44 protein-coding genes and 1 tRNA gene (1 of these 45 running past the window's edge) are annotated in these 53241 nt (G+C 71.0%); 22 read left to right on the top strand and 23 right to left on the bottom strand.

The window, feature by feature from the left end:
• Positions 1–327, bottom strand: a 327-nt coding sequence (locus tag L6241_RS07590) for a leucine zipper domain-containing protein (RefSeq protein ID WP_368245599.1), incomplete at its 3' end; no start/stop codon positions are given.
• A 218-nt stretch (positions 328–545) separates the two neighbouring features.
• On the opposite strand from L6241_RS07590, the gene L6241_RS07585 reads away from it, so the two are divergent.
• From L6241_RS07585 to L6241_RS07560, 6 genes are all read left to right on the top strand, one after another.
• Entirely contained in the window at positions 546–1289 is a 744-nt protein-coding gene (locus L6241_RS07585) for an SDR family NAD(P)-dependent oxidoreductase (protein WP_368245598.1), read from the top strand.
• 106 nt (positions 1290–1395) lie between these two features.
• The gene (locus tag L6241_RS07580) at positions 1396–2397 is read left to right on the top strand and encodes a DNA topoisomerase IB (protein WP_368245597.1); all 1002 of its coding nucleotides are present in this window, start codon (positions 1396–1398) and stop codon (positions 2395–2397) included.
• 116 nt (positions 2398–2513) lie between these two features.
• Positions 2514–2993, top strand: a complete 480-nt coding sequence (locus tag L6241_RS07575) for a MarR family winged helix-turn-helix transcriptional regulator (protein ID WP_368245596.1) — start codon at positions 2514–2516, stop codon at positions 2991–2993.
• Positions 2990–3412, top strand: coding sequence for an organic hydroperoxide resistance protein (locus L6241_RS07570; protein WP_068271111.1), 423 nt, complete (start codon positions 2990–2992; stop codon positions 3410–3412). The genes L6241_RS07575 and L6241_RS07570 overlap by 4 nt, the downstream gene beginning before the upstream one ends.
• Positions 3413–3417: 5 nt before the next feature.
• Positions 3418–4431, top strand: a complete 1014-nt coding sequence (locus tag L6241_RS07565; RefSeq protein ID WP_068272347.1) for an NADP-dependent oxidoreductase — start codon at positions 3418–3420, stop codon at positions 4429–4431.
• Positions 4432–4509: 78 nt separating this feature from the next.
• The gene (locus tag L6241_RS07560) at positions 4510–5097 is read left to right on the top strand and encodes a hypothetical protein (protein ID WP_368245595.1); all 588 of its coding nucleotides are present in this window, start codon (positions 4510–4512) and stop codon (positions 5095–5097) included.
• Positions 5098–5100: 3 nt separating this feature from the next.
• Here L6241_RS07560 and L6241_RS07555 read toward each other — a convergent pair whose 3' ends face one another.
• Positions 5101–6234, bottom strand: a complete 1134-nt coding sequence (locus L6241_RS07555) for an NYN domain-containing protein (protein WP_368245594.1) — start codon at positions 6232–6234, stop codon at positions 5101–5103.
• 43 nt (positions 6235–6277) lie between these two features.
• Complete coding sequence (locus tag L6241_RS07550) at positions 6278–7057, bottom strand: alpha/beta fold hydrolase (RefSeq protein ID WP_368245593.1); 780 nt, start codon at positions 7055–7057, stop codon at positions 6278–6280.
• Positions 7058–7109: 52 nt separating this feature from the next.
• Between L6241_RS07550 and L6241_RS07545 the strand changes: the two genes are divergently transcribed.
• Positions 7110–8876: a GNAT family N-acetyltransferase gene (locus L6241_RS07545; RefSeq protein WP_368245592.1), complete on the top strand. Its 1767-nt coding sequence runs from the start codon at positions 7110–7112 to the stop codon at positions 8874–8876.
• Between the two features lie 155 nt (positions 8877–9031).
• Here L6241_RS07545 and L6241_RS07540 read toward each other — a convergent pair whose 3' ends face one another.
• Positions 9032–11359 carry an ATP-binding cassette domain-containing protein gene (locus tag L6241_RS07540; RefSeq protein WP_368245609.1) on the bottom strand — a complete coding sequence of 776 codons (2328 nt, stop codon included), beginning with the start codon at positions 11357–11359 and terminating at the stop codon, positions 9032–9034.
• A 64-nt stretch (positions 11360–11423) separates the two neighbouring features.
• The gene (locus L6241_RS07535; RefSeq protein ID WP_368245591.1) at positions 11424–12752 is read right to left on the bottom strand and encodes a serine hydrolase domain-containing protein; all 1329 of its coding nucleotides are present in this window, start codon (positions 12750–12752) and stop codon (positions 11424–11426) included.
• A 202-nt stretch (positions 12753–12954) separates the two neighbouring features.
• Between L6241_RS07535 and L6241_RS07530 the strand changes: the two genes are divergently transcribed.
• On the top strand, positions 12955–13845 hold the full coding sequence (locus tag L6241_RS07530) for a hypothetical protein (RefSeq protein WP_368245590.1): 891 nt from the start codon (positions 12955–12957) through the stop codon (positions 13843–13845).
• 103 nt (positions 13846–13948) lie between these two features.
• On the opposite strand, the gene L6241_RS07525 is transcribed toward L6241_RS07530, so the two are convergent.
• The 4 genes from L6241_RS07525 to L6241_RS07510 form a co-directional block, all read right to left on the bottom strand.
• Positions 13949–14440, bottom strand: a complete 492-nt coding sequence (locus tag L6241_RS07525) for a pyridoxamine 5'-phosphate oxidase family protein (protein ID WP_191682384.1) — start codon at positions 14438–14440, stop codon at positions 13949–13951.
• 105 nt (positions 14441–14545) lie between these two features.
• Entirely contained in the window at positions 14546–15247 is a 702-nt protein-coding gene (locus tag L6241_RS07520) for a DUF2470 domain-containing protein (RefSeq protein ID WP_368245589.1), read from the bottom strand.
• 255 nt (positions 15248–15502) lie between these two features.
• Complete coding sequence (locus L6241_RS07515; RefSeq protein WP_368245588.1) at positions 15503–15940, bottom strand: hypothetical protein; 438 nt, start codon at positions 15938–15940, stop codon at positions 15503–15505.
• Positions 15941–15972: 32 nt separating this feature from the next.
• On the bottom strand, positions 15973–16629 hold the full coding sequence (locus tag L6241_RS07510) for a dienelactone hydrolase family protein (RefSeq protein WP_368245587.1): 657 nt from the start codon (positions 16627–16629) through the stop codon (positions 15973–15975).
• 109 nt (positions 16630–16738) lie between these two features.
• Here L6241_RS07510 and L6241_RS07505 point away from each other — a divergent pair, with 109 nt between their 5' ends.
• From L6241_RS07505 to L6241_RS07490, 4 genes are all read left to right on the top strand, one after another.
• Positions 16739–18109 (top strand): lysine N(6)-hydroxylase/L-ornithine N(5)-oxygenase family protein, encoded by a 1371-nt coding sequence (locus L6241_RS07505; RefSeq protein ID WP_368245586.1) that lies wholly within the window; start codon positions 16739–16741, stop codon positions 18107–18109.
• Entirely contained in the window at positions 18106–20499 is a 2394-nt protein-coding gene (locus L6241_RS07500; RefSeq protein ID WP_368245585.1) for a GNAT family N-acetyltransferase, read from the top strand. Before L6241_RS07505 ends, L6241_RS07500 begins: the two co-directional genes overlap by 4 nt.
• Positions 20492–22999, top strand: coding sequence for a GNAT family N-acetyltransferase (locus L6241_RS07495; RefSeq protein ID WP_368245584.1), 2508 nt, complete (start codon positions 20492–20494; stop codon positions 22997–22999). The genes L6241_RS07500 and L6241_RS07495 overlap by 8 nt, the downstream gene beginning before the upstream one ends.
• A gap of 238 nt (positions 23000–23237) precedes the next feature.
• Positions 23238–23777, top strand: a complete 540-nt coding sequence (locus L6241_RS07490) for a DinB family protein (RefSeq protein WP_368245583.1) — start codon at positions 23238–23240, stop codon at positions 23775–23777.
• A gap of 4 nt (positions 23778–23781) precedes the next feature.
• On the opposite strand, the gene L6241_RS07485 is transcribed toward L6241_RS07490, so the two are convergent.
• Complete coding sequence (locus tag L6241_RS07485; protein WP_368245582.1) at positions 23782–24219, bottom strand: very short patch repair endonuclease; 438 nt, start codon at positions 24217–24219, stop codon at positions 23782–23784.
• A 189-nt stretch (positions 24220–24408) separates the two neighbouring features.
• Between L6241_RS07485 and L6241_RS07480 the strand changes: the two genes are divergently transcribed.
• Positions 24409–25866: a DNA cytosine methyltransferase gene (locus L6241_RS07480; protein ID WP_368245581.1), complete on the top strand. Its 1458-nt coding sequence runs from the start codon at positions 24409–24411 to the stop codon at positions 25864–25866.
• On the opposite strand, the gene L6241_RS07475 is transcribed toward L6241_RS07480, so the two are convergent.
• The gene (locus L6241_RS07475) at positions 25856–27214 is read right to left on the bottom strand and encodes a hypothetical protein (protein ID WP_368245580.1); all 1359 of its coding nucleotides are present in this window, start codon (positions 27212–27214) and stop codon (positions 25856–25858) included. The genes L6241_RS07480 and L6241_RS07475 overlap by 11 nt on opposite strands.
• A 485-nt stretch (positions 27215–27699) precedes the next feature.
• Between L6241_RS07475 and L6241_RS07470 the strand changes: the two genes are divergently transcribed.
• The gene (locus tag L6241_RS07470) at positions 27700–30777 is read left to right on the top strand and encodes a hypothetical protein (protein WP_368245579.1); all 3078 of its coding nucleotides are present in this window, start codon (positions 27700–27702) and stop codon (positions 30775–30777) included.
• 24 nt (positions 30778–30801) lie between these two features.
• Positions 30802–36144 carry a DEAD/DEAH box helicase gene (locus tag L6241_RS07465; protein WP_368245578.1) on the top strand — a complete coding sequence of 1781 codons (5343 nt, stop codon included), beginning with the start codon at positions 30802–30804 and terminating at the stop codon, positions 36142–36144.
• A 429-nt stretch (positions 36145–36573) separates the two neighbouring features.
• Here L6241_RS07465 and L6241_RS07460 read toward each other — a convergent pair whose 3' ends face one another.
• Both L6241_RS07460 and L6241_RS07455 read right to left on the bottom strand, forming a co-directional pair.
• Positions 36574–38250, bottom strand: a complete 1677-nt coding sequence (locus L6241_RS07460; protein ID WP_368245577.1) for an NERD domain-containing protein — start codon at positions 38248–38250, stop codon at positions 36574–36576.
• A gap of 80 nt (positions 38251–38330) precedes the next feature.
• The gene (locus L6241_RS07455) at positions 38331–39152 is read right to left on the bottom strand and encodes an arylamine N-acetyltransferase (protein WP_368245576.1); all 822 of its coding nucleotides are present in this window, start codon (positions 39150–39152) and stop codon (positions 38331–38333) included.
• Positions 39153–39223: 71 nt separating this feature from the next.
• Here L6241_RS07455 and L6241_RS07450 point away from each other — a divergent pair, with 71 nt between their 5' ends.
• Both L6241_RS07450 and L6241_RS07445 read left to right on the top strand, forming a co-directional pair.
• On the top strand, positions 39224–39955 hold the full coding sequence (locus tag L6241_RS07450) for a hypothetical protein (protein WP_251719669.1): 732 nt from the start codon (positions 39224–39226) through the stop codon (positions 39953–39955).
• A gap of 199 nt (positions 39956–40154) precedes the next feature.
• A complete protein-coding gene (locus L6241_RS07445; protein ID WP_368245575.1) occupies positions 40155–41783 on the top strand; it encodes an ABC-F family ATP-binding cassette domain-containing protein in 1629 nt (542 codons plus the stop codon).
• Positions 41784–41873: 90 nt separating this feature from the next.
• On the opposite strand, the gene L6241_RS07440 is transcribed toward L6241_RS07445, so the two are convergent.
• The 4 genes from L6241_RS07440 to L6241_RS07425 are packed head-to-tail and all read right to left on the bottom strand — an operon-like array spanning position 41874 to position 45143.
• Positions 41874–42323, bottom strand: a complete 450-nt coding sequence (locus L6241_RS07440; RefSeq protein ID WP_251719671.1) for a hypothetical protein — start codon at positions 42321–42323, stop codon at positions 41874–41876.
• 39 nt (positions 42324–42362) lie between these two features.
• The gene (locus L6241_RS07435) at positions 42363–43196 is read right to left on the bottom strand and encodes an alpha/beta fold hydrolase (protein ID WP_368245574.1); all 834 of its coding nucleotides are present in this window, start codon (positions 43194–43196) and stop codon (positions 42363–42365) included.
• A 25-nt stretch (positions 43197–43221) separates the two neighbouring features.
• Positions 43222–44142: a 3-carboxyethylcatechol 2,3-dioxygenase gene (locus L6241_RS07430; RefSeq protein WP_368245573.1), complete on the bottom strand. Its 921-nt coding sequence runs from the start codon at positions 44140–44142 to the stop codon at positions 43222–43224.
• Positions 44139–45143: an FAD-dependent monooxygenase gene (locus tag L6241_RS07425; RefSeq protein ID WP_368245572.1), complete on the bottom strand. Its 1005-nt coding sequence runs from the start codon at positions 45141–45143 to the stop codon at positions 44139–44141. The genes L6241_RS07430 and L6241_RS07425 overlap by 4 nt, the downstream gene beginning before the upstream one ends.
• 287 nt (positions 45144–45430) lie before the next feature.
• Here L6241_RS07425 and L6241_RS07420 point away from each other — a divergent pair, with 287 nt between their 5' ends.
• Positions 45431–45796, top strand: a complete 366-nt coding sequence (locus tag L6241_RS07420) for a hypothetical protein (RefSeq protein WP_368245571.1) — start codon at positions 45431–45433, stop codon at positions 45794–45796.
• A 93-nt stretch (positions 45797–45889) separates the two neighbouring features.
• Here L6241_RS07420 and L6241_RS07415 read toward each other — a convergent pair whose 3' ends face one another.
• Together L6241_RS07415 and L6241_RS07410 are read right to left on the bottom strand one after the other, a co-directional pair.
• Positions 45890–46417: a hypothetical protein gene (locus L6241_RS07415; protein ID WP_368245570.1), complete on the bottom strand. Its 528-nt coding sequence runs from the start codon at positions 46415–46417 to the stop codon at positions 45890–45892.
• A 229-nt stretch (positions 46418–46646) separates the two neighbouring features.
• Positions 46647–46729: transfer RNA gene (locus L6241_RS07410), tRNA-Leu, on the bottom strand.
• Between the two features lie 178 nt (positions 46730–46907).
• On the opposite strand from L6241_RS07410, the gene L6241_RS07405 reads away from it, so the two are divergent.
• On the top strand, positions 46908–47909 hold the full coding sequence (locus L6241_RS07405) for a hypothetical protein (protein ID WP_251719683.1): 1002 nt from the start codon (positions 46908–46910) through the stop codon (positions 47907–47909).
• Here the strand turns inward: L6241_RS07405 and L6241_RS07400 are convergent.
• Positions 47903–48577: a MerR family transcriptional regulator gene (locus tag L6241_RS07400; protein ID WP_368245569.1), complete on the bottom strand. Its 675-nt coding sequence runs from the start codon at positions 48575–48577 to the stop codon at positions 47903–47905. The genes L6241_RS07405 and L6241_RS07400 overlap by 7 nt on opposite strands.
• Before the next feature lie 84 nt (positions 48578–48661).
• Here L6241_RS07400 and L6241_RS07395 point away from each other — a divergent pair, with 84 nt between their 5' ends.
• Positions 48662–49195: a DUF4188 domain-containing protein gene (locus L6241_RS07395; protein WP_368245568.1), complete on the top strand. Its 534-nt coding sequence runs from the start codon at positions 48662–48664 to the stop codon at positions 49193–49195.
• 38 nt (positions 49196–49233) lie between these two features.
• Here the strand turns inward: L6241_RS07395 and L6241_RS07390 are convergent, their stop codons facing one another.
• From L6241_RS07390 to L6241_RS07380, 3 genes are read right to left on the bottom strand one after another with little or no spacing between them, the layout of a single operon-like run.
• Positions 49234–49764: a DinB family protein gene (locus tag L6241_RS07390; RefSeq protein ID WP_368245567.1), complete on the bottom strand. Its 531-nt coding sequence runs from the start codon at positions 49762–49764 to the stop codon at positions 49234–49236.
• 59 nt (positions 49765–49823) lie between these two features.
• The gene (locus L6241_RS07385; RefSeq protein WP_368245566.1) at positions 49824–50444 is read right to left on the bottom strand and encodes a response regulator; all 621 of its coding nucleotides are present in this window, start codon (positions 50442–50444) and stop codon (positions 49824–49826) included.
• On the bottom strand, positions 50441–51616 hold the full coding sequence (locus L6241_RS07380) for a sensor histidine kinase (protein WP_368245565.1): 1176 nt from the start codon (positions 51614–51616) through the stop codon (positions 50441–50443). Before L6241_RS07380 ends, L6241_RS07385 begins: the two co-directional genes overlap by 4 nt.
• 155 nt (positions 51617–51771) lie before the next feature.
• On the opposite strand from L6241_RS07380, the gene L6241_RS07375 reads away from it, so the two are divergent.
• Positions 51772–52851 carry an FtsX-like permease family protein gene (locus L6241_RS07375; RefSeq protein WP_368245564.1) on the top strand — a complete coding sequence of 360 codons (1080 nt, stop codon included), beginning with the start codon at positions 51772–51774 and terminating at the stop codon, positions 52849–52851.
• Positions 52848–53241, top strand: partial view of an ABC transporter ATP-binding protein gene (locus tag L6241_RS07370; protein ID WP_368245563.1) — the 5' portion only. The gene runs 299 nt beyond the window's last position; 394 of the gene's 693 nt are visible here — the first part of the coding sequence; the start codon lies at positions 52848–52850; its stop codon lies beyond the right edge, outside the window. Before L6241_RS07375 ends, L6241_RS07370 begins: the two co-directional genes overlap by 4 nt.

Raw genomic sequence — 53241 nt, 5'->3', positions numbered from 1 at the left:
GCGGCGCAGGATCCGGCTGACCGTTCGAGCAGGGACACCGAGCTCAGGCCCGATCCAGTCCTGACCGCGCCGGTGCTCACGCCGGGCCGCGACCACTGCGTCCTCGACCGATGCCGCGGTGCGTCGCGGGCTGGAATGCGGCGCCGAACACCGGTCTGACAGGCCGGCGTGACCCTCGGCGTCGAACCTGGCAACCCAACGGTGAGCGCACTGGCGTGAGATGCCCATCGCCTTCGCCGCGTGAGCCACCGCCCACCCCTGGCGGCGGACTCGGTCGACCAGCAGACGGCGACCATGAACATTGAGACGGGCGTTAGCGTGGGCCACGAGAACCTCCGGGTCGGGCGGGACTTCGACAATCCACACCTCACCCGGAGGTTCTCCTCCTCGTCAACGCCTACGCGTCACCAACCTCTCGGCCGAGTACAACTAGGTCGCTGCCCCGTACGTACGGGGCAGCGGCCTAGTCTCCGATCGACATACCCTGCGCCTCACCCGCACGACCCGCGTCGAGGTCTCGGCCACCCGGTCCTAGGCTCGCGCCCATGACCTCACGTGGCGTGGCAGTGGTGACCGGGGCGAGCAGCGGGATCGGCAAGGCGTGCGCGCAGCGCCTCGCCGCCGACGGGTACGACGTGGTCCTCGCCGCCCGCCGCACCGAGCGCGTCGAGGCGCTCGCGGCCGAGATCGGCGGGCGCGCGGTGACGTGCGACGTGACGAAGGCCGACGACGTCGCGGCGCTCGCCGAGGCTGCGGGGCCGCAGGTCGCCCTCCTCGTCAACAACGCCGGCGGTGCCCTCGGGCTCGAGCCGGTCGCCGAGGCCGACCTCGACGCGTGGCGCGCGATGTACGAGACGAACGTCATCGGGACGGTCGCCGTGACCAAGACGCTGCTGCCCGCCCTTCGTGCCGGCCGCGGGACGGTCGTCATGATCACCTCCGTCGCGGCGCTCGTCGCCTACGAGGGCGGCGCCGGGTACTGCGGGGCGAAGGCCGCCGAGGCCTTCGTCGCGGACACCCTGCGGCTCGAGCTCAACGGCGAGCCGGTGCGGGTGTGCGACATCGCCCCAGGGATGGTCCGCTCGGACGAGTTCTCGCTCGTGCGCTTCGACGGCGACCAGGCCAAGGCCGACGCGGTCTACGCGGGCGTCGAGGAGCCGCTGACCCAGGAGGACATCGCCGAGTGCGTGTCGTGGGTCGCCGGGCTCCCCCACCACGTCAACATCGACAAGCTCACCGTGCGCCCGCTCGCGCAGGCCGCGGCGCACAAGGTCCACCGCACGAGCTGAGCCGGAGCGCCCCGACGTCCGACCCGACGCAGCGCCCCTGCTCAACCCTGGACGACCCCCCTTCGCGCCGGCCCTGCGGCGCCCGCGGCGCTGCCATCATCGAGCGATGAGGCTGCGGACCGTGTCGCCGAGCGCGAAGGGGTGGACCCGCCGGCGTGCCGGGCGGGGCTTCTCCTACGTCGACGCGGACGGGCAGCGGCTGCCGGCCGAGGACGTCGCGCGGATCCGGGCGCTCGCCATCCCGCCCGCGTGGGAGCAGGTGTGGATCTCCCCCTTCGCCAACGGGCACATCCAGGCCGTCGGCACCGACGCGGCCGGGCGGCGGCAGTACCTCTACCACCCGCACTGGCGCGAGAAGCGCGACGCCGCGAAGCACGACCGGGTGCTCGCCGCGGCGGCCCGGCTCCCGCGTGTGCGCAAGCAGCTCGCTCTCGACCTCGCGCTCGACGGCATGCCGATCACGCGGGCGACGGCGACCGCGGTACGCCTGCTCGACCTCGGCTACTTCCGGATCGGCAGCGAGAGCTACACCGACGAGCACGGGTCCTTCGGGCTGACGACGCTGCAGCGTACGCACGTGCGCCGGGCGAAGGGGGCGCTGATCTTCACCTTCGTCGGCAAGGGCGGTATCCAGCAGTCGATCACCGTCGAGGACGTCGACGTCGCCGCCTCGCTGCAGGTGATGCGCGGCCGACGCGGCGGCTCCGACCGGCTGCTCGTCTACAAGGACGGGCGGCTGTGGAGCGACCTCGACGCCGCGATGGTCAACGGCTACCTCGCCGAGCTCTTCCGCGGGGAGGTGACGGCCAAGGACTTCCGCACGTGGCACGCGACGGTGCACGCGGCCGTCGCCCTCGCGCAGTCGAGCGAGGACGGGCTGACCCAGGCCTCACGTCGCCGGGCGATCAAGCAGGCCGTCGAGCAGGTCGCCGACTACCTCGGCAACACCCCGACGATCGCGCGGACGTCCTACATCGACCCGCGGGTCATCGACCTCTACGAGGAGGGCCGCGTCCTCACGGTCCCCCGCGCCCGGCGCCCGCGCACCCCCGCCCAGGAGCAGGCCGTCGTCGAGCGCGCCGTCCGCGCCCTCCTCGCCGAGGCATAGCAGCGCCCCTCGATGGTCGAGGTGCGAGGGCGCTCTGCGCCCGAGCCTCGAGACCACCACCCCTTCCCCACCAACTCAAGTTGCGCCCAACTCAGTTGTGTGCAATCTTTATGTCCATGGCTGACTCCCACCCCCTCGACGAGCAGCTCTGCTTCGCCCTGTACTCGGCGTCGCGGGCGGCGACCTCGGCCTACCGGGAGTCGCTCGCCGACCTCGGGCTGACCTACACGCAGTACGTCACCCTCCTCGCCCTGTGGGAGCGCGACGGCCAGGCCGTCTCCGAGCTCGGCACGGCGCTCCGCCTCGACAGCGGCACGCTCTCGCCCCTGCTCACCCGCATGGTCTCGCTCGGCCTCGTCGAGCGCCGCCGCGAAAGCACCGACGCCCGTCAGGTCACCGTGCACCTCACCGAGCGCGGTCACGGGCTCGAGCACGAGGTCGCCGCCCTGCAGCGGCGCGTCTTCGCAGCCGTCGACATGACCCCCGACGAGCTGAGCATGCTGCGCAGCCTCGCCCGCCGCTTCTGCGACGCGGCCTCCGGCGCCCCCGCCGACCAGACCACCACCCCCTCGTCCCACGAAGGAGCATCATCATGAAGACCCTCTACACTGCCGAGGCCCTGGCCACCGGCGCCGGCCGCGACGGCCACGCCCGCACCGCGGACGGCAGCCTCGACCTCGACATGGCCATCCCCACCGAGATGGGCGGCAGCGGCCAGGGCGCCAACCCCGAGCAGCTCTTCGCGCTCGGCTACGCGGCCTGCTTCCACTCCGCGCTCCAGGCCGTGGCCCGCCGCACGAAGGCCGACGTCAGCAACTCCTCCGTCGGCTCGCGCGTCCACATCGGCCCGACCGACGACGGCGGCTTCCAGCTCGCCGTCGAGCTCGAGGTGACCCTCCCGGCCCTCGACGCCGACGCCGCCCAGCAGCTCGCCGACGCCGCGCACCAGGTGTGCCCCTACAGCAACGCGACCCGCGGCAACATCGACGTGACCGTCACGGTCGCCCAGGACTGATGCCCGTGACCTCCTCGACCCCCACCAGCACCCGCCAGGTCGTCCTCGCCTCCCGCCCGAAGGGGGAGCCCACGCCCGACGACTTCCGCGTCGAGACCGTCGACCTGCCCGAGCTCGCCGACGGCGAGATCCTCGTGCGCACGACCGTCATGTCGGTCGACCCGTACATGCGCGGCCGGATGGACGACCGTGACTCCTACGTCGCCCCCTTCGCCGTCGACGGCCCCCTCGACGGCGGCGCCGTGGGCGAGGTCATCGCCTCGCGCTCGGACGCCGTCTCCGTCGGCCAGCACGTCGTCCACGGCCTGGGCTGGCGCGAGCACGCCGTGCTGCCCGCCGCCCGCGTCCGCGTCGTCGACACCGACGCCGCCCCCGCCTCCGCCTACCTCGGCGTCCTCGGTATGACCGGTCTGACCGCCTACGCGGGTCTGACCGCCGTCGCCGAGATGAAGCAGGGCGACGTCGTCTTCGTCTCCGGCGCCGCCGGTGCCGTCGGCTCCGTCGTCGGCCAGGTCGCCAAGGCCCTCGGCGCCTCGAAGGTCATCGGCTCGGCCGGCAGCGCCGAGAAGGTCGCCCGTCTGCGCGAGCTCGGCTTCGACGAGGCCTTCAGCTACCGCGACAAGCCGGTCCGCGAGAGCCTGCGCGAGGCCGCGCCCGACGGCATCGACGTCTACTTCGACAACGTCGGCGGCGACCACCTCGAGGCCGCGATCGGCAGCCTCAACCTCTTCGGCCGCGTGGCCATGTGCGGCGCGATCGCGCAGTACAACTCCACCGAGCCGACCCCCGGCCCGCGCAACCTCGCGATCGCCATCGGTCGCAACCTCACCCTGCGCGGCTTCATCGTCGGGCACTACGAGCACCTCGCGGCCGAGTACCGCGAGCGCGCGACGCAGTGGCTCGCCGACGGGCAGCTGCAGGCCGACGAGACCTTCCGCGACGGCCTCGACGCCGCACCGCAGGCCTTCATCGACCTGCTCGGCGGGGCCAACACGGGCAAGATGCTCGTCCGCCTCTGACCCTGCCGGAACCCGACCCGGGTGGCCGACGTCCAAGCGACGACGACCACCCGGGTCGCACGCGTGAAGGGGTCCACCATGAAGAGCACCATCGCCATCGCGGCGGCCTGCGCCGCCGCTACCGTCGGGCTGGGGATGCCCGTCGCCACCGCATCGCCCTCGCCGAGGGTCGAGGTCGTCCGCACGGAGGGCGACTACCTGCGCGCGACCGTCGTCCTCGCCGGCGCGCTCACCCGCCACGCCGGCAACCGCCACCGGCTCTCCTACACCCACGACTGGCGCGGGGGCCACGGGCAGCTGACGTCCTACTCGTGCCCGGCGGGCGCGACGATCTCCGCGCGCTGGACCTCGACGCGTTGCGTCGAGCGCTCCCGCCGCCCCGTCACGGGGGGCGAGGTCCGGCTCTCCGCGACCGGCCGCAGCGCCCGGCTCGAGGGCACCATCACCTCGAAGGGGTGGGTGCACGTCCCGCTGACCGCCGACCTCGTGTGGAAGCAGCAGTACCCGACACCGATGGTCACCTTCTACGACGAGCCGGGTCGGTGGTCGGGCGAGCTGGTGACGACCACCGGAGCGGTCACCGGGTCCCTCGCCGGCACCCCGCTCGACCGCGCGCAGGAGCACTCCGGGTCGGCCGGCAGGTGGGAGCGCCGGGAGGTGCGCTGAGTCTCACTCCATGCGGACGCGCCCGACGTGCGCCCAGAAGCGGTCACGCAGGTGCTGACGCACGTCGTCGCCGACGTGGTGGTCCTGGGCCCGGCTCGCGAGGTCGACGAGCAGCGCCCGGTCGAGCTCTGCCGGGATCGTCGGCGCCGCCTCGCGCAGACCGGCGAGCTGCTCGGGCGTCGAGGTCGCGCACCACGAGGCGACCAGCCGCTTCGCGACGCCGTCGACGACCTCCTCGGTCACGCCCGTCTCGGGGTCGACCGCGATCTCGACGTGTGGGTCGCCCCCGGGCAGGACGAGACCGGTCGCGCGCCGCCGGGCGAAGGCCGCCGGGCTCGGCAGCCCGGCCGCCCGGGCGGGTGAGGTGTCGGCGGAGGGGGCGGCGGGCGGCACGTCCGCCGAAGGGGTGAGCGGCGCCTCGGCCATCGGCGCCGGGGTCCCGGTCTCGACGGGGTCCGCGGCGGGCTCCACCCCTTCGCACTGGGCGGTCGCCTCCTCGATCGCGACCGGAGGCTCCTGCGCCGGGGCGACCTCCGCGGCGGGGGCATCCCCCTTCGCGCCATCGGGCAGCAGCTCCTCCGGGATGGCGACGGAGCGCACGGTGGCCTCGATCGTCTCGGGCCCGACGAGCAGCAGCCCGTCGACCGCGCGGCGCAGGTGCTTCGAGACACCGTGGGGGCGGCCGGCGCGGTCGGCGACGGCGAGCAGGACGACCTGCACCCCGTGGCTCTGCGCCTCCTCGACGGCCTCGGTGAGGTCGTCGTCGCCGGAGACGAGGTAGACGGCGTCGGCGACGCGGTTGCGGCCCTGGATCGCGAGGTCGAGCCCGATCCGGATGTCGACGCCCTTCTGGTCGCCGGAGTACGACAGCCGGCCCAGGCGCAGCTTGACCCGCGGCAGCAGGCCGATCTCCTCCTGCTGGTAGTCGGGCATCCCGCCGGGGCGGGCACCGGAGTCGTACCAGTTGACCCGGAGCAGCGGCAGACCGGAGTCGGTCTCGGCCTGCTCGACGAGACGGGCGATGAGAGTCGGGTAGTCGACGACCACCCCGCGGCGCAGCGAGCTGCCGGTGACGTACGTCGCCGCCGAGGCGAGCAGGTAGCCGACGTCGACGTGGACCGCGCAGTAGGACCTCATGGGGTCACCATCCCACCTCGACGACCCCCGCCGAGGCGAGTGCTCAGCGCGTCTCGAGGACCTGCTCGTGGAGCATCGCCGGCCACTGCGCGACGTCCTGCGGGGTGCGCGCGAGGACCAGCCGACTGCCCTGCACGAGGCCCGCGATCGCCTCCGCCGAGCTCACCGGGTGGGCCGGGTCGTCGACCCACGCCATGACCGTCGTCGGCACCGCCACCCGCGCGACGACCTCACGTGGCGGCAGGTCGGTGAGGGCCGCGCCGCGGAAGAGCGTCGGCAGCAGCTCCTTGGGCACGTCGGGCTGGGTGATCGGGGTGCCGACGGTCGCCGGCGGTCGCGGCGCGAGCGCCCCGAGGGCGGCGAAGGTCTCGAAGCCCTGCTGCTCGACGACGTCGGCGCTCGCGCGGTACTCGGCGGCCCGGGCGGCCCGGGTCTCCCACGCCGTCGCGGGCACGACGAGGGTGAGCCCGCGGAAGCGACCGGGGTCGAGGGCGATCGCGTGCAGGAGGGTGCCGCAGCCCATCGACGGCCCGACGCCGTGGACCGCCTCGCCGGGGAAGACGTGATCGAGCAGCGCGAGCAGGTCGTGCGCGAGCGCGTCCCACCGGTAGTCCTCGGGCACGGCCCGGCCGGTCGAGCGTCCGTGACCACGGGCGTCGTAGCGCAGCAGCCGGGTGCCGCTCAGCCCGAGGCCGAGGTCGACCCCGAGCAGACGGTCGCGGTAGCGGCTCGACGTCAGGCCGTGGAGCTGGACGACCGGGGCGCCGCCCTCGTCGCTCAGCTCCCAGTCGAGCTCGGCACCGGGGAGGGCGAAGCGCGGCACGGTGGCTCCTGTCGTCGTCCTCGGGCGTGAGGTGAGGCATAGGGTACGGCGCATGCGGCTGACCAACATCGCGCAGCTGCGACTGCCCTTCGGGCACCTCAGCGGGTACGACCTCGACGTCGTGCCGACCGAGCGGCTGCGGCCGATCTCCTTCGACCAGCGCCGGCACGTCGGCGAGGGCGAGCGCCCCGGGTCGTGGATGGCGCTGTCCTTCCGCCTGCCCCAGTCGCCCCCGGCCGACGAGCTCGCCGCCGCGTGGCGTGCCGTGGTGCAGCGGCACGGGACGCTGCGCACGGTCGCCGAGCCCGGGCCGGACGGGCCGGTGCTGCGCGAGGTCGAGATCGGGGACGGACGCTGGGTCGAGCACCCCGTCGCCCCGGGCCAGGCCGTCGAGGACGCCCTGCGCCGCGTCCTCGACGCGACGTGCACCCCCTTCGCCCGGCCTTCGCACCGCCTGTGCCTGCTCGAGACCGCCGACGGCCCGACGGTCGTCGTCGCCGCCGACCACTCGCACGTCGACATGTGGTCGATGCTCGTCCTCGCCCGCGACCTGCTCGCGGCGCTCGAGGCCGTGCGCGGCGGACGGACCCCCTTCGCCGGCACGCCCGCGCCGCCCGACTTCGCCGAGCACACGGCTGCCCTCGCCGAGCGGCCGCCGGTCGACGACGACCTGCGGGCGCGGTGGGCCGAGGTGATGCGCGGCGCCGGCGGGGTCATGCCGTGCTTCCCGCTGCCGCTCGGACCGGGCGACTCCCCGCAGCCCGAGCGCGTCGAGGTGCGCGACGTCCTCGACGTCGACGCGAGCGCGGCCCTCGGGGTGCGCGCCGCCGAGGAGGGCGTCTCGACGCTCTCGCTCGTCGTCGCCGCGATGACCCGGGTGACGCGCGAGCTCGCCGACCGGCCGCTGCGCGCGGTCTTCCCCGTGCACAGCCGCTACGAGCCGCGATGGCACGACTCCGCCGGGTGGTTCATCACGAACTCGGTGCTCACGAGCGCCGACCCCTCCCCCCGCGCCGCCGCCGCAGCCGTGCGCGAGGCCGTGCGGCTCGGGTCCTGCTCGCTCGCCGACGTCCTCGGCGACGACATGCCGACCGCGCCGGGCATGTTCGCCATCTCCTGGCTCGACCTGCGCCGGCTGCCCGTGCGCGTCGACTCGCGCGGGCTGCAGGCGCAGTACGTCGGGGCCGCGATCCGCACCGACGGCGTCATGCTGTGGTTCGTCCTCGACGAGTCGGGGCTGCACCTGCGCTGCCGCTACCCCGACACCGACGAGGCCCGCCACCACGTCGGGCGCTGGCTCGACCGGCTCGTCGCCGAGCTGCGCGCCGAGGCCAGCGAGGCGGTCGGCGGTCTGCTCGAGGTCGGCGGGCGCCGCTACCGGGTGCAACGGGCCCGGCGCACCGACGTGCCGGCCGTCGTCGGTCTGCTCTCCGACGACCCGATCGCGGCCGTGCGCGAGAGCCCCGAGCTCGCCCGCTACGAGGCCGCCTACGACGTCATCGCCGGCGACCCGGCGCAGTACCTCGCGGTCGTCCGCGACGACGAGGGCATGGTCGTCGCGACGGTGCAGCTGAGCGTCGTGCCCGGGCTGTCGCGGGCGGGGGCCACCCGCCTCGAGCTCGAAGGGGTCCGCGTCGCCTCGCCCTGGCGCGGCCGGGGCATCGGGACGGCGATGCTCGCCTGGGCCCACGACCACGGCCGGGCGCGCGGTGCCTCGCTGGCGCAGCTCGCGACCGACACCGACCGTGTCGACGCCCACCGCTTCTACGCGCGCCTGGGCTACGAGGCCACCCACGTGGGGATGAAGCTGCCCCTCTGACCCCTTCGCCGGTCGTCCCGTCGCACTGCCACCCGCTACCCCCCCGGCTACAAAAGGCTGCTGGCTGGGTCTTGATGTGCCAGGACCCTTTCGAAAGGGTCCTGGCTCGTCGAAGTGCTGCTGGCATGGTTTTGTCAGCCGGGGGCGAAGGGGGGTCAGCCCCCGACGTACTCCGCGAGGACCTCGGCGGTGGCGCCCGACCCCGTCGCGACCATGTCGGCGGGGGTGCCGGTGAAGACGACCTGGCCGCCGTCGTGCCCGGCGCCGGGGCCGATGTCGATGACCCAGTCGGCCTGGGCCATGACGGCGAGGTTGTGCTCGATGACGACGAGCGAGTGCCCCTGGTCGACGAGCCCGTGCAGCATCGTCAGCAGGCGCTCGGTGTCGGCGAGGTGCAGCCCGGCGGTCGGCTCGTCGAGGACGATGATCGCGCGCTCCTTGCCGAGCTGGGAGGCGAGCTTGATCCGCTGGCGCTCGCCCCCGGAGAGGGTGATGAGCGGCTGGCCGAGGGTGAGGTAGCCCAGGCCGACGTCGCGCAGCTTGGTGATGATCGTCCTCGGCCTGCCGGTGGTGAAGACCTCGGCGGCCTGGTCGAGCGAGAGGTCGAGGACCTCGGCGATGGTCAGCCCGTGCAGCGTGTACTGGAGCACCTCGGGCTTGAAGCGGCGCCCCTCGCAGGCCTCGCACGGGATGGCCACCCCGGCCATCATCGCCAGGTCGGTGTAGATGACGCCCTGCCCGTTGCACATCTCGCAAGCGCCCTCGGAGTTGGCGGAGAAGAGGGCGGGCTTGACGCCGTTCTCCTTGGCGAAGGCGGTCCGGATGCCGTCGAGCAGACCGGTGTACGTCGCGGGGTTGGAGCGGCGTGAGCCCTTGATCGCGCCCTGGTCGACGACGAGCACGTCGTCGCGCCCGCCGAGCGAGCCGTGGACGAGCGAGGACTTGCCGGACCCGGCGACACCGGTGACGACGCACAGGACCCCGGTCGGCACGTCGACGTCGACGTCGCGCAGGTTGTGCGTCGACGCGCCCCGGATCTCGAGCTGCCCGGTGGCCTCGCGCACCGGCTCGCGCAGCCCGACGCGGTGGTCGAGGTAGCGCCCGGTGAGCGTGCCCGAGGCGCGCAGCCCCGCGACGTCGCCCTCGAAAATGATCGTGCCGCCGTCGCGACCTGCCCCCGGCCCGAGGTCGACGACCCGGTCGGCGATCTCCATGACCTCGGGCTTGTGCTCGACGACGAGCACCGAGTTGCCCTTGTCGCGCAGCTGGAGGAGCAGGTCGTTCATCTTGCGGATGTCGTGGGGGTGCAGCCCGATCGTCGGCTCGTCGAAGACGTAGGTGACGTCGGTGAGGGCCGAGCCGAGGTGGCGGATCATCTTCACCCGCTGCGCCTCGCCGCCCGAGAGCGTCCCGGAGTCGCGGTCGAGGCTGAGGTAGCCCAGGCCGATGTCGACGAAGCCGCGCAGCATCGCCGCGAGGTTCGCGACGAGCGGGCCGACGCCGGGCTCGTCGAGCCCCTCGACCCACTCGAGCAGGTCGCTCACCTGCATCGCGGAGCACTCGGGGATGGTCCGGCCGGCGACGGTCGCGGTGCGGGCCGCCTCGGCCAGCCGCGTCCCGTGGCACTCCGGGCACGTGTCGTACGTGGCGACCTTCGCCGCGTACTCGCGCACGTGCGCCTGCTTGCTCTCGGTCTCGCGGTCGATGAAGCCGCGCCGCACCCGCTCGACGAGCCCGAGGTATGAGTAGTTGATCCCCCCGAAGCGGACCTTCGTCGTCTCCTGGTGCATGAGCCAGTGCCACTCGTCGGGCGTGTAGTCGGCGAGCACCTTGTCCGGGTCGAGCTTGTCGGACTCGGCATAGCTGCGCCACTGCCAGCTGCCGGTGGGCATGCCCGGCACCAGGACCGCTCCCCCGTTGAGCGACAGCGAGGTGTCGACGATCGCGGACTCGTCGATCGTCGAGACCTTGCCCTTGCCCTCGCACCGCGGGCACATCCCGCCGACGACCTCGAAGGTCTTGCGCTCGGCCGACCCGTCGGCCTTCTTGAGCATGCCGCTGCCGCTCGCGCTGGCGATGTTGAAGGCGAAGGCCTGCGAGCTGCCGACGTGGGGCTGCGAGCGGCGCGAGTACAGGACGCGCAGCATCGCGTACGCGTCGGTGACCGTGCCGACCGTCGAGCGGCTGTTGGCCTGCAGGCGCTCCTGGTCGACGACGATCGCCGGCGTGACGCCCGCGAGCTCATCGACCTCGGGGCGTGGCGGCGTGCCCATGAAGGACTGGAGGAAGGCCGAGTACGTCTCGTTGATGAGCCGCTGCGACTCCGCGGCGATCGTGCCAAAGACGAGGCTCGACTTGCCCGACCCGGACACCCCGGTGAAGACCGTGAGCCGCCGCTTGGGGATGTCGACGTCGACCCCCTGGAGGTTGTTGACCCTCGCGCCGCGGACCCGGATGACGTCGTGCCGGTCGGCGGCGTGCATCTCGCTCATGGCAGCGATCCAAGCACGCCACCGACCGGCACGTCAGCCGTCGGGCGAAGGGGGGTCAGCAGGTCGCGCGGGCCAGCTGGGTGTAGAGCCCGAGGAGGTCGAAGGGCTGGGCCTGGGTCGGGTCGGTCTCGCTGAAGTAGCGGCCCGTGACGCCCAGGGTCACCTGCCGACGGCCGTCGGGGCTCGACAGCGCCATGCTCGTCGTGCCGTACGACCCGCCGTCGTGGCCGTAGAGGTAACGCTGCGCCGTCCCCTTCGGCGTGCACGGGTCGGGCAGGCGGTAGATGCCCAGGCCGTACCAGCCGGTCTCGTCGCGCGGGACGCGCATCTCGCGCACGGTCGAGGTCTTGAGCAGGGTGCCGTCGTTGACCGCCTTGGTGAAGCGGCCGAGGTCGCGGGTCGTCGAGATGACCGCCCCGGCGCTCGAGAAGAGGTCGGGGTTGAAGCCGGCCTCGGAGTACCAGCCCTGCGAGGTGCTCGACGCGCCGACGAGCATCGGGCCGGGGGTGCCGACCCGGGTGGCGAAGCTCGAGCGGGTCATGCCGGCGGGCCGGAAGACCTCCGTGCGCAGCAGCTGGCCGACGTCGCGGCCGGTCTCCTCGCGCAGCATCATCCCGAGCAGGACGTAGCCGGCGTTGGAGTACAGGTGCTGGCCGCGCGGGCCCCATGGCAGCGCGGCGGCGTCGGCGACGAGCTGCTCGTCGGTGTAGTCCGCCCCCGTCGCCGCGAAGAAGTCGTCCCAGGAGCTCGGGTCGTCCATCTGGCGCAGGAGCGAGGCGTCGGTGCCGGTCTGCAGCCCCGAGGTGTGGCTGAGCAGCTCCTCGACGGTGATGTCGCCGTGCCCGGGCAGCGCGCCCGGCAGCACCTCGTCGACGGTCGTGCCGAGCGACCACGTGCCCCGCTCGACCTGGCGCATGACGAGCACCGCGACCATCGACTTCGTGTTGCTCGCGACGCGGAAGCGGTCGCCCTCGCGGGCCGTGGCGGGCTTCGTCCGGTCACGCACGCCGGCGGCCCCGGCGTAGTCGCGCCCGGGCCGGTCGACGCGGGCGACGACGCCGACCGCCCCGTCGTCGACGAGCCGGTCGAGGCTGGCGTCGAGCACCGCGTCGCGGGCCGGGCCGTTGCGCGGGACGGGCTTGGCGAAGGTCCGCGACCCGCTCCCCTGGCGCTCGGCGGACGGGGTGCTCGTCGTCGCCGAGCTGCGGGGCGCGAACGGCTCGATGGCGCGGGTGGAGCGCTCGGCGACCCCGTCGGAGGGGCCGGGGTCGGCGGGGCTCGCGGTCGCGGGCAGCGCGGCCGTCATGGCGAGCGCGAGACCCGCGCCGAGGGCGGCGGTCGTGCGCGGGCGGGTGCTGGGGCGTCGGCTGGTGCGGCGGTGCATCGTCTCTCTCCCTGCTGTCGTCTGCGTGTCCCTCCATCGTGCTGCACGCGCGCCGCGGGCGGATCCCACCACCGGATGAGATCGGGGTCCGTCCCGGGTGGGAGGGCGGGGGACGAAGGGGGGCCGCTCGCCCGCCCCGGGCCGCACCGACGTCGATAGCGTGGGCATCCCTTCCAAGCCCGACCCGCCCGTGGAGGCGACGATGAGCGAGCAGGACGCACGAGAGCAGAGCACCGGCAGCACCCCCGCACCCGCAGACCCGGCCCTCGACGCGGGGGTGCGCACCGACGACGACGGCCCGGTGGACCCGCAGGAGCAGGTCGAGGAGCGGCTGCAGCAGATCGAGGACGACCAGCGCGACCACGAGCCCCGGCACGGCGGGGGCGAGGACGAGGGCGCCGACGAGCCCGCTGTCGACGAGGCCGGTGCCGACGAGCGCGGTGCTGACGACGAGGCGGCGACCGCGTCGGGCGCCGGTGACGCCGAGGCGGACGCGGCGAGCGGGCCCGAGGGGGCGGCCGCTCCCCCGACCTCACGCGCCTCGGGCGACGACGACGCGGATGACGACGCCGGCGACGACCCGAGGGTCGAGAGCGACGAGGAGCGCCGGGCGCGCGAGGAGGCCTTCGCCGCCGAGCACGACCCCGACGACCACGACGTGGCGGCGGGCGAGGAGTTCCGTCAGGCCGGTGACTGGACGGCCGAGACGGGCAAGCTCACCGAGGACGACGTGACCTCGGGCGAGGACAGCTCCGAGGACGGCTCCGGCACCGAGGCCCAGGGCAGCGCGCAGCACGACGACACCCCGCACGACGGCACCCAGCACGAGGACACCCAGCACGGCGAGCAGGAGCGCGGGGTCGACGGGCGGCGTGTCTCCTCCGTCGAGGAGATCCGCGACGGCGGCTACGGCGTCGGCTCGGCCGCGCCCCTCGACGACGGCGCCGTCCCCCTCGACCACACCGTCAAGGCGTGGGAGGACACGCGTACCTACCTCGTCCCCGGCGAGGAGGGCTACGACGGAGCCAACCCCCACGTGTGGTTCCTCGACGACCGCTCCGCCGAGCGCGCCGGCTTCGACCACGCGGGCTGACTCCCCCTTCGCCCCACCCCGCACGAAGTGTGCATGCAGCACCTCGAAGCGCCGGCCGCAGCACGTGCTGCGGCCGGCGCTTCGAGGTGCTGCTGGGTCGTGACTAGAGGCTGATGGTGCCGCTCTGGCCGTCCTGCGGCTCGGGGTCGGCGTCGGTGCCCTGCACCTTGCCCTTGAGCAGCTGGACCGCGATCGCGACCTTGCCCGGCGACTCCCAGTACGAGGCGGTGTCGGCGGTGACCGTGAGCAGCGTGCTGTTCGGGTCCTCGGGGCCACCCTCCATCCACGCGCTGGCGGAGGAGTCCCACAGCCGCTCGAGGAGCGCGCGGTCGTCGTTGCGCGCGCCCGTGCCGGCCAGGCTCACCCAGCCCTTGTCGGAGGAGTAGGCGACGTTGACCTGCGGGTTCGCCGCGATGGCATGCATCTTGTCGGTGTCGGCCTCGGTGATGAAGTGCACGCGGCCCGGGTCGTCGAGGTCCTGCGTGCCCATGGGCGTCGAGACGAGGCGACCCTGCGCGTCCACGTAGGTGAGGATCGCGATGTGGGTGTCCTTCATGATCTCGGCGACGATCTCGTGTGGGTCCTGCTCAGCCATGTCAGCTCCTGACGGTCGACGGGTGGATTCGTCTCGACGGTAGGCCAGGCGGAGGGGCCGACGGGGTCGGAGCACCCCGGGCTGTCCAGGGTCCGTCCGGACCGCTCAGAGCGAGCGCATGAGCCCCTTGAGGCGCTCGGAGGCCTCGCACCCGCAGCGGGCGGGGCCGGCGAAGGCGACGCGGATGTCGCGGTGGCAGCCGGGCAGCTCCTCGCGCAGGACGATCCCGCTCTCGTCGACGAGGACCGGGCGCACCGGGGCGGCCGCGTCGAGCGAGGTCACCGACCCGGCGAGGCAGCGCAGCGACTCGCCGTGGCAGGCGTCGAGGTGCGCCATCCACTCGTCCTGCCAGCCGCCGAGCGGGTCGACGAGGGCGCCGGCGAGGCGGTGCGGCTCGACCGGCACCGGCCCGCCCGCACCCGCGCCGCTCTCGACGTGCCACTCGAGGGTCACCGAGCGCGGCACGACCCGGGCGACGAGCTCGCCGGGCCGGGCACCGAGCCGCTCGACGAGGTCGTCGGCCGGGTCGGTGACCGTCTCGAGGACCCCGGAGAGCCGGACCGTGCCGCGCACGCGATCGGCGAGCGGCACCGAGGTGACGTCGGAGGCGACGGCGTGCACGAGCGGCCCCTTCGCCCCGGGCACGACCCGGTCCGCGCACTCGGGCGCGAGCCGGGCGAAGGGGAAGAGCAGGCCCCCGGTCTGCTCGACGGCGTGACGCCACAGGCGCACCCGCCGGCCGGCGCAGCCGACCTCGACCGAGGTCGCCGTCGCGAGGACGGTCTTGGCCCGACGTGCTGCATCCATGACGCCACCCTTCGTGAAGTTAGGTGACCCTAACCTGGCGCGGTCGCGCCGCGCACCCCCTGCCACGTCACCCCTGAGACAAAACCCTGCTGGCTGGGTCTTGATGAGCCAGCAGGGTCTCGAAAGGGTCCTGGCACGTCGAAAGGCTGCTGGCAGGGTTTTGTAGCCGGGGCCGAGCAGGACGACGAAGGGGGCCGGGCAGGACGGCGAAGGGGGCGAGTCCAGCACGACTGGACCCGCCCCTTCGTCATGGGTCTAAGACCAGCGGGCGAGCATGACGTCGTAGGGCCCGGCGGGGGTCGTCTCGCTCGCCGCCGAGGCGGGCACGACGTTGCGCATCGTCATCGCCGTCGAGCCCTCGCCGAGGTCGAGCTCGACCTGCCAGCCCCACTCCGGCTCGTACGTCGCCTCGACACGCACGTGCTCGCCCTCGCGGCGACCGGTGAGCGTCATCAGACCCGGGTGCTGGTGCCACGTGTCGTACCAGGCGGCCTCGACCGCGCCCTCCTCCGCGCGTCCGACGAGCAGGCTCCCGTGCTGGTCGCCGTCGGCCGGGTGGGTCCAGCGGTAGCCGAGCACGACCGCGCCGTCGGGCAGGGTCGTCAGGGTCGCGCTCGACGCCGCCTCGGCGAGGGGGTCGTCAGGCATGAGGCGGAAGGAGCAGCTGCCGGTGAGCGTCACGACGTCGGCCATGAGGCCAGTGTGCTCCGCCGCGGAGCTCGGCGTCAGGCGCCCGGGACGAGACCGGTGACGGCCTCGCCGGCTCGGCGGTGCCAGCGCCACGGCCGGTCGAGCATCGCGTGGTTGCCGCCCGGCACGCCCTCGAAGGTCGCGTCGACGCCGGCCCGCACGGCCCGCTCGACGTAGGCCCGCGAGCGCACGGGGCTGCACACGGTGTCGGACTCGCCGTGGATGACGCGCACGTGCGCGTCGGAGCGCACGAGGTGGTCGACCCCTTCGCCCTCGTCGACCCACGGGGCGAGGGCGACGGCCCCGGCGACACCGGGCTCGTCGGCGATGCGCAGGGCCGCCCACCCGCCGCTGGAGTGCCCGAGGAGCACGACCGGCAGCCCGTGGGTCTCGCTCAGCCCGCGCACGAGGGCGCGCGCCTGGACGAGTCCGCTGCCGGACGAGGCGATCCACCCGCCGTGGGTGTTGTGCACGAGGTAGGGGGCGACCCGGCCGCGGGAGGCGCGCATGACGGCCATCCCGAAGGGGAGCATCCGCAGGTAGGAGATGTCGCGGAAGCGGTCCGGCTGGGTCTTGACCGAGCGCCCGCCGTGGAGCAGCAGCGCGATCGCGCTCGTGCGCCGGGTGACGCGCAGGCTCCCGGTCCGGATGTCGGCGAGCAGCCGGTCGACGTCGTGGTGAGGAGGGGTCACGAGACCACCTTCGCACCGCCCACCGACGGTCCACGCCTCGGTGTCGAGGTGCGCCGGTCCTGCATTTGACTTAGGTTTGGCTAACCTAACCAACCGTAGGAGGACTGACGTGCGCGACCGCACCGACTCTCGCACCCCGGAGCGGGTCGACCTGCTCGGGGTGGGGCTCGGCCCCTTCAACCTCGGGCTGGCCGCCCTGACCGAGCCCCTCGCCGCCCCGAGCACGGCCTTCGTCGAGGCCGACGCCGATTTCCGCTGGCACCCGGGGATGCTCATCGAGGGCTCGACGATCCAGCTGCCCTTCATGGCCGATCTCGTGACGCTCGCCGACCCGACCTCGCCGTACTCCTTCCTCGCCTACCTCAAGGCGTGCGGACGGCTCTACTCCTTCTACATCCGCGAGGACCTCAACCCCCTTCGCGCCGAGTACGAGCGCTACTGCCGCTGGGTGAGCGACCAGCTGCCGACCCTCCGCTACGGCGAGCGGGTCGTCGCCGTCGAGCGCGACGAGGAGGGCTTCGTCGTCACGAGCGAGCGCGAAGGGGGAGCCCCCGTCGAGCGGCTGACCCGTCACCTCGCCCTGGGCATCGGGACCGAGCCGAGCTATCCCGCCGCCGCGGCCGGCATCACCGGCACCGTCGTGCACAGCGGGCACTACCTCCAGCGCCGCGACGACCTCGCCGCGCTCGACCACGTCACGGTCGTCGGCTCGGGCCAGCCGGCCGCCGAGATCTACCACGACCTCCTCCAGCGGGCCGAGGGCACGGGCCGGCACGTCGCCTGGGTGACGCGCAGCCCCCGCTTCTTCCCCATGGAGTACACGAAGCTCACGCTCGAGATGACCTCGCCGGACTACGCGCGCTACCACCGCGAGCTGCCCGAGCCGGTCCGCGCGGGGCTGGCCCGCAGCCAGCGCCACCTCTACAAGGGCATCAGCAGCGAGCTCGTCGACGCCATCTACGACACCCTCTACCGGATCGAGGTCGAGCAGGGCGGCGTCGCGACGACGCTCGCCACCTCGAGCGAGCTGCGCGGCGGGCGCGACGAGGACGGGCGCACCGTGCTCGACCTGCACCACCTCGAGCAGGACCGCGGCTACACGCTGACGACCGACGCCGTCGTGCTCTCCACCGGGTACACCCCGCGGGTCCCCGCGATGCTCGACCCCGTCCTCGGGCACCTGCGCCGCGACGAGCGCGGCCGCCTCGTCACCGACGCCGCCTTCCGCGTCGACCTCGCCGAGCCCGACGCGCCCCACGGCCGCGTCTACATGCAGAACGGCGACGAGCACGTCCACTCGCTCATTGCCCCCGACCTCGGCATGGGCGCGTGGCGCAACTCCGTCATCCTCGCCGACCTGCTCGGCGAGGAGATCTACCCCGTCGAGCGCCGGATCGCCTTCCAGGACTTCGGCGTCCCCGCCGGGGCGGGCGCCCCCGCGCCCGCCCGCCCGGCCCGCCACCTGGAGGTGACCCGATGACCGCCACCCTCGAGACCACGACGACGAAGGGGGCGCCGGTCACCCCTTCGCCCCGCCTGCGCCTGCCCTCGCCGATCGGCGAGATCACCATCCGCCCGCTCGACCTCGCCCTCGACGCCGACCGGCTGCACGCCTGGGTGACGACGCCACGGGCGCGCTACTGGCAGATGGAGGGCTGGAGCGCCGAGCAGGTGCGCGAGGCCTACGCCCAGATCGACGCCCGCGACGATCACGACGCGTGGGTCGGCGAGGTCGACGGCCGCCCGACCTTCCTCGTCGAGACCTACGACCCGGCGGGCAGCGAGCTCGCCGACCTGCCCGAGATCGCCCGCGGCGACCTCGGGATGCACGTGCTCGTCGCCCCCGCCGAGCACCCGGTGCCCGGCACGACGACCGAGGTGATGCGCGCCGTGATGGAGCTGTGCGTCGGTCCGCTCTGCGCGCTTCGCGTCGTCGTCGAGCCGGACGTGCGCAACGACGCGATCCACGCGAAGAACGCCCTCGCCGGCATCCGCGTGCAGCGGGCGGTGCCGCTCGCGGGCAAGACGGCGCTGCTCGGGGTCGTCACCGCGCACGAGTACCGCACGAGCGAGCTCGGGCGACGCACGCTGCTGGCGCACCTGCGGCCGGACGTCGCGGAGCGGGCCCACCGTCACGTCGCCGCGAAGGCGCTGGGCGAGCTGACGCACGAGCACCTCATCACGCCCGAGGTGGTCGAGGAGGTCGGTGGTCTCGAGGCTCGGGCGCAGGGCGCCCGTCGCGCCTCGACCAGCGACCAGCGCTACGTCGTCACGACGCCGAGCGGGGCGCGGTGGAGCTTCGCCGCGACTCGGCACGCGCTCGAGCACTGGCGGGTCGACCCGGCCTCGGTCGAGCACGACTCCGGTCCCGTCGACGCGCAGCTCCTCCTCAGCCAGCTCGCCCCCGTGCTCGGCATCCCCGAGCACCTGCGCTCGGTCTACCTCGAGGAGATCGCCTCGACGATCGCCTCCTTGTGCCACAAGTGGACCCACCAGCGCCGCACGAGCACCGAGCTCGTCGGCGCCGACTTCCAGGACGTCGAGCAGGCGATGAGCGAGGGCCACCCGGCCTTCGTCGCGAACAACGGGCGGATCGGCTTCGGCGTGCTCGACCACGCCCGCTACGCCCCGGAGTCCGGAGCACCCGTGCGCCTGAAGTGGCTCGCGGCCCGCCGCTCGCTGACCCACCTCGCGCTCGGCGGCGACCTCACCGAGGAGCGGCTCTACCGCGAGGAGCTGGGCGAAGGGGTGATCGACGGCTTCCGCGCGCACCTCACGGCGCTCGGGGAGGACCCTGACGACTACGTCTGGCTGCCGGTGCACCCGTGGCAGATGGAGCACAAGATCGCGGTGACCTTCGCGCCCGACCTGGCCCGGCACGACCTCGTGCACCTCGGGTCCGGCGAGCAGCACTACCGGGCGCAGCAGTCGATCCGCACCTTCTACCCGATGGAGCGCGAGAGCCGGTACGTCAAGACCGCGTGCGCGATCCAGAACATGGGCTTCCTGCGCGGGCTCTCACCGGCGTACATGCGCGTCACCCCGGCGATCAACGCATGGGTGCTCGACACCCTCGACGGTGACCCGGTGCTCAAGTCGTGCGGCTTCACCGTGCTGCCCGAGGTGGCCTCGATCGGCTACACCGGCGACGCCTACCACCAGCTCGGCACCCGCACCGCGCACACGAAGATGGTGGCCGCCCTGTGGCGCGACCACCCGGCCCCCCTGCTCGCCCCCGGCGAGCGCCTGGCGACCCTGGCGGGCACGCTGCACCGCGACCGCGACGGGGTGTCGCTGCTCGGGGAGTGGATCCGCGCGAGCACGGTCGACCCGGAGCAGTGGGTGCGGGCGCTGCTGCGCGCGTACGTGCGGCCGGTCGTGCACTGCCTGCGGGTGCACCGCATGGCCTTCATGCCGCACAGCGAGAACATCGTGCTCGTCCTCGGGCCGGACCACGTGCCGGCGCGCGCGATCATGAAGGACATCGGCGAGGAGGTCGCCTACCTCGGCTCGGGGCCGCTGCCCGACGAGGTCGAGCGGGTGCGCATGGCCGACGACGTCGAGCTCACCGCGCAGTCCTTCTTCACCGACGTCATGGACGGCGTGCTGCGCTACGTCGCCGAGATCCTCGCCGACGACGGGCTGCTCGACGGCGACGACTTCTGGGCGCTCGTGCGCGAGTGCGTCGCCGAGACGGTGCGCGACGGCGGCCCGGTGGCCGCAGACCTCGCGCTGGACCGGGCGACCTTCGCCCACTCGTGCCTCAACCGGCTCCAGCTGCGCAACACCCTGCAGATGGTCGACCTCTCCGACCAGGCATCGTCGCTGACCTACGTCGGCGAGCTCGTCAACCCGATCGCCGATGCCTGAGGTCGTCGCCTCCGGCGCGCGGTGGCGGGTCGAGCGCGACGAGCACGGCATCGCCCGCTGCGTCGGGCGCGGTCTCGACGACCTCGCGTACGCCCAGGGCTGGGCGTGCGCGCACGACCGGGCCTGGCAGGTCGAGACCGACCGGCGTCGCAGCACCGGCGGGCTCGCCGACTGGCTGGGCGACGAGTCCTGCCGAGGCGTCGACGAGCTCGCCTCCCGGGCACGGCTCGACGCGCTCGCGCTGCGGTGCTGGGCGCGACTGCACGAGGAGGAGCCGGAGGTCGCGGCCTGGCTGCAGGCCTACGTCGACGGCGTCAACGACGGCATGCAGGTCGGCGCCGCCCGCTCCCCCGAGATGGCCGCCGCCCGGGTGCAGCCCGGGCGGTGGGCGCCGTGGTCGCCGATCGGGGTCTTCCTCGTCAACCACGTGCTCTTCGGCAGCTATCCGCACGAGCTGTGGCGCGAGCACGTCGAGGGCGTGCTCGGCGAGCGGTGGGCCGACGTGCTCGCGCCGGCGCACGGTCACCCGGCCCTCTCAGGGAGCAACGCGTGGGCGGTGACGCCGTCGCGCAGCGCGACCGGGGCGCCGCTGCTCGCGGCCGACCCGCACCGGCTGCTCGAGTGCCCGGGCATCTACCAGCAGGTGCATCTCGTCGCCGAGGAGGACGGGGTCGACGTGCTCGGCCTCGCCTTCCCCGGCGTGCCCGGCGTGCCCCACTTCGGGCACACGGGTGACGTCGCGTGGGTCATCACCAACGCGATGGCGCACTACCAGGAGCTCGTCGACGACGGACCCCAGGTGGAGGAGGCCACGGACGGGCCGGTCGTGCTCGACCCCGTGGCCGGGCGGCCCGCACGTCGGCTCCGGACTCCCGCGTGGGTGGGTTCGCGGGTCGGCGTGCGGGCCTGGCGCGACCTGCTGCTCGCCCACGACGTCGAGGACGTCGACGCCGCTCTGGAGCACTGGGTCGAGCCGGTCAACGCCGTGCTCGTCGCCGACAGCACGGGGCAGGTGCTCGAGCGGGTCGCCGGGCTCACCGCCGCGGGGCCGACGACACGGACCACCCGCGTCGTGCCCGACGGATCGGTCGCCGTGCACGCGAACCACGCGAGCGCGCTCACCGCACCGTGGGGCCGGGCCTTCGCTCCCGACCACCGGGCCCGACGGGTCGCGAGCCTCCTCGAGCCGCACAGCCAGGTCACCCTCGACGACTGCGCACAGATCCAGCGGGACGCGGTGAGCGGGTCGTGGCCCGTCCTGCGCGGGCTGCTGGCCCGCCCGGTCGTCGGGCGCGGGCTCGACCCGGCCGAGGCGCAGGTCCGGGAGGAGCTGCTCGGCTTCGACGGCGCGATGGTCGCGGCGAGCGAAGGGGCGGCGCTCGCCGCCCGCTTCCGCCTGCACCTCGCGCAGGCGGTCCTCGACGACCCGGAGCTGCTCCCCCTTCGGGCCGAGACGGGGCTGCCACCCCTGTACGCGCCGTGGACCGACCCGCTCGTCCGGGTGACGACGAGCCTGGAGCGGGTCGTCGAGCGCGGCGAGGGGCTGGGCCTCGCGCTCGAGCCGGCGACCCGGGCGGCCCTGCACGCGGTGGCTGCGGAGGGTCGGCCGGCGACGTGGGGCGAGCTGCACCGGGTGCTCCCGCTCGTGCCGCCGGGCTCCACGACCCCTCGGCTGCGGACCCCGGTGAGCGGGGCCGACGACGCGGTGTGCGCGACGAGCACCCACACCGGCACCGGGCACGACGTCGTCCGCGGACCCGCCGCCCGGGTGCTGTGGGACCTCGGCGACCGGTCCCGCAGCCGGTGGGTCGTCCCCTTCGGCGCCGACGGGGTGCTCGACGCGCCCCACGCCCTCGACCAGGCCCCGCTGTGGGCCGCCGGCACCACCCTCCCCGTCCCGACAGGAGACCCGATGACCGTGACCATCCCGCTGCCCGGGGGCGCCGCTGCGAGTGCCCGTCTGCTCGACCCGCGCGGTGACGCCGCGCTCGTGCACCGGTGGGTGACGCAGCCGCGAGGACGCTTCTGGGGCATGGGCGACCAGAGCGTCGAGGAGGTCGCGCAGACCTACGAGTACGTCGCCTCGCTGCCCGCGCACGACGCGTACCTCGTGCACGTCGACGGCCGACCGTGCGCACTCGTGCAGCTCTACGACCCGGCGCAGGACCCGCTCGGCGAGGTCGTCGAGGTACGTGAAGGGGACCTCGGCCTCCACCTCTTCGTCGGGCCGGGGGCGGCCGCCGTCGCCGGGCTGGACCGGACCGAGACGGCGATGATCGCCGCGATGCGGCTCGCCTTCGGGCGGGCCGGGGTGCGGCGGGTGGTCGCCGAGCCCGACGAGCGGAATGTCGCGATGATGCGGCGGCTGGCGCAGGCCGGGGCAGACATCGGCGAGCGGATCCGCGTGCACGACAAGGACGCCCGCTACGTCGTGCTCGATCGCGCAGCCTTCGAGCGGGCGGAGGCGCGGGTGCTGGCGGCGTCGGTGGCGCGGGTCTGAGACCTCCGCGTACGGGTGCCCCGGTCGAGGTGCGAGGGGCGCCCAGCCCTCTTGTTGGTCGAGGTGCGAGGGCGCCCGAGCCTCGAGACCACCGCCACCGACCCACCCGGATCACGTCCGGCGCACGAGCCTGTGCCGTGCAGATCGGCCCGCCTCCATCACGAGCACGCGCGACCCACTCGCGAAGTGCCCGCACGCGCACGGACGACCTGTGGACCTGCGGTGGCACGCTGGACTCATGACTGAGCAGACCGACCCGACCCCCGCCCTCGACGTCATCCGCGAGGCCTTCGAGCGTGTGCGCGACGGCTTGCCCGACCAGGTCCGCGGTCGCTCGGCCGACGACCTGCTGTGGCGCCCCGCACCCGACGCGAACCCCGTGGCGTGGCTCGTCTGGCACCTCGCGCGGGTCCAGGACGACCACCTCGCGGGGGTGGCGAAGGGGGTGGGTCAGCCCGTCGAGGAGGCGTGGCCGCAGTGGGAGGAGCGCTTCGGGCTGCCGTACGACTCTGACTCGATCGGGTACGGGCAGAGCAGCGAGGAGGTCGGCGAGTTCTCGGTGGGTGACGCCGAGCTGCTGCTCGGCTACCTCGCGGCCGTGCACGAGCGGACCGAGGAGGTGCTGGGGTCGATGAGCGACGACGACCTCGCGACGGTGGTCGACACCTTCGACGGCGAGGACGTCACCGCCCAGGCCCGGCTCGTCTCCGTCATCGGGGACATCACGCAGCACCAGGGGCAGATCGGGTACGTGCTGGGGCTGCTCGAGCAGCGGTGACCAATCAGGCCTGGGTCTCGTCGAGGAGGCGCTCGACCTCGTCGGCCGCTGCGGCGGGGTCGAAGTGCTCCCATATGCGCAGGACGCGCCACCCGGCAGCCGCGAGCAGGTCGTCGGTGTCGCGATCGCGACCGTAGTTCGCGGCCAGCTTCTGCTCCCACCACGCCGAGTTCGCCGCCGGCCTGGTCCCGTGCTCCGGGCAGCCGTGCCAGAAGCAGCCGTCGACGAAAACCGCCAGGCGCTGCCGCGGGAAGGCGATGTCGATCGTCCGCCGGTTGTTACCCGGCACCTTGACGACGAGTCGGAACCGTCGGCCGCGGGCGTGCAGCTCGCGGCGAAGAGCCACCTCAGGGGCGGTGTCGCGTCGCCTCGCGACGGACATCCGGGCGGACAGCGAAGGGGACGACGCCCCGGGGTGACGGGGGACGTTGAAGGTCGCCACGGCCGGTCCCCCTTCGTTGTCGGCGCTCGGTGATGAGATCTCGGCTCACGATCAATCACACCATCTGCCAGGGTCGAGCGGGGGTGACGACCTGACGAGGTGCACGTGCTTCAACCATCACTCGACCTCGACCTTCGGACGCGCCCGAAAAACTTGGCCACAGCTGTCGGATCAGCTAAGCTCGTACATGTGGACGAGCTGACGGACCCGACCGAGCTGGGCGCGCGACGTCCGGCGTTCCGGTACGCAGATCTCTTCGCGGGCATCGGAGGGTTCCACGCGATGCTCGACCACGCCGGTGGCGAGTGCGTCTACGTCTCCGAGATCGACCGCGAGGCCCGCATCATGTACGCCCGCAACTGGATCGACCCGCTCCCCGAGCACCGCCGCCCCATGGTCAACACGGACATCACGCTGGACACCCCGGAGGACGAGGAGGTCGGGGTCCCCGAGCACGACGTGCTCGCCGCCGGGTTCCCATGCCAGCCCTTCTCCAAGTCCGGGTACCAGCGCGGGATGGACGAGGCCCGTGGCACGCTCTTCTGGAACATCGCTCGGATCCTGCAAGACCGGACGCCCGCCGTGGTGCTGCTGGAGAACGTCCGGAACATCGCGGGGCCACGTCACCGGCACGAGTGGGAGACGATCATCCGCACTTTGCGTGAGATCGGGTACCGCGTCTCCGAGACGCCGACGGTCTTCTCCCCGCACTTCCTGCCGCCGGAGATGGGTGGCACGCCGCAGGTGCGCGACCGGGTCTTCATCCTCGGCACCTACATCGGACCTGAGCGCGTGCGCGAAGAGCTAGAGGCAGGCCAGCAGCCTGCTCCGACGGTGGTCCGCGCCCCGGTCGACGGCTGGAAGGCCACGGACTGGCGCACCGAGTGGGTCCTCGACGCAGACGAGTCGGTCAAGGATATCCAGCGCTATCGCCTGAACGCGGACGAGGTCGCCTGGGTCGACGCCTGGGACGACCTGGTGCAGCGCATCTGGTCGAGGACCGGCACGCGGCTCCCCGGCTTCCCGCTGTGGGCCGATCACTTCGTGCCGGAGCGCACGCTCGACCCCGTAGAGCTCGAGGCGCTCCCGCGCTGGAAGAGCCAGATCCTCGTCAAGAACGCCCGCTTCTACGACGACAACAAGACGGTCGTCGACGAGTGGCGCAAGGCCCACCCCGGCTTCAAGGCCTTCCCGGCCTCACGTCGCAAGCTCGAGTGGCAGGCGCAGGACACCGCCAGCCTGTGGGACACGGTGATGCACTTCCGCCCATCCGGCATCAGGGCGAAGGCCGCGACCTACCTGCCCGCACTCGTCGCCATCACGCAGACGTCCATTTACGGACCTCGGCGCCGACGCCTCACCCCGCACGAGGCCGCTCGCCTGCAGGGCTTCCCCCGCTCCTTCACCTTCGGCGACCAGCGGGACTCGGCCTCGTACAAGCAGGTTGGCAACGGCGTTGCAGTCGGCGCTGCCTGGCACGTGCTCCGATCTCACGTCGCGCGCGAAGCAGCCGACCTCCCGGACCGGCTGGTCGACTCGGTTCTTAGGGCGAACCAGAATCCATGCGCCGATGCCGTCTCCTGCGGTCGCCCGTCGCGGAACACCTCTTCCCACGGTCCAGCCACGTCGGACCGCGTCATCGCCTGAGTACCTCGGCGACGTCGAGGCGCACTCCCAGCTCTCTTGCGCGGTTCAGGTCAAGCGTGAGTTTGGGCTTTCGGAGAGCTCCGCTGGCTTGACGACCTTGATGATGCGGGAGCAGCGCTCCTGACGCTATGCACTGCGACATGTGCTCGAAGTTGCGCAGGTGATACGTCTCGAGGGCTCTGGGGGAGAAGGACTCCTTGCGAGCGCGCTGCGGGCGGTAGTCCCCCGGTGATCTAGGGCGCGTCCCCACAAACTCGCGGTGCCACACCCCAAACTCCTCGGACGTCGTGGCGAAGCCGGTAAGCACGACAAAGCCGACGCTCGACTGTGCCGCAAAACAGGCTTCGAACGCACCTCGGTCGTTGAGGATCGCCCTGTCGGCACCTGCTGACCGCACCTGTCGAGCATGCGCCTTGAGATCCCATGCTGAACCTAGTGAGTAGTCGAACCGGGTGTTCGCGTGCTGGACGGGGCCGCCGCCGAGAGTGTCGATCAGGGCCGTCAGACCCACCATCTCGAAGTAGAACCCGGGCCACTCCATCTGCCGCCAGTGCGAGAACTCTGTCTCGCACATCTCTCGAACGCTCCTCCGACCGTCCCAGAACGGGGTTACTACTTGCAGCAGAGCAGAGATGATGGCCTGCGATTCGCGCTCTGGTGTCCAGTACTCAGCCGTCCGAGCGCCGCTCACGCCGAGTCGCCGTTCGGCCCCCGCAAGAAGAGAGTTCAAACCATCTAGGGTGATCGTGCTACCCGTCGACCAGCACGTGTCGTCCCACCCCACGTGAAGCTGGCGGGCCATCTCGCGCCCCAGATCGGGCTTGGCGAGTCCAAAGTCGACGGAGAGCCCGAGGTCGGCCGCAAGGTTTGAGAGCGCGGACTTCCGTTCCTTGCTGCCAGGCCCCAAAGTCTGCGGGGGTGCACCCGTAAGCGCAGCCATGCGAGTCACGGCCTCGAACTTGTGGCGTGCGGGGAAGAACCCCTCCAGATGGAGCCCAGCGAGGATCCCCTGGAGTTTCGGGGAGCTGTGCGCTGACCTGAAGGCGAACTCGCGGGTCGCACCTCTGAGGATGGCATTGAGTCCGATTAGGGTGATGGTCTGTCCGCGGGACCAGCACGAACTGTCCCAAGACTCACCCAGAGCCACCGCCATGCGACCGCCGAGCGTCGCCTTTGGTGAATCGAGGTCAACATCGAGCTCTAGCGACCTGGCAACTGCAGTGAGCACAGACTTCTTCTCAGTACTCCCCGGCCCCAAGCCTTCCGGCGCGAAGCCGGCCAGAGCATAGAGCCGAGAGACTGCTTCTAACTTCGACTCCGCCGGGATGTAGTCCGCAGCGATCACCATGTGCCGCTCTGAGCGCGCCGCAGGTCTTGTGATCCGTCAGCAATGCAGCGCCGCGAGAAATTTGCTCTTGCGCTGACGCCGCTCGAGTCGTCGAGCTCTCGGGACAGCATCTTGATAGCTCGCTCCCATCGAGCGGGAGCACTTCTTCGTCGTCCATCGACTACAGCCACAAGGTCAACCTACAGGTCACCCACCTACACCCTGCGGCTTTTATCGAGCGTCTCGTCATCCGCTCCAGGCTGGACGTCAGAGGCCACTGCCAGGGACCGGACCGGGCCGGCCACGTGCGGGTAATCAGGTTGCCCAGCGACCTTCGGCGGCTTCGACGCGCCGAGCGACATGCACCGCAGCACTGCGAGCAGGGTTCCACAACTCAAACGCGGATAAAGTCTTGTACGAAGTTGCCCCGATGTATCGCCATGTCACCCCTGGCAGCTATGGTCACGATCTAGCACTCGATGATGACGTTTGCAGGGGGCAGAACTGTGTTGACCTACGCCGAGTGGTGCGAAGGACTTTTCAACCACCTTGTGGGCGATGGCGCCCCCCAGCGGCCTTTGTACCTCTTCGTCGACCGGGACGACCTGGCGGCAGTAGCACAGGTCGACGACGAGGAGGCAGCACTCCTGTCGTTTGCGCGAGCTTACAGGGAGCGGGCAGATCGCGAAGCACCCTTCCGCTTCGAATACCAGCTCGCGAGGTCCTCAGATCCGTCCGACCAAGCAGTACCCCCCTACTTCCTGGCGTTGGTCATGTCAGTGCTAGCCGTCACCGAGGCACCCATAGGTGCGGCGCACGGGATATACCGGCGACAGAACGACCTCTTGGGTCATCCGCCCACGCCCTCCCGCCCACCCGGCTACGCCGACCACGTGCCGTTCTTATGGCAGGCGTGGAACAACTGGCTCAGCCAAGGGGGGCGGAGGTTCGGCACATCGACGGCAAGAAGCCACCCTCATTGGACCCATCAGGGCTGGGCTAGAAGCCAGGGGCTTTTCCGGCAGCAGGACCGCCTCTTGGTTCAAGACTGGTTCGAGGACCGAGGGGTCCGTCCCGGTGATCACATGTCCAGAGATCACCTCGTCCAAGGTTTCCTGTCCTGGCTCACCTTTCGTCGCTCCACCGGCCAGGCTCTACTGCAGCGGGTTCGAGACGACGCGGCGAAGGATGTACTGGCAGATCTACTCGAGACTGAGCTGCGCACGTGGACCGGTCAGGTCTCGCGCTCGGGGGGGGAGCGCAGACCGCGAGGGCTATTGGTCTACGACGAGTGGGCTCAAGCATTCTCACTGGCGTTCGATCCCCCCGCGGATCTTGTGGGGACAACAGTCGTGGTGGGCGGCGAGGACCTGCTCGTCGACGACGCAATTGGGCTCCTCACGATTCCTGTTGAAGGCCAAGTGGTTGAGCTTCTGAAGGACGGGGTCGGACTTCGACTGGCCGCCGATCTCCAGCTCCGGGGTGGAGGTGAGCCGCTGTACTTGATGACCGAGTCAGTGGAGGCGGGTGGCCTTCTGCAAGAGCGAGTTCCCGCGATCGGTCAGAGCTACTCGATGCTCCTCGAGGAAACGGCCGTCGATCCCGTCAGACGGGCTCTCATTGAGACCGGCGTCGAGGGAGCAAGGGCTCGATCCGGCCCAGCCTCTGGCTGGTCGTGGCTCGGACCGATCGTCTTCACGAGACCAGTTGACGATCGAGCCGCGGCCATTCTGGGCACAGCCTCTCCAAGCCCGCCTCCCCGGTCTCGTCTTGACGGTGGGTTGAGGGTCGCGACTGGTGCCTATCTCACGGGAGGGGCGCCTGACGTCCTGTTACACGCAGAGGGGCACCAGGCGGCCATCCTGCTCGACGGAAAGCACTTGGCCCAGCCCGCGCAGGATAATTGGGTACTCAGTCTCCCTCAGAAATCGCTCGGCACCGGGACGCACGCAATCTCGGTCGGTGGGGAAGATCTCAAGTTCGATATCCGTACGGGATACAACTCGGCCCCGGTCGATTCGACGTTCGGCCACGAGATCGAGGTCGGTCTCGGTACACCCAGGGTTACAGGTTCCAGTGCACGACCCGTGGAACTGGACGCTCCGGCCATCAGAGGAGCGCTGATCGAAGATGCCCTCTCGACTGCACCGCCCCGACTTCGAGTGCTTCCCGGGCAGGAAGTCCTGGTGCTCACTGACGACGGAAAAATCTTCCAGATTGTCGAGCGCCCAGCGCGATGGCTGGAGCAGGCTCAGCTGCACCCGACCGTCGTAGAGCTTCCAGCAGCAGTCCGCGGCCTGATGGGCGTGGCCTTCGTGCTGCGCAGAAGCATCCGGACGGGCAGAGTCGACGCCATCGAGGTGTCGGCCAGCTGGGAGATCCCCCCGGGTGTGGTCCCGCACCGCGAACGCCATGACGTGACGCATGATCTCCTCGTGCCGTGGCACGGCCTTCTACGTTCAGCGGAGGCGCGCCGAAGCCGGGCGCTGACTGCAGCGTTGGGTCGTAACGCATCGCCACGGACCGCGCGGCCCACGCAGCACGACGATGCGCCGGGTTCCTTGCCCCCGTTAGCAGTGGACGTCGACCAGCCCGGCGCCCTCGATGAACTTCTGCGCTGGCTCTCGGAACTGGAGCGCGGTACGACTTCGACCGATAGGGTTCGGTCGACCTGGGGCTGGCTCGCGCCGCGGTGGGGAGCAGGGGACGGCTCCGACTGGCGACTCGCGCTCTTCTACCTTCAGAACCTGGGCCACATCGAGGTCGACTACGATCGATCACGGGTTGGAGTCGCGCCTGCGGTCGCAAACTTGCTGCGAGGGGGGTCCGGTCTCGCAGTTCTGTGCGGTGCGCGTCCCGGCGCCCTGCTCGACACCCTCACGCAGGGCGCGTCTCCCGATCCTCAGGTGGAGTCGGCCCTTGCTCACCTCGTCGTGCACCGCAGGGCTCAGATCAGCACGGATGGAGATCCAACCGGGTCGACAACCATCTACCTCGAGTGGGACCCGTCCCACGAGGAGGAGGTCATCGCCGGCCTGGCCGCCATCGGGGTGAGGACGGTCTATGCCGCAGGGGACGCACTGCTCGGGATGCTGCCTGGGATCGACGGTCGGCTCGCAGCAGGAACTCGTTTCACGGTACCCCCGTCTACACAGGCGAAAGTGAAGCAAAGCTACAGGACGGACTGGTCTCCCGCCCGGTTGCTGACTGCGCGCGGCCTCTACCGATTCGTCACACGCCGAGGTGACATCTACGCGTGGCGAGCGGCACCTGATGAGCCACTCGTGCAGGTGGATAGACGCCTTGGTCCGTATCTGCTCCAGCAGGGCACCGCTGACGAGGGCCCCAGGCGGCGGCACCTACTGCATCGAGACATGCAACGTTCGACTCTCTTGGTCTCTCGTGACGCCTCCTTGACGCCCCTCTTGGCGCGTTCCCTCGTGCTCCGCACCGGCCTTCTCCCGCAGCCGACGAAGGGGCCACTCAACGCACTCGGTGACCGCTACCTCGAGTACCAGAACATCGACTACCACACCGCCGAGAGACTCGGTGAGCTGCTGAAGCAGCCCGTCAACTATCTCTGACCCGCGCATCCTAGAGAGGTCCACATGACCGGACGTCCCATTACACCGCTCGCCCTTCGCTCCCACCTCAGCGACACCTTCTTGCGCTACTACGAGACTGCCTACGAGCTGCGTGACGCCAACGTGGTGGCCGAGCGTCGTCAGCTTCTGCTCAACGAGGCTGCAACCTTCGCGGAGCCCTACATCGAGGTATTGCCTCGGTACGAGTCCTCGGAACGCACAATGCAACAGGTCTTCGCCTCGCTCGGCTCCCCCGAGGCGGCGGGTCTGGTGTCTGCGGGACTGCTCCCGCACCCCCGTGCCTACCGCCATCAGGAAGAGGCTCTCGTCGAGTCGCTCGGTGGCGCGGACGTAGTAGTGAACAGTGGCACCGGCTCGGGCAAGACGGAGGCATTCCTACTGCCAGTGATCGCCCGTCTGGTGCAGGAGTCAGGGCGCTGGGACACTTCTCCTGAGGTGGGGCACGATGGCCCCTGGTGGTCAGGACAGGCCTCGACTTTCGTCCCCCAACGCCCCCGGGACGAGGGCAGACCACCCGGGATGCGCGCCATGATTCTTTACCCCATGAACGCGCTCGTCGAGGATCAGCTGATCCGACTGCGGCGCTCTCTCGATTCTCAGGCCGCGCGCGGGTGGTTCGACCAGCATCGTGCCGGACATCGCTTCTACTTCGGTAGATACACCGGTCGGACTCCCGTGCCGGGGAGCCTCACCGACTCGTCCGATGACGCGAGGCGAGCGCGTCTGGCGCGTCTGATGCGGGACGGGCAAGCCCGGCGCGAGGCGCTCGACCGCATCCTTGCCGACGGGGGTAGTCGCCCTGCAGACACAGAGTTCTTCCTCCCGCGCCTGGACGGGGCCGAGATGCGGAGCAGGTGGGATATGCAGGCAGCGGCACCTGACATCCTCATCACCAACTACAGCATGCTCTCTATCGCTCTGGGCAGGTCGGATGAAAGGCCTCTGCTCGATCAGACGCGTGAGTGGCTACGGGACGAACGGAATGTCTTCACGCTGGTGGTCGACGAGCTGCACATGTACCGAGGCACTGCCGGCACCGAGGTGGCATACCTCCTGCGACGGCTCATCACCGAACTCGGCCTAGACACCCGGCCGGACCAGCTGTCCATCGTCACCACCACAGCGAGCCTCGAACCTGGCGAGGCCGGGAACAGCTTCTTGGCCCAGTTCTTCGGCCGCACACGCCCGTTTCGGTTCGTGACCTCGAGTCCGCGCAGCGCCTTGGATGTCAAAGACCTTCGGTCCCTGGAGACAAGCCTTGCGGACGGCACTATGGAGGACCTGACAGGGGTAGACCCGGCCGACATCGAATCGGCATTCCACCACGCGACCCTCCGCGAAGGTAGGTCGCGTGCCACAGGGGCACACGAACTGTCGACTCGGCTGTTCCCGGAGTCTGCCGAACCTGAGGGGCGCCTTGAAGAACTGGTCGCACTGCTAGGTCAGTCGCCAAGCCCTGCCGTTCGACTACGAGCCCACCTGCTCTTCCGAACCCTGCAGGGTCTGTGGGCTTGCAGCGACCCAGACTGCTCGGACGTCCCAGCCGAGTTCCAGAACGCAGACCGACGAGTGGGCAGGCTCTACACCCGACCGCTCTTCAGCTGCCCGTGCGGGAGCAGGGTGCTCGAGCTCCTCTACTGCCAGTCGTGCGGGGAGATCATGCTGGGGGGATTCGTGGCGCGCAGCGGCTCCCAAGAGTTCTTGGTCTCGACCTCCGCCAATCTGGAGCGCCTCCCGGAGCAGTCTTTCTCGGAGAGGAATGCCTTTAACTATCGCGTCTACTGGCCGACGCGTGCCGGCAGAAGGCCTTCGACGTCCCCCTGGACGCGTCTCGGAGGACGCAAGGGGGACGCAGAGAGGGTTACCTACTCGTTTGGCTTCCGTGGCGTTGACTTCGCGCCCGGGCCCGGACGGATCAACATGCAGCCTCGGAACAATCGGACGGGGTATGTCTACTCGGTCACTGGCCGGAAGGTTGCTGACGCCGCCGCGGCGATCGCCCCTTATCCGACGGTGTGCCCCTCCTGCGGTGATGACTGGGAGCGGACAGACGCGGGCGCCGTCGAGGACTCAGAACGCATGCGATCTCCCGTCTACACCCAGGGCGTGGGTTTCAACCGAGCCAACCAGGTGCTCACGGGAGCGCTGCATCGACACCTCGACACACGCCTGGTCGTATTCTCCGACAGCCGCCAGGGGGCTGCTCGCGTGACGGTCAACCTGGAGCTCGCGCACTACCTCGACCTTGTGAGAGCGGCGACCTTCCACCACCTAGCGGAGACGGAGGACTTGCTCGGCTTGGCCCAAGCACATTCGACCCGGGAGGATCGGAGCGAAGCGGCGGCTAGTGCGTTTGCAAGGCTTCAGCTCGAGCACCCCTCAGCGGCCATGGCTCTGCTCAAGATGGCAAACGGGCTCCCTCTTGGGCCGGAAGACGAGGATGCCCTCAACGCGGCGCGCTCGTCGCGCACACAACCCTCGCTCTCGGACCTCGAGAACAAGGTGGGGCCGTCGCTGCTCGAGATCGGGGTCAGTCCCGCCGGACCAGCAGACTCGCTGACCAGGACGAAGGACAAACGGCGTTGGACATCCCTGTACGACTGGAGGGTGTCACCTCCCAAGGAGCGGGTGGCAGATCTGGACGTCGATCAGAGAAATCTGCTTGACGAGATCAGGGGTGAGCTCTCGCGACAGATTCTGCGAACGGTATTCGCCGGAGGAGACCGCGATGCCGAATCGATCGGCGTCGCCCATGCTGTCTCAGGCGCCACTCTGACGAGCGTCAGCACAGCTGGGCTGAGCAGAGAAGTCTTCGCGCAGGTTGTCTCCTCCTTCGTCCGCGTCTGCGCCCGCCGTCGGCGGGTGACCTCGTTCATGGATTCGGCGGCCGACGGCTGGCCAGCCAACGCGAAGCAATACCTCAAGTCAGTGGGGCAGAGGCATTCAGTTGATGTCGACTCCCTGACATCCGCGGTCGAAGCTTCCATCGGAGCCGGCAATCACACGGGTTTCCGCCTCTTGCCCTCCCAAATTCGCCTCCAGGCTGGGGGCAGGGTCAGGTGGCGCTGCCCCTCCTGCAGCACTAAGCACCTCCATCCCTCTGCCGGGGTCTGCATTGGCTGCGGCGGCCATCTCTCCCGCGATGGGGAGACCTTCAGCGTCCAGAGCGACTACTACGGCTGGCTCGCCAAGCGCGAAGGCGGGCTCTACCGTCTGCACTGCGAGGAGCTCTCTGGGCAGACCGACCCACTGGTCGCACAGCGCCGCCAGGCACAGTTCCAGGACGTCTTCGTCGGCGACGACGAGGTGCCCACTGTGGATGGCATCGACATCCTCTCCGTGACGACGACGATGGAAGCGGGCGTCGACATCGGCGCGCTCAAGGCGGTCGTGCTGGCAAACATGCCACCCCAACGCTTCAACTACCAGCAGCGGGTGGGTCGAGCTGGGCGTCGCTCGGAGCACCTCGCCGCGGCTCTTACGGTGTGCCGGGGAGGTAGAAGTCATGATGAGCATTACTTCAGCCATCCATCCGCGATCACCGGAGATGACCCGCCGCCGCCCTACCTGGACACCCAGTCGCTGGACATCCTCCGGCGCGCATTCGCGGCAGACGTGCTCACACGTGCGTTCTCAGCCATGACCGAGAGCGATGAGAAGTTCGACCCGGGCAGGTCAGTACACGGCCAGTTCGGCACGGTGGATCAGTGGCTGTCGAGCCCGCACGTCGCCAGCGTCGTCCTCCGCACTCTGCGCCACCAGATGCCTGAGAGCCGTCGGCTTGCCCAGTCACTCCTGACAGCGAGCCGAGCAGGGGAGGCGATCTCTGCGGATGAGCTGGTGCGGTGGGCACAGGAGGAACTGCCTGGCCTCGTCACCGATGCTGCGCGCCACGCTCGAGTCCAGGATCTTTCAGAGTCATTGGCGCAGGCGGGTCTGCTACCGATGTTCGGCTTTCCGACCCAGGTGCGTGCGCTCTGGACTGCCCGGCCGTCGTCGGGGCAGGAGACCGAGACTGTGGACAGGGATTCTGGTATTGCCCTGTCTGAGTTCGCCCCTGGGGCCGAGATCGTCAAGGACAAGGCGATCCACTCGGCGGTTGGCATCGCACACTTCACCCAGAGCACGAACGGTTACTGGCGCGAGGTTGACGACCCGGTTGCCTCGCGGGAAGAGGCGGGCGTGTGCGCCGCGTGCCTCACGATCCATTCCGACGCCAGGCTCATCGCGTGCCCTGTTTGCGGAGCGAAAGACCCCGAGTTCCGACAACTGGTGCTCCTCGAGCCCATGGGATACCGGACCAGTTTCGCCACTCGAAACTACGAGCAACTTGATCAGGGCACATCGCGGGCCTCGCAACCCCGTCTGGCAATTCCTCCTGATTCTAGGGTCACGGGTCAGGACAACCTCCTCGCTCGTGGCGGTAAAGGAGAGGTCGTCTCGGTCAACGACAACAAGGGCCAACTCTACTCCTTGGTCCGAGCAAGCCGGCAGTGGCAGGGCACAACGCGCCCGGAGCCTGGACTCATCGACCGTCGGTTCATTGAGCAGACAGACATGGGTGCGAAAGCGCGCACACGCTTCTGGTCGCTCGTCGATGACAGCCACGAAGAAGTCGCGCTGTTGGCCCGCCGACGAACAGATATCCTCGCCATCGGCCTCAGCCAGGAACCCGCGGGCATGAGGATCGACCCGTCCACCCCTACCGGCCGCGCATCCTGGGGGTCGCTCGGGTTCCTCTTCCGCTCTGCCGCTGCACATCTTCTCGATGTGGGCCCCGAGGAGATCGAAGTCGGAGTTTCTTCGACATCGGAGGGCGACGCTCCGGCTCAGGGTCTCCTCTTTCTGGCGGACGCTCTAGAGAATGGCGCCGGCTACACGCGGTGGTTGCAGGACAACCTCTCGGTGGTGCTGGCTGCGGCTCAGGCCAAAGTAGAGGAGTTCCGCAGTCACGCCACCAGCGACGACCAGCCCTGCGACTCCAGCTGTTACCAGTGCCTACGCGACTACCGGAACAGTCCTTGGCACCCATTGCTGGACTGGCGACTGGCGGGGGACCTTCTTGCACTCCTCCAGGGTCGGCCTCTCGACGAACTCGCGGCATGGGAGGGAATCCGCCCAGTTGGACAGGCGCTCGCACAGGACTTCGGCTTTGAATTCTCCGATGAGAGCCCGCCGCGGCTGCTCAACCCGAGGTCAGGTCGCTCGGTGACCTTCGTCCACCCCTTCCGCGTGGACGTCCGCCGCTCGGAAGACCTGCTGGGTGGCACAAATGATGCCGTCTCGTCCTGGTTCGAACTGGTACGTAGGCCAGGTCTGATAGCTGGGCGCCTCATGGGTAGATGAGGGCACGCTCGGCCCGATCGCGACCACACCGTAAGCCGTGAGTATGCGTCGGCGGTGCAACGGGGTGGGATGTTCATGATTCAGCCCGTCATCGTGGATGACGTCCGCTGGGACGCTGCCATTACCTGGCTAGATGGACCTGCCAGCACGGGAGTCGACCCGAGGATGCGTGGCGAACCCACAAGGTCTCTGCGCGCCGGGATCGGCGCTCCGGGCCGCGTGGCATGGCTGACCGGCATTGCCGGTGCGTTGCCGCCAGAGACGTACTTGTTCACCGAACCAGCGATGCGTGACGCGCCCTCCCTGGGCATATTCAGATCAGGGGCCGAAGAACGGTCGCCCGTTCTTCCGCGCCCGTATGTCCACATCGCAGAGGTGAGTCACGCGCACATCTTCATTGGACGCCCACTGGCCCGGGGCAGGCCGCCCTCACCCCGCCCCTAGCCGCCGAGCGACGTCGACCCCGCCCATCGCGGTGATCATCTCCGGATCCCCGACGACGACGAGTCGATCTGTCGCCCTGGAGAGGCCGACGTACAACTTCTCCTTCGACCGGTCGTGCACCCCGGTGTCGTTGACGCACAAAACGACGGCCCGGCGCTCGAGCCCCTTGCACCCCAGGACGTGCCCGTAGAAGACGGAGTCCCTGTCCCAGAAGGACGCCCAATACCCCTCTTGCCCTTCGTCCTCCTGCAGCTCGGACTGCACCGGGTGGCGTCGGCCGGTCGCGATGAGCGCGATGTCCTCCTCGCGCCAGCCCTCGTCGAGGAGAGCGTCGACCTGGTCGTCCGCGGCTGCCTGCGGGTCTTCCCCTGCTGGAGTGGGGACGAAGGTGACCTCCGGACCCTGCCCACCGAGGGCACGCATCCTCATGGGCGTGAGAGAAGAGAAGACGTCAGCGATCTGCTGAGTGTTGCGAAGGTTGTGATCGAGGACGAGAGGGACCAGCTGGACCGGGGGACGGCCGAAGCGAGGGAAGACCCGCTGGTTCTCGTCCGAGTAGACGTAGAGGCCCCCGTCCTCCTCGTCGACGAGCGATCGCAGGAGCGGGACCCACCAGGAGTCTGCGAAGTCCTGAGCCTCGTCGACGATGATCGCGTCGAACTTCTTGCCGTCCGGCAGCTCGGCGGCGAGCTCCGCCATCCGATCCGGCAGCTCCTGCTCCCAGAACGCTGCGTCCTGACGTGTCCCGAACTCCTCCACACCGATGTGCCGGGCGAAGTCCTCGAAGGTCCCGACGAACGCAGGCTTCCGGTTGTACTTGTCGGGTGCGACCTCCCTCTTGAAGTAGGACGCCAGGCCGATCGAGTAGCACAGCAGGGCAACCCGCTGCTTGGCTCGGCCGTCACCTCCCCGGGTCAGCGCGCGTGCCTGCGCCAGGGCGAGGACCGTCTTGCCGCTCCCGGCCCCTCCTCGGATCTCAACGCGGTTGAGCAGCCGAGTGACCTTGAGGATCATCGCCTGCTCGGCGGTCAGCCGTGAGGTGACCTCGTCCCCGCGCTCAGCGGCGGCAGCGACGACATCGCGAAGGGGGAGCGACCTTCCCCGCAGGATCTCTGCGACGAGGTCGCACTCGTCCTCCGTGGGCGCGGTGTGCCCCTCAGGATTGGCGCGCCCGGCGGCGGCCAGGCGCTTGACCAGACCTGCGATGTCGTCGCGCCCGTGCACCATCGACCGAGGCAGGTCTGGCAGGGCGAAGTCGTCCGCGACGACAGAGTTCGGCAGCACGAGTGCGTGGCACCACCGCAACCGTCCCCGGCTCCATCTCGGGTCGTTCTCGACGTATCGCCGTGCCGCGTACTTGCCAAGCTCGACCTGCCGGAGTGGGTCGATGCGGTGCTCTGCACCAGACCGTCCCTGCCACCACTGACCACTCTCGTCGATCCACACCGACCCGCTCTTGACCTCGAGCACGACGATCGCGTGATCGGGGATGAGCACGATGAGGTCGATCTCGTACTCGCGCTCCTCGTCGGTGAGGTGCTGACAGGCGATCACCGTCCAGTGCGCAGGCGCCTGGTCGACGATCTGTCGCCACACCTCCGCCTCGCTGGGGTGCCCGAAGGAGGGGTCGGGAGGGAGGAGGGTCGGCCCTGACCTGGTCATGGGTTCACCCTGGCAGGCCGGGACGCCTCAGACCTGCGCTTCGTGCAAATTGCAGCACCGCGTTGTGGCGGGTCATCACCTCACGACCGCAGCTCCCTCACCCGCTCGACGAGGCGTCCCCCTTCGTCATCGGTGAGATGAGCACCGATCTGCTCGCACAGCTCCGGGATCTGCTCGTCTGCCACCTCCCGCAGCTGCGTCTCTTCCCCTGCCCGCCGGATCTGCAGCCCGTCGAGCGTCAGCGTCATGTGCACCGGACGCCCGTCGGCGTCGACGTGATGCCGGGCCACGGTGAGCGTCCGGGTGAAGTGCGACGACGGGTGATTCGACGTGTAGTGGTGACCCATGACCACGTCGACGGGACGCACCGGCACCTCGTCGGTCGAGTGCATGAGCTCCCACCCCTTCGCCCGCTGCCGCCACAGCTGCCAGGCCGGGCCGGCTCCCCCTTCGTCCACCCGACGGATCTCGTGATCCCAGATCCCGCCCTCCAAGCGCGCTCCGTCGCGCAGCTCGATCGGCCCGAGCGGGGGGACGCCGATGCCCGGGTCGCTGAGGTAGCGCGTGCCGTCGATCGTCACGACGACCGCGAGATGCGTGCGCGGGGCCTGCTGCGGGTCCCCCACCCGCGCGAGACGCAGCTGCGCGTCGTACCCGAGCGCGGTCACCGCGGCGTGGAAGAGCGTGGCGTGCTCGAAGCAGTAGCCCCCACGCCCGCGGTCGATGAACTTCTCGGCCACGGCGTCGAGACCGACCCCGGGATGCTGACCGAGGAGCACGTCAATGTCGTCGAAGGCGAAGGTCCGCACGTGCGCCGTCTGCAGCGCCCCGAGCGCGGCCAGGCTCGGCGGCTCGGCGGAGGCACCGGTACGGGCCAGGTAGGCGTCGAGTGCGAAGGGCATGTGCCCACCTTCGACCCTCAGGTGCACGTGAGGTCAACTCCCGCAACGACATCCCTGCGATGCTCGGCCCCGTGAGGAGCAGCGCGCGTAGGGTCCGGGGCCGGCAGTCCCCGGGTCAGCTGCTGCTCGCGGAGATCTCGCCGTACACCTGGGGGCTCATCGGGCTGCTCGCCCTGGCGAGCATCTACGGCAGCTACGACAGCCTGAGCGATGCGTACGGCGACCGGCACCTGGGCAACCTCCCGCTCGCCGCGCCGTCGGTGGTCGCGATCTGGGCGAGCTTCGAGCTGCTGTGGCGCCGGACGGCCCTCCCGCTCGCGCAGCGGCTCTTCATCGCCTGCATCCTCACGCCGCTGCCGAGCGTCGTCATCTCGACGGTCGTCTGGGTCGCCTTCGGCGCGAGCGGGTACGGCCAGGACCTCATCACCTCGACGAGCGAGGGGATCTACGACCACTACTACTGGCCGCGCGACGCGCGGGGTTTCGCGGCGGCGCCGCTCATGTTCTTCGGCGGGTGGGGCGTCGCCGGCTTCATGGGGCTGATGTCGTTGCTCGTCGTCGTGCTGCCGGTCAAGGCCTTCCTCGCCACCCGAGAGGTCATGGACGGGACGCGCCTCGACCCGGCGGCCGCCACGAGCTCGGCCGTCGTGCGCATCGCCTTCGGCGCGATGTCGATCGGCACGCTCACCGCGATCTGCTGGGCCGCAGGCGGCCCCGCGGCGCTCACCCTCGGGCTACTCGTCGTCACCGTCGCGCTGCTCGGCTGGGCGGCGGCCACCGCCGTGACGCTCCCCCGACGCTGACCCGGCCGATATCGCGTCGACGCTGTCCTCCCCCTTCGCTAGCCTGGCAGCGACCGACGTCGGCGGTGACAGCACCGACGCCCTGCCACGCATGAGAGCCGAGATGACCGAGATCCGCGGAGCCGCGACCACGCGCTGACCCGACGACCACGCATCGTCGACGCACCCGTCAGCGCCCCGACGCTCGACAGGATCTCCCATGGCTCAGCCCGCCATCACGCTCAACCACGCCCAGCTCGTCTGGCGCGACGGCACCGTCGTCTTCGGCCCGCCCGAGGGCCTCACCGGATCCCTCGGTCACGGCACCACCGGCCTCGTCGGCCGCAACGGCGCCGGCAAGACCACCCTCCTGCGCCTGCTCGCGGGCGACCTCGCACCTACCGCGGGACGGGTCGACACCAGCGGCACGGTCGCGATGCTGCCGCAGCACCTCGCCCTCGGCCCGGGCACGGTGGCCGACGCCCTCGGCATCGGTCCCGTCCTGCGTGCCATCGCAGCCATAGAGTCCGGTGACGTGTCGACGGAGGTCTTCGAGACCGTCGGCGACCGCTGGGACGTCGAGGCCGAGGCCCTGGCCACCCTCGCCGGCCTCGGTCTGCGCGGCGACCCCTCGCTGCTGACCCGCCCGGTCGCCTCGCTCTCAGGTGGCGAGGCCGTGCTCGTCGGCCTCGCCGGCATCAGGCTGCGGCGGGCCGACATCGCGCTGCTCGACGAGCCGACGAACGACCTCGACGCGACCGCCCGCGCGCTCGTGCACGACGCCGTCGCGACCTGGCGCGGCACCCTCGTCGTCGTCAGCCACGACACCGCGCTCCTCGAGCGGGTCGACCGTATCGCCGAGGTCCGCGGCTCCGAGCTGCGGACCGTCGAGGGTCCCTACTCCGTCTACCGCGAGGCGGTCGAGGCAGAGCAGGCCGTGGCCGCCCAGGACGTGCGGGAGGCTCGCGCCGAGGTCCGGCGGGAGCGAAGGGAGCGCATCGAGGCGCACGAGCGGCGGCAGCGGGCCGAGGCGGCCGGGCGTCGGGCGCAGCTCGCGGGCGGGATGCCGAAGATCCTCGCCGGCGGGCTGGCCGCACGCTCGGAGCGCACGAGCGCTCGGTCCAAGGCGTTGCACGAAGGGAGGGAGACCGGCGCGCAGGCGGCCCTCGAGTCGGCGGAGGGTCGGGTGCGCGACGACGCGACGATCCGGGTCGACCTTCCGCAGACGCGGGTGCCGGCGGGGCGCGACGTGCTCACGCTGGTGGCGCCGGACGGCGGTCGCGTCACGGTGCGCGGGCCGGAGCGCATCGCGCTCACCGGGCGCAACGGCGCCGGCAAGTCGACGCTCATCGGCGCGATCATGCGGCATGGCACGCATGACTCCCCGCCCGACGGTGCACCGGCGCCGGTCGCCGAGGTCGTCCAGCGGGTCACCGAGACCGGGCTGCTGCCGCAACGGATCCGCTTCGACGACGAGGACGCGACGCTCGTCGAGACCGTCCGGGCGGCCGCTCCGTCACGCACGCCGCACGAGGTGCGCGCCCAGCTGGCCCGCTTCCTCTTCCGCGGGTCGCGGGGTGACCAGCACGTACGCGAGCTCTCCGGTGGGGAGCGCTTCCGTCTCGCGCTGGCCAGGGTCCTGCTCGCCGACCCCGCGCCGCAGCTGCTCATCCTCGACGAGCCGACGAACTCGCTCGACGTCGAGTCCGTCGAGCAGCTCGTGCAGGCGCTGTCGGCCTACGAGGGAGCCTTGCTCGTCGTGAGCCACGACGAGGGCTTTCTCGGGCGCATTGGGCTGACTCGTCGGTGGTCGATCGAGGACGGGGTGCTCGTGGATCGAGGGGTTTAGTCCTCCAGACCGACTAAACCGGAGGGCCTTCGGACGTCGACGAGCGGAGGCCCCTGAGGTGCGAGCGCCAGCGAGCCTCGAAGGGCCGGGTCACCCCCTTCGCCGGCGCCACTCACCGACCGCGTCGGTGGCCCACAGCGCCCAGGCGACGAGGAGCGGCTGAAAGACCAGGCGAGCCGCCCGGGCTCCGTCGCTGTCGAGCCCGAAGGCGTCACGGCGCTCCGTGAGCTGGGCGATGTTGCCGGGGAAGACGGCGACGAAGAGCAGACCGGTCGCGGCGCCGACGAGGGCTCGGCGGGGCTGCCGCCAGGTCGCGAGCAGCGCCGCCCCGACCGCGATCTCGACGACCCCGGACGCCAGCACGACGAAGTCCACGTCGAGCGGCACCCACGGCGGCACCTGCGCCTGGAACTCCTGCCGGGCGAAGGTAAGGTGCCCGGTCCCCGCGAAGAGCATCGCGCCCCCGAGGGCGCCCTGCGCGACCCGGCGCAGCACCCCCGTGCTCGATCCGTCGGTCTCGCGGCGCGCAGGTGAGGTCATGCACCCATCCTGCCGCCACCTCGCTACGCCGACGCGAACTCAGCCCTGCAAGAAGTGCAGCACCTGGCTCGTGAACTCCTCCGCGTGCTCGGTCTGCAGCCAGTGGCCGCAGCCGTTGATGAGATACAGCCGCGAGTCCGGGATGAGCGACGTGAGCCGCAGCGAGTGCTCGAAGTGCACCACCCGGTCGTCCCGCCCGTGGAAGAGCAGGGTAGGCGCGGTGATCCCACGCAGCCGCGCGTGGTCGAGCTCGACGACGGGACGCTTGCCCGTGCCCTCGATGAAGTTCTGCGCGTGCTCGGGATGAGCCAGCACCATGTCGGCGCGGCCCTGGATGAGCTCGTCGGTGGCGAAGGTCGAGTCGAAGGTCATGATGTCGACGAGCTCGCGCATCGTCTCGAAGGAGGGCTGGCGATACCCCTTCTGCAGGACCTTGAGCCCCTCGGTGAGCCCGGCCGGGCCCATGAGCGTCGGCCCGCCGGAGGAGGAGCCCATCGTGACGAGCCGCTCGACCCGCTCGGGGTGCTCGTACCCGAAGCGCAGCGTCGTCCCGCCACCCATCGAGTTGCCGATGACGGCCGCCGCGCGGTCGATCTCGAGCGCGTCCATGAGATCGGCGAGGGCCGTCGAGTGGTCGCGGTCCTGCCAGGACACCGGGTCGGACTCGCCCCAGCCGGGCATGTCGACGGCGATGACGCGGTGGTCGCGCGCGAGCGCCGGGATGTTCTGCGAGAAGTTGCTCCACCCCGTCGCGCCCGGGCCGGACCCGTGCAGGAGGAAGACGACGGGGCCGTTGCCGGCCTCGTTGACATGGATCCGCCACTGGCGCGTCTGCACCATCCGGCTCGTGGAGTCGTACGTCAGCTCGCTCATCGCGGCGTGTCCTCTCGTCGTGCGGTCATGACCCGAAGCCGGCGATGAAGTGCCGGATCGGGCGGTAGTACTCGTAGCCGACCTCGTAGCGGCCGGTCGCGCCGAGCGCGGAGAAGGCCGCGACCCAGCCACGCACCTCGTGGCTGGAGTTGCCCGCCTCGGCCGCCATCTCGCCCGCCTCGTAGGCGTCGAAGGCGGCGGTGTCCTGCGCCGCGCAGACCCGCATGAACTCGCGGTCCCACTCCGGGTTGAGATCCTGGATGCCGGCCTCGCCCTCGGCGAAGGCGAGCGCGGTGTCGACGACGCGCTGCTCGCGCGCGGCCCGCGCCTCGGGCGTCGGGTTGCGCCCGTCGAGCAGGCCCTCGCGGACCTCCGGGGGCGCCGTCGCCCACCGCGGCACGGGCGGGTCGTGGCTCAGCCCGCCCGACGCGATGAGCAGGATGCGCTCGGGCCGGTCGGCCGCCCACCGGCCGATGGCTTCGCCGAGCGCACGGATCCGCGCCATGGGGACGAAGGGGGCGGCGACACCGTTGACGAAGGCGGGGATCGTCGGGAGGGTGTCGACCCCGCCGAAGATGACGTCGAGCGGCTGGACGGCGCCGTGGTCGACACCCATCCGCCGCGACACGGTGAGGTCCACCCCTTCGCCCTGGACGTACCCGGCGAGCTCCTCGGCGAGCTCGGACGGCACGTCGAGCTCGCCGGTCGGCGTGCCGTAGTCGCCGAGCCCGAAGGCCCCGAGCCCGAGGCAGAAGGGCGGCATCGTGTCGTAGAAGAAGCCGTTGTAGTGGTCCGGCCCGAAGGTGATGACGAGCTCGGGGTCCACCTCGCGCACGAAGTCGCGGGCCGCGGTGAAGGCCCCCTCGACCTCGCCGGAGATCTCCGGGCCCGGGTCGATCCGGCGCAGCAGCGGCGTGTGGGACATCGCGACGAGCGAGAGACTCATGCGACGACCTCGAGCGAAGGGGTGGCCGCCCCGGCGTGCGTGGCGTCACCGGCGACCTCGGCGGAATCGGCGACCGCACCCGGCGCGACCGGCGTGGCGTGCATCGCGGTGCGCAGCGAGGCGAGCGCCTTGCCGGCCTCCTGAGCGAGGCATGCGGCCGCGACGAAGCGATCAGGCCGGAGGAAGACCACGCCCATGGCGCGGGTGTCGAACCAGCTCTTCAGAGCGCCGTCGACGCAGCCGACGACGAGCGTCTCGGGGTCGGCGAGGTTGTCCTGCGCCCACGCCCGCTGCGACTCGGAGGTGAAGCAGACGAGCTGAGCGCCGATGTGCCGCAGCTGCTCTCGCTCCTGCGGGGTGAAGAGACGGGCGGGGTCGTTGCCCCACGCGGCGACGGTCCACCACGGGCCGACGACGTCGTCGAGACGCGCCTCGTGCACGTCGGCGGTGCGCACCCGCGGCTGGATGAACTGCGTGCCGACGGGGGTGACCTTCGAGACGGCGTTGCGCACGGTCATGAAGCGCGAGCGTCGCGTGCGCTCCTGGCGTCCGGAGCGCAGGGTGTCCGGCTCGACGACGACGCCCTCGGCGTAGAAGGGCATCGGCTTGAACTTCATGTCCGCGAAGTAGTCCTTGACCTGCGGGCTGAGGTTGAGCACCCGGCTGGCGACGTCGCGGGCACCGAACACGACGCGGTTCGTCGGCTTGATGACGTTGCCGAGGGTCATCGACAGGTCGATCATCGCCTTCGCGTGGTCGCGCCGCTCGGACTCGTAGCTGTCGAGGATGCCGTCGTCGGCCTGGCCGGACAGCACGCTCGCGAGCTTCCACGACAGGTTCGTCGCGTCGCGCATGCCGGAGTTCCACCCCTGGCCCATCCACACGGGCATGAGGTGCGCGGCGTCGCCGGCGACGAGGACGCGACCCTCGCGGAAGTGGCTCGCGATGCGCCCGGAGAGCCCGGAGTTCGAGGCCGCCCGCGAGCGCGGCGAGGTGCACACCGGTCTCCCCGTCGCGATCCTCGTGACGAAGTACCGTCGCGCCGTCCTGCTCGGCACCCTCGGCGTCATGGCGCCGCTCTTCATCCAGAGCCTGCTCGCGGTCTTCATGGTCCCGTACGTCGTCGAGGCAGGCGCCGTCACCCGCGAGACCGCGCTCTACATGCTCACGCTGAGTAACTTCGTGCACGTCTTCACGATCCCGTTCTTCGCGTGGGTGAGCGACCGGGTCGGGCGGCGCCGCACGATGGTCGCCGGCGCGATCTTCTCCGCCGGTCGCGATCTGGCCGATGTTCGCCCTCTTCGACAGCGGGTCGCCGGTCCTCGTCGCCGTCGCCTTCTTCGTCGGCAACCCACTCATCCAGGCCTCGATGTTCGGCCCCGTCGGCGCGTACCTCTCCGAGATGTTCGAGCCCACCGCGCGGTACTCGGGCGTCTCGGCGACCTACCAGCTCGGCTCTCTCCTCGGGGCCGGCCTCGCCCCGCTCGTCGCGCAGGAGCTCGTCACCGCCGACGCCGGCACCCGCGACCTCGGTCTGTACATCGTGGCCGCGTACGTCGTCAGCGGCCTGGCCGTGTGGTTCTCGCGGAACGCGGGAGAGCGAAGGGGTGACCCCGCCGCCGCTGAGCCGGCCCGGACCCCGGTCGACGCCTGAGCGCTACCGCAGAGTGAGCGCGAATCGCCGCTACGCCTCGTGCGTACCGGCGATTCGCGCTCGATGGGGTCGGGTGGGTACCCCACCTGTCGCCTAAGGGCGGGGCTCTCCCCCGTTGAGCATGCAGGTCTGCACCTCGCCAGATGATTCCGCCTCGCAGATCTGACCCGAGTACGCGTCGTCCGGAATTCCATCAGCATTGTCGTCTGCGCCTGTTGCATTCGGATCGGGTGTCAGCTCAGGAAACCCGTCGACATCGGGCACATCCTCGTAGGAAGGACCGGTGTATTCATCTGACGGCTCGATCAGCTCAGTGTCTTCGCTAAACGCATCCTCGAGCCCCGTAGACAACCGCTGCGCCCCGCCATAGGCCCAGCCTGCCAAGAGCGCATACGGGAGGAGCAGCGCGATCGCTACGAAAACGGCGGGCCGGCCGGCGCGTGTCCCGAGGTAGGCAGTCACCGCAAGGGCCGTCAGGAGGGCCATGATGATCGTAATCTGAACACTGAAGTCGAGTCCTGCTCGAAATACGCCGTAGGCCACTACGGGTAGCGAAACCGCGAGGAGTACCCCCGTGAGAACAAGTCCCAAGCCGCGCTTCGATGTCGCATCTGAGGTCATTCAGTCAGTATGTCTCAGGATTAAGTCTGAGTGCGTCAGATTTACTCAACCGGGGACAGAGGACGAATAACGTCCGATCGCTTACCAGCGATGCGAACCACGGGACCGCTGAGCCGAGGCGCCATCGGCGCCTCTAGACCGTTTGGAGACTTGAGGATCGCCGTATCGCGGAGAGCCAGGCACGCCGAAGGCCCCGGGACCATCTGGTCCAGGGGCCTTCGCCATGCGGTGCGAGAGGGGGGATTTGAACCCCCACGCCCATAAGGACACTGCCACCTGAAGACAGCGCGTCTGCCGTTCCGCCACTCTCGCGTGAGTGCGCTGACGACCGAAGTCGCAAGCGCGCCCATTGTGCCCTACCGGCGCCCCTTCGACCAAAGCGGTTGCCTCGACCACCTCGAACGAACCCCGCCCGGCAGTTCCGTCGGAATGGTCACGGCAGTCGCACCGGGCCCCTAGGGTTCGACCAACCACCCTCGGAGGAGACCTCATGCCACGCCGACTCGCCACTGCTGTCGCGGCCTTCGCCTTGATCCCCATCCCGGCGGCCGCCGGTGCAGCCACGGCTGCACCCGCGGCCACCAGCGTCTGCTCCGGCATCTCGGGCTGTCGCACGGTCGCGTCGGCCGACATCGACGGCGACGGGAGGGTCGATCAGGTCGGCATCGTCAACGGGTACATCGACGGTGTCGAGGGCTACGTCCCGCGCGGGACTAGCACGATCCACGTGCGGACCGCCGCGGGGCGCACGATGAGCACCCGCACCACCGGGGTCACGTGGTACTCCACCAACGCCTTCTTCGACATCGGCAGCATCGACGGCCGGCGCGGGTCGGAGATCATCGTCGGCACGAGACGCGGTTCACTCCTAGGAGACGTCAGCGCGTCCGGTGACTCGCGGCGCGCGCAATGGACCGAGTTTCGGGTCATCACCTACCGCGACGGTGCCCTGACGACGCTCAAGTCGCCCGTCGGTGACTCGTCGTCGGGCAACGTCCGTTGGCGTGTTTACGAGGGGGACTATCCGTCCGTCGGGTTCTCCCGATCCACCAGCGGCGGCCAGGTCTACCTCCGCCGGACCAGCGCTGCACCGAAGGCATACCCCTCGAAGGCTTGGACGAGCTCGCAGACCACGTACCGATGGGCGAACGGGTCCTGGGCTCGATCGACCACCCAGAAGTCGACGGTCACTCAGGCTGTTGGGCGGAAGTCCGCGTGGTGGCACGTCGCAGGGGTTCGGAGCTTCTCGCAATGTGGCGATGTGGTCTACACGCCTCAGTCAGATGACATGGCACTGAGCATCGGGACCGTAGGGGTCGGCTGCACCACAGCGAAGAGCGTCGTGCGCGCAGCTGACTACGCCCGGTGGTCCAACGGAACTGCTTCCGTGAAGGGATTCCGCTGTGCCGTCTACGCAGACTGGAGTGGCATGGCGAGTGAGATCAGGACCTGCCGCTCGGGCAGCACCATGATCGGCTGGCGCCGCTACTGACGCCCCGTCGGCGGCGGGCTGATCGCGCCGGCTCGGACGGCGACGTCCTGCTGGGCAAGGCGGCGAAGGGAGAGGAGCACCGGGTCCACGAGGACCGTGCCAAGAACGACCTGGCGGACTGCCCCGGCCGGGTCTGCGGGGACGCTCGAGACGTCGGTCTCGGCGACGCTGTGCATCGAGGTCGCGTACCGGCGCATACGAGCAGCGTCGAGACCGATCCCCGCGTCCGAGCACGCCGACCAGGCCTCGTTGAGCGCGGCGAGGGCCGGGTCGTCAGGGTAGATGTGCCAGCCGAGGTCGTCGACGAGATCGCGGGCCGCGGAGTCATCGCCCTTCGAGGCTCCTCGCTGCGCTCGTCGCACCTCAGGGACCTCGCGCTCGGGCTCTGGTTCCGGCTCGTACAGCGACGCGGCAGCAGCGGCCATGACGTCGGTCGGTCCGACACCCGGGTCCTCGATGACGTCGAGCACCCGGCGGACGGCGGCGATCGACAGGCCGCCCACCCCCGTGAGCGCGCGGACGAGCCGCACGCGCTCGACATGGCTGTCGTCGTAGCTCGCCTGGGTGCGCGAGCGCACCTCGCCCGCGTGGAGCACCCCTTCGCGCAGGTAGTACTTCAGCGTCGGCACGCCGACGTCGGTCGCGCTCGCCAGCTCGGAGATCTTCACCGCTAGGCCCTTTCCCTCTTGACACTGGATAGTACTAGTACCCAATACTGGATATCAGCACTATCCAACGTATAAGGAGCAGCCATGGCCGATCGCAGGACCCACGCCCACGACGGCGACGTCGTCGTCTTCCTCATCGGCATGCGCCCGACGAAGTGGTGGCGCGTCGACAAGCTCGCCCCCGTCTTCGCCGCGATGCCGCGCATGCTCGCCGAGCTCGAGCGCAACAAGGCCCGCGCGGCGCAGGGCCTCGAGCCGCACCTCGGCTACCTCGGCTCGCGCACCGCCATCGGCCCCGGCGGCCCTGTCGTCATCCAGTACTGGCGCAGCACCGACGAGCTCTACGCCTACGCGAGCAACCCCAACGCCGAGCACGTCCCGGCCTGGCGCGCCTTCAACCAGGCCGTCCGTAGCGCGCCCGGCGCGGTCGGCATATGGCACGAGACCTACGCGGTGCCCGCGGCCGGCATCGAGACCATGTACGTCGACTCCGTGGTGGGTCTCGGCGCCGCCACCGGCACCGTCCCCGCCGGGCGCCGCGGCAACCGGGCCGCCCAGCGGCTCGGCACGACGACCCAGAGCGACGCGGCGACGGACGCCGAGGTCGCCCCCGCCTGACCGGCCCGCCGCCTGAGTCCGGCCGACCGACCGGACCCTCAGTACCCGAGACGCCCGTCGACAGCACCGCGCAGCATGTCCATGTGCCCGAGGTGCCGCGCGTACTCCTCGACGAGGTGCACGAGGATCCACCGGACGTTGACCGGCTTGCCGTGACGCAACCCCTTCGCCAGCTCGTCGACCGACCCGACCCCGGCCAGATGACGACGGGCCTGGGCGACCTCGTCGTCGAAGCGCTCGATATCGGCGGGCGCGCTCTGCGGCGTCCCGAGCTCGAAGTCTCCCTCCGGCGCCTCGCGGTGGCTGTAGATGTCGGGGCTGTCGTCGCCGAGCAGCACGTCGGTGAGCCAGTAGCGCTCGACCTCGGTGAGGTGCCGCACGACCCCGAGCAGGCTGAGGGTCGACCCGGGCACCGGCTGGCGGCACAGCTCCTCACCAGTGAGCCCGGCCACCTTGAGCGGCACGGTCGCGCGGTACATCTCGAGCCACTCGAGCAGCCCCGGCAGCTCGTCGGCGGTCATGTCCAGGTCGGGTCGCTCGTCGGCGACCTCGGGTGCGGTCCACGTCATGGGCGCCACCCCACCACGTCGCGCGACCGCCGGGCCACCGACTTACCGGGCGAAGGGGGTCAGCGCAGGATCCCGAGCGAGCGGGCGGCCGAGACGGCCGCGGTCCTCGAGGTCACCCCGAGCTTCGAATACACGTGCACGAGGTGCGACTTCACCGTCGCGTCGGTGATGTGGAGGCGGCCGGCGATCTCGCCGTTCGACGCTCCCTCGGCGACGAGCGCGAGCACCTCGATCTCGCGCGCCGACAGGCTCACCCGCGGCGCGCGCATCCGTGCCATGAGCCGGCTGGCCACCGCCGGCGCGAGGGCGCTCTCCCCCGCCGCGGCGGCCCGGACCCCGGCGAGCAGCTCATGCGGCGGCGCGTCCTTGAGCAGATAGCCGCTGGCCCCCGCCTCGACGGCGCCGAGGATGTCGCCGTCGCTGTCGTAGTTCGTCAGCACGAGGACGTACGGCGGGGCGTCGAGGGCCCGGATGCGACGGGTCGCGTCCGCCCCCGAGAGCTCCTGGCCGAACTGCAGATCCATGAGCACGAGGTCGGGCACGAGCGAGCCGGCGAGGTCGACCGCCGCACCCGGGGTCTCGGCCTCGCCGACCACCTCGACATCCTCGGCAGTGCTCAGCAGGGCCCGCAGCCCGGCCCGCACGACGGGGTGGTCGTCGGCGATGACGACGCGGATCACGGCGCCGCCTCCAGGGTCACGGTGAGCGTCGTCCCGTCGCCCGGGGCGCTGTCGACGACGAGGTCACCCCCGAGCTGCTCGACCCGCTCGGCGATCGCCCGCAGCCCGAAGGAGTCGCTCGCGCCTCCCCCTTCGCGCACGGCCGCGGGGTCGAAGCCGACCCCGTCGTCGGCGATCACCAGCCGCGCGCCCCCGCCGAGATCGGTGAGCGCCACCCGCACCTCGCTCGCCCCGGCGTGCTGCGCGACGTTGGCCAGCGCACCCTGCGCGACCCGGAGCAGCGCCGTCTGGGCGTCCATGCTCAGCGCGGGGTCGCCCGGCGGCACGCTCACGTGCACCCGCACCCCCTCGCGCTCCCACCGCTGGCCGAGCCGCACGAGCGCCGGCCCGAGACCGGCGTCGAGCGCCGGCGGGGCGAGCTCGCGGATGAAGCGCCGGGTGTCGGCCAGGCCCTCCGCGGCGGTGGCCCGGGCGAGGCGGATGTGCTCGAGCCCCGGCCGCTCCCCGTCCGCCGCCTCGGCGGCGTGCAGCAGCATCTGGATGCTCGACAGGCCCTGGGCGACGGTGTCGTGGATCTCGCGGGCGAGACGCGACCGCTCGGCGAGCACCCCCTGCTCGCGCTGCGTCGCCGCGAGCCGGTCACGGGTCGCGACGAGCTCGGCGAGCAGCGCCTCACGCTCGACCGCCTCGCGCGCGAGCGCCCGGTAGCCCAGCCCGATGAGCAGGGCGACCCCCGCGCCGACGAGCGGCCCGATCACCCCGCCGACGGTGAAGCCGCCGTGCAGGCCGAGCGCGACGACCGCGACCCCGGTCGCGAGCACGACGGCGACCGGCCCGGCCGCGCCCGGCAGCACGTGGAGGTAGAGGAAGAAGAGCGGGAAGACGAGGTAGGCGGCCTCGGGCGCGAGCCACAGCAGCGCGACCCAGACGAGCGTCAGCGCCCCCACCCAGAGCGCCGACGCCGTGGCCCGTCGCGTCCCGGTCGTCGAGGCGAGCCGCGCCCCGAGCACGTAGACGAGCGCGAAGAGCGCGGCGAGCACCAGCGCGACCCACGTCGTGCCGTCGTGCCGCGCGAGCACCTGCACGACGACGAGCGCCAGCAGCGCCGCGAGCAGCACGTGCAGCCCGGTGCGCAGCCCGACGAAGACGGGGGTGAGGGAGCTGTGCCGCATGACGACCTCAGCCTACGAAGGGCGAGCCCCTCCCGGATCAACCGAAAGGTGGATCGCGAGACCAGTCCTCACGGCGATGGATCGCGGGCCCTCCGTCGCCAGGCTGGAGAGGACAGCGGGGAGACCCCCCGCACCCCACCCCGACAGGAGATCTCGTGTTCGTCGCCTGGCGCGACCTGCGCTTCGCCCGCGGTCGCTTCGCCCTCATCGGCGCGGTCGTCGCGCTCATCACCCTGCTCGTCGGCTTCCTCGCCGGGCTCACCGGCGGCCTGGCCTCGCAGAACGTCTCGGCCGTCCTCGGCCTGCCCGGCGACCGGCTCGTCCTCGAGCTGCCAGCGGACGGGCAGCCGTCCTTCGCCGACTCCTCGGTCGGCGAGCGCACCGTCGACCGGTGGCGTGAGACCCCCGACGTCACCGGCGTCACCCCGGTCGGCGTCACCCAGGGCCGCGCGACCGGCACCGGGTCCGGCCCGGTCGCGGTCGCCCTGCTCGGCCTCCCCCGCGACGCCCCCGCCGGCGCGGTGTCCGACCTCGCCCCCGCCGCGGACGACGAGGTGGGGCTGTCCTCGGGGGCTGCGTCCGACCTCGGCGTGACGAAGGGGGACGACGTCACCGTCGGCGGCACGACCTACCGCGTCGCCTCCGTCGGCGGCGACGTCTGGTACAGCCACACCCCCGTCGTCGCCCTCAGCCCGAAGGCCTGGGCGGCGGCAGACCGCGGGCTCGGCGGTGACGGCGAGGCGACCGTCCTCGCTGTCAGCGGCTCCCCTGACTGGGAGGCGACCGCGGCCGCCACCGGCACCTCGGCGGCCTCGCCGCTGCGCAGCCTCACCGCGCTCGAGACCTTCCGCTCCGAGGTGGGCTCGCTCGGTCTGATGATCGCCATGCTCTTCGGGGTCTCGGCTCTGGTCGTCGGCGCGTTCTTCACCGTGTGGACGATGCAGCGCGCCGGCGACATCGCCGTCCTCAAGGCCCTCGGCGCGTCGACCCGCTCGCTCGTCCGCGACGCTCTCGGCCAGGCCCTCGTCGTGCTCGTCGTCGGCATCGGCGTCGGGCTGGCCCTCGTCGTCGGGCTCGGGCTGCTCGCCGGAGGGGCGCTCCCCTTCGTCCTCAGCCCGCTGACCACCGTCGTCCCCGGCCTCGCCATGGCCGCGCTCGGTCTCGCCGGGGCCGCGGTCGCCCTTCGCACCGTCACCAAGGCAGACCCCCTCACCGCCCTCGGGAGCAACCGATGATCACCCTCGACGACGTCACCCTCACCTTCCCCGACGGAGACTCCCGCGTCACGGCCGTCGACCACGTGAGCCTCGCCGCCCCGGCCGGGGTGGTCACCGGGATCACCGGGCCGTCCGGGTCCGGCAAGTCCTCGCTCCTCGCCGTCGCGGGCACCCTCATCCGCCCCGACTCCGGTCACGTCTGGGTCGGCGACGTCAACGCCGCGGCGCTCTCGGCGCACGAGGCGACGGCGCTGCGGCGCGAGCGGATCGGCATCGTCTTCCAGCAGTCGAACCTCCTGCCCTCACTCACCGCTCGCGACCAGCTGCTCGTCATGGCCGAGCTCGGCGGCGACGGGCGTCGTCGCCGCGCGGCCGTGCGCGAGCGGGCCGACGAGCTGCTCGCGGAGG

It is taken from the genome of Janibacter sp. Y6 (assembly GCF_040900765.1).
Classification (GTDB): domain Bacteria; phylum Actinomycetota; class Actinomycetes; order Actinomycetales; family Dermatophilaceae; genus Marihabitans; species Marihabitans melonis.
The sequence above is the reverse complement of the archived record's forward strand: the minus strand, read 5'-3'. Positions and strand labels throughout refer to the sequence as shown.

Bases quoted from the DNA above. Each gene is read 5' to 3' on its own strand.
- L6241_RS07585 (WP_368245598.1), top strand. From the start codon at position 546: ATGACCTCACGTGGCGTGGCAGTGGTGACCGGGGCGAGCAGCGGGATC.
- L6241_RS07580 (WP_368245597.1), top strand. From the start codon at position 1,396: ATGAGGCTGCGGACCGTGTCGCCGAGCGCGAAGGGGTGGACCCGCCGG.
- L6241_RS07575 (WP_368245596.1), top strand. From the start codon at position 2,514: ATGGCTGACTCCCACCCCCTCGACGAGCAGCTCTGCTTCGCCCTGTAC.
- L6241_RS07570 (WP_068271111.1), top strand. From the start codon at position 2,990: ATGAAGACCCTCTACACTGCCGAGGCCCTGGCCACCGGCGCCGGCCGC.
- L6241_RS07560 (WP_368245595.1), top strand. From the start codon at position 4,510: ATGAAGAGCACCATCGCCATCGCGGCGGCCTGCGCCGCCGCTACCGTC.
- L6241_RS07555 (WP_368245594.1), bottom strand. From the start codon at position 6,234: ATGAGGTCCTACTGCGCGGTCCACGTCGACGTCGGCTACCTGCTCGCC.
- L6241_RS07545 (WP_368245592.1), top strand. From the start codon at position 7,110: ATGCGGCTGACCAACATCGCGCAGCTGCGACTGCCCTTCGGGCACCTC.
- L6241_RS07540 (WP_368245609.1), bottom strand. From the start codon at position 11,359: ATGCACGCCGCCGACCGGCACGACGTCATCCGGGTCCGCGGCGCGAGG.
- L6241_RS07535 (WP_368245591.1), bottom strand. From the start codon at position 12,752: ATGCACCGCCGCACCAGCCGACGCCCCAGCACCCGCCCGCGCACGACC.
- L6241_RS07530 (WP_368245590.1), top strand. From the start codon at position 12,955: ATGAGCGAGCAGGACGCACGAGAGCAGAGCACCGGCAGCACCCCCGCA.
- L6241_RS07525 (WP_191682384.1), bottom strand. From the start codon at position 14,440: ATGGCTGAGCAGGACCCACACGAGATCGTCGCCGAGATCATGAAGGAC.
- L6241_RS07520 (WP_368245589.1), bottom strand. From the start codon at position 15,247: ATGGATGCAGCACGTCGGGCCAAGACCGTCCTCGCGACGGCGACCTCG.
- L6241_RS07515 (WP_368245588.1), bottom strand. From the start codon at position 15,940: ATGGCCGACGTCGTGACGCTCACCGGCAGCTGCTCCTTCCGCCTCATG.
- L6241_RS07500 (WP_368245585.1), top strand. From the start codon at position 18,106: ATGACCGCCACCCTCGAGACCACGACGACGAAGGGGGCGCCGGTCACC.
- L6241_RS07495 (WP_368245584.1), top strand. From the start codon at position 20,492: ATGCCTGAGGTCGTCGCCTCCGGCGCGCGGTGGCGGGTCGAGCGCGAC.
- L6241_RS07490 (WP_368245583.1), top strand. From the start codon at position 23,238: ATGACTGAGCAGACCGACCCGACCCCCGCCCTCGACGTCATCCGCGAG.
- L6241_RS07475 (WP_368245580.1), bottom strand. From the start codon at position 27,214: ATGGTGATCGCTGCGGACTACATCCCGGCGGAGTCGAAGTTAGAAGCA.
- L6241_RS07465 (WP_368245578.1), top strand. From the start codon at position 30,802: ATGACCGGACGTCCCATTACACCGCTCGCCCTTCGCTCCCACCTCAGC.
- L6241_RS07460 (WP_368245577.1), bottom strand. From the start codon at position 38,250: ATGACCAGGTCAGGGCCGACCCTCCTCCCTCCCGACCCCTCCTTCGGG.
- L6241_RS07455 (WP_368245576.1), bottom strand. From the start codon at position 39,152: ATGCCCTTCGCACTCGACGCCTACCTGGCCCGTACCGGTGCCTCCGCC.
- L6241_RS07445 (WP_368245575.1), top strand. From the start codon at position 40,155: ATGGCTCAGCCCGCCATCACGCTCAACCACGCCCAGCTCGTCTGGCGC.
- L6241_RS07440 (WP_251719671.1), bottom strand. From the start codon at position 42,323: ATGACCTCACCTGCGCGCCGCGAGACCGACGGATCGAGCACGGGGGTG.
- L6241_RS07435 (WP_368245574.1), bottom strand. From the start codon at position 43,196: ATGAGCGAGCTGACGTACGACTCCACGAGCCGGATGGTGCAGACGCGC.
- L6241_RS07430 (WP_368245573.1), bottom strand. From the start codon at position 44,142: ATGAGTCTCTCGCTCGTCGCGATGTCCCACACGCCGCTGCTGCGCCGG.
- L6241_RS07420 (WP_368245571.1), top strand. From the start codon at position 45,431: ATGTTCGCCCTCTTCGACAGCGGGTCGCCGGTCCTCGTCGCCGTCGCC.
- L6241_RS07415 (WP_368245570.1), bottom strand. From the start codon at position 46,417: ATGACCTCAGATGCGACATCGAAGCGCGGCTTGGGACTTGTTCTCACG.
- L6241_RS07405 (WP_251719683.1), top strand. From the start codon at position 46,908: ATGCCACGCCGACTCGCCACTGCTGTCGCGGCCTTCGCCTTGATCCCC.
- L6241_RS07395 (WP_368245568.1), top strand. From the start codon at position 48,662: ATGGCCGATCGCAGGACCCACGCCCACGACGGCGACGTCGTCGTCTTC.
- L6241_RS07390 (WP_368245567.1), bottom strand. From the start codon at position 49,764: ATGACGTGGACCGCACCCGAGGTCGCCGACGAGCGACCCGACCTGGAC.
- L6241_RS07380 (WP_368245565.1), bottom strand. From the start codon at position 51,616: ATGCGGCACAGCTCCCTCACCCCCGTCTTCGTCGGGCTGCGCACCGGG.